This window comes from Psychrobacillus sp. FJAT-21963 (genome assembly GCF_001420585.1).
Lineage (GTDB): Bacteria > Bacillota > Bacilli > Bacillales_A > Planococcaceae > Psychrobacillus.
Window position 1 is genome coordinate 84,966 of sequence record NZ_LJIY01000002.1, and the last position, 57,671, is coordinate 142,636.

Here is a 57,671-nt window from a genome sequence, read left to right on the forward strand (position 1 = left end):
ACGTCATGTTAATGATGGACTCTGTCACACGTGTTGCTATGGCACAGCGTGAGATAGGTTTAGCAGTTGGTGAACCACCTGCTACAAGGGGTTATACCCCATCTGTATTTTCCATCTTACCAAAACTTCTTGAGCGTACAGGTACAAATGAGAATGGGACGATTACAGCCTTTTATACAGTTTTAGTTGATGGTGATGATATGAATGAACCAATTGCTGATACAGTACGAGGGATTCTCGATGGACATATAGTACTCGATCGTTCTCTCGCAAATAAAGGTCAATACCCTGCAATTAACGTTTTAAAAAGCATTAGTCGATTAATGAATCATATATCCGATGAAGAACACAAAAAAGCAGCTGAACGTTTACGTGATTTGTATTTCACCTACAACAAATCAGAAGACCTGATTAATATTGGTGCATATAAACGAGGTACATCCAAAGAAATAGATGAGGCTATACAATATGAACCTTTAATAACTTCTTATTTAAAGCAAGGTTATTTAGACAAAGTGTCGCTAGAGTCTAGTGTGAATGAAATAATTACTTTAGCAAATGGTGGTGTTAAATAATGGTTGCTTATCAGTATAAATTTGCTAAGATATTGACTGTTCGTGAACAAGAAAAATCAGAAACAGAGCTAGCATACAAAGAATCTGTTATCGCTTTTGAAACCGTTGCTACGGAATTATATGATTTGTTGAAAAAGAAAGAAGATACAGTTGATGCTCAAAATAACCAACTTAAGCAAGGATTATCTATTAACCATATTCATCATTTCTCGAACTTTATAGACGGGTTGCAAAAAAGAATAGATAAAGTACAAAAAGAAGTTATGCAAGCACGTTCTAAAATGAACTGGTTTGAAGAGAAACTTTTAGAAAAATCTTTAGAGGTTCGTAAATTTGAAAAGATAAAGGAAAAAGATTACGAACTTTTTCAGCAAGATCAACTTAGACTTGAAACAATCCAATTGGATGAAATTTCATCCTTAAAGTTTCAAAAAAGAGATTAGGTGAGTAGAACATGGCTAATAGAAACAAAAAAACTAAAAACATTGAAAAAGTAGACGATGAAACAAAAGGCATTGGCAAAATAAAAATGTTCTTTTATTGGTTTATCATTCCTTTTCTATTCGCTTTAGCGGTCCTCTTGATAGTTGCTCAAATAGCGAATATAAATGTTTTTGAAAAAGCAAAAGAATTATCAGGTGCTGGTCAACCGGAAACAGTAACAGAGGATGTAAAAACAAACCGTTTAGAGGAAAAAGTCGTTTCTCTACAAGCTGAAATCCAAGAAAAAGAAGTAGAAATAGATAACTTACAATCAGAAATAGATAATTCGGCAAAAAAAAATGAGGATTTATTAGTTGAACAGCAACGTTTGTTGGATGAAATAGAGAATCTACAACGACAACAAACGAGCACTAAACAAGAATACGCTGAAATAGTTTCTACTTTTGAAAAAATGTCTGCGAAATCTGCTGCACCTGTCATTTCTAAAATGAGTGACGCAGAAGCATTAAGAATTTTAAATAGCTTAAAACCAGATACAGTGGCAAAAATTTATGAAAAAATGACACCAGAAGAAGCAGCAAAATATACAGAATTAATGACAAAGCAATAAGAGTGATTTTCAATTGAGAGGAGGTGAAATATTGAATATCGCAGCAGTTGCAAATCTAGGAAATAATATAGTGGTCCAATCAAAAGGTAAAGTACCAGATATGAATACGAATAATCAACTATTTGGTAATGTTTTTGGACAAGTATTATCTAATCAACAAGTTCAGTCACCCCCTATACCTGATGATTCTCAACTAAATCTTGTACAAGAGTTACTTAAAATTTTAGATGTAGATGCATTGGAAGAAGCGGAAAGTCTAATAGGTTCTAAAGACTTGATAGTAAATCCAAAAGAACTGAAAGAATTATTAAGTAAGCTCTTAGGTGAAAATGCGACAACAGATGAAGAGTTATCAGAATCTAACGTATGGGATTTGTTAGCAGGTTTAAATGTACAAGCTAGCCAACTGAAAGATGCAATCGTTCAATCTTTAAATGGACAAGGTCCTGTATCTTCTGTAGAAGCAAGTCAAGCTGTGCAATTGTTGAAGATAATACAACTTATTGGAAAGAAATCTGATTTGACATTAAAACAAGAATCTACTTTATTTGATTTAAATCAATTAGTGAAAGACCTGAAAGATGCTGTATCTAAAGAAGTTAAACTTCCATTGACACTTCCAACTGATATGTCTAACAATAAGGCTGTAAATGCTGCTATGAATAAGCTTTCACTAGATCAAACAATGAAACCAAGTGTTCAACAAGTTGTAATTAAACAAGTAGCAACACCGACCGAAAAAGTAATTGAGACGAGAGAAGTAGTTTCTCCTATACAAGGTCAGTCGTCAATGATAGTACAAACAAAGGTTGAAACTGTTTCAGTAACATTGCCAAATGAAAAACCGGGACAATCAGAGGAATTTCTAAAAGATTTGCAAAAAGTGATGAATCGTGTTCAATTTGGACAAGCAGGTGGAGCAAATAGACTTGTCGTCAAGCTTTATCCTGAACATCTCGGAACAATTCGAATTGAATTAATTCAAAAAGATGGAATGCTTACAGCTAAAATGCTAGCTTCGACTACACTTGGTAAAGATTTGTTAGATTCTCATTCAAATCAGTTAAGGCAAGGGTTAGTTAACCAGAACATTCAAATTGAGAAATTAGAGATAACACAATCTGTACAAGATTCAGCAAGGCAGGAAAGAAATCAATCTTTCCAAGAATCATTTAGACAACAACAAGAACGACAAGAAACTAAAAAGGATGAGAAAGAAGAAATTGCTACTTTCGAAGACTTTTTAAAAGAAGTGGAGGTTTAATATATGGCTGAAATGAATCCGATCACAAGCAGCATGTACTTGCCAAAGGAAAAAGCAACACGTACCACAGGGAATAGTACGCTTGGAAAAGATGAATTTTTGAAAATATTAATGGCCCAATTACAAAACCAGGATCCAACGAATCCAATGAAAGACAACGAATTCATCGCACAAATGGCTCAATTTTCTTCGTTAGAGCAAATGACTAACTTGACGGCAGCATTTGAAAAATATGCATTGGCGCAAGAACAAACCCAAATGATTGAATATACTAATTTCGTTGGGAAGTCTGTGAAATGGCATGAAATAACAGATGAAAAAGGCGAAGATGGTAAACCAATTACAAAAGAAGGTACCGGTACAATTGCTGGAGTTAAGTTTGTTAATGGGGGAGTACAATTCACTCTTGCTGATGGAAAAGTTATTACACCAGGCAATATATCAGAAGTTCTGTCGAATAACTCAAATTCCAATAGTTTAGTAGAAGCAAGTATGTTAATTGGAAAAACAGTAAGCTATATGGACGGGGAAGCAGAAAGCACTGCTCAAGTTGAATCTGTTTCGAAAAAAGATGGAAAGATTGTCTTTAATATCGCTGGAGGTAAATCTATTACCGCAGATCAAATTACAGCAATAAAATAAATTAGAACGGAGATATGCAATGGACAAAATTAATATTAATCGCGTTCCGCTGCAAACTACAATCCGTCAACCACTCACATCTAAACAAGTTACTTCGCCAAAGCAATCGTTTTTGCAACAATTGCACGAGGCTAATGCAAAAATAGAATTGAAAGTAAGTAAACATGCAAATCAACGTTTAGTTGAGAGAAATATTCACATAACAGATGCAGAATGGCAACTGGTGAGTGACAAAGTAACAGAAGCACGCTCAAAAGGTGTGAATGACTCATTAGTATTGATGGACCAAGCAGCATTAATCGTAAGTGCAAAAAATGCAACAGTGATTACTGCCATGAATCGCACGGAAGCGAAAAATCAATTATTCACCAATATCGACGGCACCATTGTGCTGAACTAAATAGATAGCAGGACCTTTAAAAGGATGCTATGTGCAGCTGACTGATAGACGCTAGCACGCAAATCGAAGGGAGAAAAACATACATGATTCGCTCAATGTACTCAGGAATTTCAGGCTTAAAAAACTTTCAAACAAAATTGGATGTTATCGGTAACAACATCTCAAACGTAAACACTTACGGTTTCAAAAAAGGACGCACTGTATTTAAAGATTTGATCTCACAAACAACTTCAGGTGCTTCAGGTGCTTCTGCAAATCGAGGAGGGGTGAATCCGAAACAAGTTGGTTTAGGATCTCAATTAGCATCAATTGATACGATTCATAGTGGTGGATCACTTCAATCAACTGGAAACACGCTTGATTTGGCAATGTCAGGTGATGGATTCTTTATTGTTGCAGATTCTGCTGCAACGCCGACGCCTGGAACAGATGTAGCATTACAAAATTTACAGTACACACGCGCTGGAAATTTTTATATGGATGCAAATGGTTATTTAGTAAATGGTGATGGTAAATATGTCTATGGATTTAGTGAAAATGCAGAAGATATTGATACTACTGGAACAGCAGCTGGTCCTGGAGTAGATCCAGGATACGCTATTAATCCAGATGGAACTATTGGAACTGGTACAATAGGTCCTATTCGTATCCCAACCAATGCAAAGAGTATGTCAATATCTCAAGACGGAACAGTAACATTTGTTGACGCATTTAATGAACTTCAATATGCAGGGAAATTAGTTAATGCAAAATTTCCAAATGCAGGCGGATTAGAGAAATCAGGTAACAACTACTATACACCATCAAGCAACTCTGGAGATCCTTTATTCAGTTTTGCTACACAAAATGGTATTGGGTCAGTCAACTCCGGATTCCTAGAAATGTCTAACGTAGACCTTTCTGAAGAGTTCACAGACATGATCGTAGCGCAACGTGGTTTCCAAGCGAACACTCGTATTATTACAACGTCTGACCAAATTCTAGAAGAACTTGTTAACTTAAAACGATAATTTATTAGAATCTTAGTTGAAAGTAAGGGAGGGTTGGGCCGTTCCTTTAATGGCCCGGCCCTTTATATTGATAAATTTGACTCGTTTAAACGGTAAAGAGTTTTTGTTGAATGCATTATACATAGAGACGGTTGAATCTTTTCCGGATACTACGATAACGCTCACAAATGGTCATAAATATGTTGCGTTAGAATCTAGAGAAGATGTGGCCAAAAAAATCGCTCAATTTTACAAAGAAATACATATTTTATCGAACCCCCATTTAAGAGGTGAAGAACATGAAGAGTAAAAATAAACTTTTAACCATCATGCTAATTATTTTAGTTTGTATTACATTACTTGGTGTTGTAGCATTGCTTTTTATTTCTCAGTTAAACAAACCAGATGAGGAGACAGGGCCAACAATTGATGAAATTGTTGAATCTTCCATAGATATACCAGAAATAACGACAAATTTAGCTGGAAATAAATTTATCCGTATTTCCTTAAAAGTACAAACGGATAGTAAAGAAGCTGCGGAAGAATTAATAAAACGTGATTTTCAAGTAAAAAACATTGTCATTACAGAGCTTTCTGAAATGACACCAGAAGATTTAGAAGGTAAACAAGGTAAAGCAACATTTCAGTCATCATTGAAAACTAAAATAAATGAATTAATGAATGATGGAGAAGTGCAACAAGTTTATATAACTTCTTATATAATTCAGTAATCGTAACTTTTTTGAATGGAGGTGGGCAGATTGGCAGGAGATATATTATCTCAATCCGAAATAGATGCGTTGTTAAGTGCGCTTTCCACAGGAGAAATGACAGCAGATGAAATGAAGAGTGAACAAGAAGCAAGAAAAGTAAGAGTGTATGACTTTAAACGTGCACTTCGATTTTCAAAAGATCAGATTCGTAGCTTAACACGTATCCATGAAAACTTCGCTCGTTTGTTAACAACATTTTTTTCTGCCCAATTAAGAACTTATGTACAAATTTCAGTAGTTTCTGTAGATCAAATTCCGTTTGAAGAATTTATCCGTTCGGTACCTCATATGACATTAATCAATGTTTTTGAAGTGCCTCCTCTTGAAGGAAATATTCTCATGGAGATTAATCCGAATATCGCTTATTCTATGTTAGATTTGTTAATGGGTGGTAAAGGGGAAGCTTATGCAAAAGTAAATAATATGACAGAAATTGAAACGAAAATTATGACAAACTTATTTGAGCGGTCTTTTGATAATCTTCGCGAAGCATGGTCTAATATTGCGGATATTGACCCAATCTTAACAGAGCTCGAAGTAAATCCGCAATTTTTACAAATGATTTCGCCAAACGAAACAGTAGTTGTTATTTCATTCAATACCGAAATTGGAGAAACGAGCGGTATGATTAATATTTGTATACCACATGTGGTTTTAGAACCGATTGTTCCTAACTTATCTGTTCGTTATTGGATGCAAACAAACAAAAAAGAAGTTTCTCCGGAACAATTAAAAGTATTAGAGAAACGAGTAAAATCAGCTGAAATTCCAGTGGTTGCCGAGCTAGGAAGAACAGACATTTCAATTGAAGATTTACTGTTTTTACAACTAGGTGATGTTATTCAGTTGAATTCAAAAATAGAAGATCCACTAATAATTAATGTTGGAGAAATACCGAAATTTACTGCTCAACCTGGTAAACTAAAAAAAAGAATGGCTGTACAAGTCATTGAAACTTTGAAAGGAGGAGAGGATGATGATGAGTGATGATATGCTCTCCCAAGAAGAAATTGAAGCCCTCCTTAGAGGAACGACTTTAGATGAAGGAAAAACTACAAATTCTGAGACTATTAATGTTGAGGATTATTTAGATTCATTTGCTCAAGATACACTTGGTGAAATAGGAAATATTTCTTTTGGTAGCTCAGCAACTGCATTATCTGCACTACTAGGTCAAAAAGTTGATATTACAACACCTAACATTAGTATGATCAATCGTACAAAATTAAAAGAAGAGTTTCCACATCCATATGTTGCAGTCCAAGTTCAGTACACTGCGGGACTTATAGGAATGAACTTACTCGTTATTAAGCAATCCGATGCTGCGATAATTGCAGATTTGATGCTAGGTGGAGATGGTACAAATCCGCAACCGAATATGAGTGAAATTCAATTAAGTGCAGTACAAGAAGCAATGAATCAAATGATGGGTTCAGCGGCAACATCTATGTCTACTGTTTTCAATAAAAAAGTGGATATTTCTCCTCCATCTATAGATTTAATGAACTTAGAAGTAGATGAAGGAACAGAAGCAATTCCTAATGACGATTTACTAATAAAGATTTCCTTCCGTTTAAAAGTAGGAGACTTAATTGATTCAAATATTATGCAATTACTACCTTTAGAATTTGGCTTGAAGTTAGTTAAATCATTGATGGGTGAGGATGAAGAAGACCAGGTTGCTGCTACAATTATGGAAGAAAGAGTAGAAACTACTCCAAGTCCATCAAACCAACAACCATTAAAAGAACAATCTCAGCCGCAAGCGCAAATGCAATTTACGCAACCCCGTCCACAAGCGCCGCAAGTGGAAGTACAACAAGCGCAATTTGCAAGTTTCGATGCACCTAATCTGACTCAAAATGAATCAAGAAATTTAAATTTGCTACTTGATATACCACTTCAAGTAACAGTAGAATTAGGTCGTACAAAAAGAACTGTAAAAGATATTCTGGAACTCACTAGTGGATCTATCATTGAACTAGATAAACTAGCAGGTGAACCTGTTGATATTCTTGTTAATAATAGACATATCGCAAAAGGGGAAGTTGTTGTAATTGATGAGAATTTTGGAGTTCGTATTACAGATATCTTAAGTCAAGCAGAGCGCATTCATAATTTAAGATAACCAATGGAGGAAACAAAATATGTCAAAAAGAATTTTAATAGTCGATGACGCTGCGTTTATGCGTATGATGATCAAAGATATTTTATCAAAAAATGGTTTTGAAGTTGTAGGAGAAGCTGGAGACGGCGTCCAAGCTGTTGAAAAATATGCTGAATTAAAACCAGATTTAGTAACTATGGATATTACAATGCCAGAAATGGACGGAATTGCTGCATTAAAAGAAATAAAAGCGAAAGATCCGAATGCCATTATTATTATGTGCTCAGCAATGGGACAACAAGCGATGGTTATTGATGCAATACAAGCAGGGGCAAAAGATTTTATCGTTAAACCATTCCAAGCGGACCGTGTAATTGAAGCAATTTCAAAAGCAATCGGGTAATAATAGGATGAGGAAATTTACCCTCGTTTTCTGTTTCATTTGTTTACTAGCGTTCTACCCATTAAAAGCAGAAGTTTATGCAGCAACTGATTCTAATGAAAGTATTGAAGAATATTTTAACAAAACTAAAGATGAAAAAGATAAGACACCGGTTGAACAAACCGAAACTCCAGAAGAAATAGAATCCAGTGGTGTTTCCATAACTATTTGGGATTATGTGAAAATGATTTTTGCCTTACTTTTCGTCATTCTTTTGTTATATGGACTATTGCGCTTTGTAAATAGTAGAAATAGAACGTTTCAAACAAACCAACTTGTTCAGAATTTAGGTGGAGTTGGGATTAGTCAAGGTAAGTCAGTACAATTACTTCAAGTAGGTAACTCGTTATTTTTAGTTGGTGTCGGGGAAGATGTTTCATTATTAAAAGAAATAACGGACCCTGAGGAAATAACTAAACTGACGAAAATCTATGAAGAGAAGCAAGAAATCGGAAAGACAGTGCCATTTATAGCAGAGATTTTTAATAACTTAAAAGGCACCATCTCTTCCAAGGCAAATAACAAAGTAAAAAACGATCCTTCATTTAACGAAACGTTCCAAAAAAGATTACAAGAAATCAAAAAAGACCGTAGTGATGTATTAAATGATTGGAAGACAAAGGAGCGAGAAGAAAATGAATGATTTCGTCCAGTTTTTTTCGGACAGTGATCCATCGAATGTCTCCACTTCAATCAAATTAATGCTATTACTAACGGTTTTATCTTTGGCACCAAGTATTTTAATACTCATGACTTCCTTTGCTAGAATCGTTATTATTTTATCATTTGTACGGACGGCGCTTGCTACACAGCAAATGCCTCCCAATCAAGTCATTGTAGGTTTAGCTCTCTTTTTAACTTTTTTCATTATGGCTCCTACATTTCAGGAAGTGAATGAAAAAGCGCTTACTCCTCTTTTTAATGAAGATATTACATTAGAGGAAGCTTACGAGAGTGCTAGTGTTCCATTTAAAGAATTTATGAGTAAACATACGAGACAAAAAGATTTAGAGCTGTTTTTGAGATATACTGAGGCGGAACGACCAGAGTCTATAAATGATATACCTTTAACGATTATGGTTCCTGCTTTTGCATTAAGTGAAATCAAAACGGCATTTCAAATTGGTTTTATGATATTTATACCTTTTCTAGTAATAGATATGATTGTTGCTAGTGTTTTAATGTCAATGGGTATGATGATGCTACCACCAGTAATGATTTCATTACCATTTAAAATATTATTGTTTGTTTTAGTGGATGGTTGGTATTTAGTCATGAAATCCATTTTACAAAGTTTTTAGGAGCTGATCGTAATGAATAATGAAATGGTAATCTCTATTGCAGAACGCGCTATTTGGGTCATTCTTCTTACATCAGGTCCTCTTCTTTTGATTGCTTTAATCACTGGTCTGGCAGTAAGTATTTTTCAAGCAACTACACAAATTCAGGAGCAAACATTAGCTTTTGTTCCTAAAATTATTGCGGTCCTTGTGGGAATCGTTTTTTTTGGACCGTGGATGCTATCACAAGTAACTACATACGCTGCGGATATCTTTGAAAATTTAATAAGATATATAGGTTAGATCAATGGATGAACTTATACCTAAACTAACCGTATTATTACTTATAATAGCTCGTGTATCGGCATTTTTCGTCACTTTACCACTTTTTTCTCATCGGACAATTCCAGCGACACATCGTATTGCTTTTGCAGTGATCCTTTCTTGGATGATGTACTATACGATGGATGTTGCACCATTTGAAATAAACGGGGATTACATAATATTAATAATCAAAGAAGTAATGGTTGGATTATTTATAGGCTTACTAGCTTATATCATCATGTCAGCTATTCAAATTGCCGGAGGGTTCATAGATTTTCAGATGGGATTTGCCATTGCAAATGTTATTGATCCACAAACAGGAGCCCAAAGTCCGTTAATTGGTCAGTTTTTAAATACTTTGGCTCTCTTATTATTACTAGCTTTAAATGGTCATCATTTGTTATTGGATGGTATTTTTTATAGTTATCAATTTATTCCCATGGATATGACATTACTTGCTTTCGGGCAAGAAAACTATGTTGAATTCATTATGAAGACTTTTGCTGGTGTTTTTGCGGTAGCCTTTCAAATGTCAATACCAATCGTTGCAACATTGTTTTTAGTAGATATCGCTTTGGGGATAACGGCCCGAACAGTTCCTCAATTAAATATATTCGTTGTTGGATTTCCAATTAAAATTGGGGTAAGTTTTTTAGTTCTTCTCGTGATGATGGGTGTTCTTATGGCTGTTGTTCAAAAGATGTTTGAAATAATGGTAATTGGTATGCGAGATTTAATGATTATATTAGGTGGTGGCTAAACTTGTTTGAAATGCGATTAGATTTACAGTTTTTCGCTGGAGAAAAGACAGAAAAAGCGACACCTAAGAAGCGTCAAGATTCTCGTAAAAAGGGACAAGTTTTAAAGAGTGCGGATGTAACAAGTGCTATTGTTTTACTTGCAGTTTTTATCTTTTTGTTTTTTAGTGCAGGATTTTTGAGGACAGAAATATTTTCTTTTTTCAATGTAACGTTTACTAAATACATGTTGATTGAAACTTTAACAATTGAAACAGCTGTCGAGATATATAAAGATTTACTTATAGAAATGGCAATAATTTTGCTACCCATTATGGGCGTTGCTGTTGTTGCTGCTATAGCGGCTAACTTTTTTCAATTTGGTTTATTATTTACAACTGAACCATTAAAGTTTGATTTGAAAAAGATTGATCCTATCCAAGGATTAAAAAGAATATTTTCATTAAAAGCAATTATAGAGCTATTAAAATCTTTATTAAAAATTTCTTTCATCGGTTCGGTTACGACTCTCATCATATGGATGAACTTAGAACAAGTGTTATCTTTATCATTTAAAACACCATGGGATACACTTTCCACAATAGGTTGGTTAACTGGGATGATGGGAATTGCTGCTTCGTCTGTCCTATTATTTATTTCTGTTCTAGATTTCTTTTATCAGCGTTATGATTATGAAAAAAATCTAAAAATGTCGAAACAAGACATTAAAGATGAACATAAAAACTCTGACGGAGATCCTATTATTAAATCAAGGATCAGACAGCGCCAAAGGGAGATGGCTATGCGTCGAATGATGCAAGAAGTTCCTTCCGCAGATGTAGTTATTACGAATCCAACCCATTTTGCCATTGCTTTAAAGTACGATGATGATTCAATGGATGCTCCGATCGTTGTAGCAAAGGGTGCTGATTTTGTAGCACAAAAAATAAAGCTTATCGCAAGGGAAAATGATGTAGTAATGGTAGAGAACCGGCCACTTGCTAGAGCTATGTATGATCAAGTGGAAATAGGGCAACGGATTCCAGATGAGTTTTTTAAAGCAGTTGCAGAAGTATTAGCCTATGTATATCGTATTAAACAAAAAATTTAGATGTAAAGATTGAGGTGGAAGTATATGCAAATCCGCGATATATCCGTTTTAGCAGCTGTAATTTCAATTGTGGCTATGCTAGTAATACCTCTTCCTCATTGGTTGATAAGTTTTCTGATAATAATCAATATTACAATAGCGTTATTAATATTAATGACTGCTATGAATATGCAAGAGGCTTTACAGTTTTCAGTTTTCCCTACTGTTTTATTACTTGTAACCTTATTTAGGCTTGCACTGAACGTCTCGACTACGAGAGCAATTTTAGCAGAAGGTGACGCTGGTAAAGTAGTTGAAACTTTCGGTACGTTTGTAACTGGTGGGAATATGTTAGTAGGTTTAGTGGTCTTTGCTATTTTAGTAATTATTAATTTCATTGTCATTACTAAAGGGTCAGAGCGTGTTTCAGAAGTCGCTGCACGTTTTACACTTGATGCAATGCCAGGTAAACAAATGAGCATTGATGCAGATTTAAATGCTGGGATGATTTCTGAAAAAGAAGCAAGAGAAAGACGTGAAAAGGTTAGTGGAGAAGCAGACTTTTACGGAGCGATGGACGGTGCTACGAAATTCGTAAAAGGGGATGCGATAGCAGGAATAATTATTGTTCTGATTAATCTTATATTTGGTATTATCATTGGTGTTGTTCAATTAGGACTACCTTTTGCGGAAGCTGCAGTTCTTTTTTCTACATTAACTGTAGGTGATGGTCTAGTATCTCAAATTCCTGCTCTGCTAATTTCTACAGCAACTGGTATTGTAGTTACAAGAGCGGCATCTAAAGGGAATCTTGGTGGAGACATTACCGAACAATTATTCAATCAGCCTAAACTTCTTTATGTTGCAGCAGCAACTATTGCACTTCTTGGGATAGTAACACCAATTGGAATCATATTAACATTCCCTGTTTCAATCGCACTTGCAATTGGCGCATTTATGATGAGCAAAGCAAGTAAAGAAGATCCAAATGAAATAGAAGAATTTGAAGAAGAAATTACAACGGATAATATGAAAAGTCCTGAAAATGTTATTAATCTCCTAAATGTTGACCCAATCGAGTTTGAATTTGGATATGGTCTAATTCCTTTAGTGGATGCAGCTCAAGGTGGAGATTTATTGGATCGGGTTGTGATGATAAGAAGACAACTTGCTTTAGAGCTTGGTATTGTCATTCCTGTCGTTCGCATTAGAGATAATATCCAGTTACAGCCAAATGAATATCGTATTAAAATTAAAGGAAATGAAATGGCTAGAGGCGAACTATTACTTGATCACTATTTGGCCATGAGTCCTGGAGATGATGATTCAATTGAAGGGATAGATACAATCGAGCCTTCCTTTGGGTTACCAGCTAAATGGATTACGGAATCCGTAAAAGAAGAAGCTGAAATTCTAGGTTACACAGTTGTAGATCCACCTAGTGTTGTTTCTACGCATATGACTGAAATAATTCGTAATAATGCGCATGATTTATTAGGCCGTCAAGAAACGAAACAACTAATAGATCATATTCGTGAAACATATCCAATTCTTGTGGATGAATTAACTCCAACACCTCTTACTGTTGGGGAAATTCAAAAAGTTTTGGGTAATTTACTACGAGAGCATGTCTCTGTTCGAAATTTACCTATTATTTTTGAAACATTGGCGGATTATTCAAAAATGACATCAGATGTCGATATATTAACCGAATATACTAGACAGTCTTTAGCGAAACAAATTACATCTCAGTATGCAGGTAATAGCAATGTATTAAAAGTATTAACTGTTTCAGGTAGAGTAGAAAAAATTGTTGCCGATAGCATTCAACAAACAGAGCATGGAAATTATTTATCAATCGATCCAAATGATTCACAAGCTATTTTAGAATCTATGGCAAGAGAGATAGAACGCGCGTCATTGATGGAGCAATCACCAATTATTTTGTGTTCTCCTGCAGTTCGAATGTATTTACGTCAAATGACGGAACGATATTTCCCTCAAATTCCGATTCTATCTTACAATGAACTAGAATCGTCCATTGAGGTACAAAGTGTTGGGGTGGTGAATGTAGAGTGAAAATGAAAAAATATACGGCTACTACAATGCCTGAAGCAATGAAATTGATCCGAAAAGAACTAGGCGATGATGCTGTCATTTTAAATTCTAAAGTTGTTTATTCTAAAGGGTTTCTAGGGCTCTTTAAAAAGAAATCGATTGAAGTTTTAGCAGGTATGGATTCTTATGATGCGCCTATTGCTCCAAAAGAAAATCAGTCCATGCAATTATTTCAAGCTAGCGATGCTACAGATGAAATTAAAAAAGATTTAGAAGACTTAAAGCATATGGTGAAATCAATTCAACGTTCTCCATTAGATGAAAATTATCCACCTGAGTTTGGGGCTCTTATTCAGCATTTAAAGGATCAAGAGTTAGCAGATGAGCTTATCACAACAGTTAGTGATGAGCTTTTTGTGCATATGAAAAGTAATAATGAAAAACTGGAGCTAGCTGAGCAAATCAAGAAAACGAAGAAAGTTCTTGTTTCTCTTTTAGAACAGCATCCTGTTGGTGGAATATCTTTTCATAAAAAATACATTAATGTTTTAGGCCCAACTGGTGTAGGAAAAACAACAACAATTGCAAAAATGGCTGCTCGTGCAGTATTAGAAAAAAAGAAAAAAGTTGGCTTTATTACAACAGATACATATAGAATAGCTGCAATTGAGCAGCTAAAAACTTATGCAGGACTTTTACAAGCTCCAATTGAAATTGTTTATAGTGAGAAAGACTTACAAGATGCAATGGAAAAGTATGAAGCTTTGGATCTTGTATTTATTGATACTGCAGGTCGCAACTATAAAGAAATAAAGTTTGTGGAAGATTTGCAGAAGTTAATTAATCTAGAAGAAAATACAGAAACCTTCCTAGTGTTGTCTACAACATCTAAACAAAAGGACATGGAAGTCATTATTGAACAATTTATGGATTTTCCAATTGAAAAATTTATTTTTACGAAGCTAGACGAAACAAATTCTATTGGCTCTATCATTAATTTAATGGTTAAATATAAGAAGGGACTTGCTTACTATACGGATGGGCAAGAAGTCCCTGAGGATATTGTTGAGGCTAATCTAAATGAATTACTCAATTTGCTTTTAAAGGGGATTCGTTATGAGAGATCAAGCTGAGGAATTAAGAATTAAAATGCTTCGTACTCAAAATAAATTAGGTCGTTCTATTGCGGTAGTTAGTGGTAAAGGAGGAGTTGGAAAAAGTAATTTTTCTATGAACTTTACTACTATGTTAAGTTCTTTAGGCAAAAAAGTTGTATTAATCGATATGGATATAGGCATGGGTAATATTCATATTTTACTTGGAAAAACCGTGCAAACAAATTTGAAAGATTACTTAGTAGGTGACGCATCAATAGATGAAGTGTTATTCGAAGGACCAAATAATCTTCAATATATTTCCGGTGGCTCTGGTTTATCAGGCGTAATGGAATGGAATGAAGGGATGTTCACACGATTAATTGAGGCATTCGAGTTTTTACAAAAAAACTATGATTATATCGTATTTGATATGGGTGCGGGAGCGACCAATCAGACATTGGATTTGCTCGTATCAGTTGATGATATTATCGTCATTTCAACTGCAGAACCGACATCTATAACTGACGCTTACTCTATGATGAAGTTCATTTATTACAAGGATCCTGATAAGAACTTTTTTCTGCTTTGTAACAGAGCCTTCAGCGAAGAGGAAGGAATTGATACAGTTTCTCGACTGAAATTAGCAATGTCTAAATTCTTATCAAAAGAAGTGTTTCTACTTGGTTCGTTACCGGAAGATCCCGTTGTAAGAAAAGCAGTAAAAGAGCAAGTGCCATTTTCTATACTCTATCCTGAAGCAGAAATTACTAAAAAGTTAAGAATGATTGTCAATCGGTTCTCTGATTTTGAAGAAGAGGAAGAAAATATTCCTAGACAAAGTAAATTCATCTCTCGATTGAAAAATCTCTTTTCGAGGAGGTCTTGAATCAGTGAAGCCCTTACAAAAAAAGAAGCTATTAATTGTGGATGATTCTGCATTTATGCGTAAGCTAATAACCGATTTTTTTAAAGATAATAATGTTATTGAAGTTATAGGGATCGCCCGCAATGGAAAAGATGCCATTCAAAAAATTACGACGCTTCAACCAGACGTAGTAACCATGGATGTTGAAATGCCAGAAATGAATGGGATAGAAGCTTTAAAAGAAATAATGTCGAAAACACCTGTCGCGGTTGTGATGTTATCCAGTACAACTCAAAAAGGTACAGACAGCACACTTCTTGCGATGGAACATGGTGCAGTAGATTTTGTAGCTAAACCAAGTGGTACGATTTCATTAGATTTACATAAAATAAAAGAAGAATTAATTCAAAAAGTTGAAAACGCAGCTAATATTTCACTAGTAAAACTGAACAGGCAAAAGCAAGTGCACACAAAAGTAGAAACTGATTCTGTAATGCACAAGGCAATACATTCGACTACTTCTAGTAAAGTGAACAATTGGAATAAAAACAATAAGAAAATAGTATTGATAGGTACTTCAACGGGAGGGCCGAGAGCACTTCAAGAAGTAATTACTAAGTTCCCAAAAGACTTGAAAGCTCCTGTACTTATTGTGCAGCACATGCCCGCTGGCTTTACAAAGTCATTAGCAGATCGACTCAATCAATTATCTGAAATAGAAGTGAAGGAAGCTGCAAATGGGGACATTTTACGAAATGGACATGCCTATATTGCACCAGGAGGTTATCATTTACGATTAAAAAAAACGGGGAGTGTTTATACGATCGTTTTAGATAACGTCGAGCCTCCAAGAGTAGGGCACAGACCTGCAGTCGATGTTTTATTTGAAGATAATAGTAAGTTTAATGATTTCGATAAAATCGCAGTGATTTTGACGGGAATGGGTTCGGACGGCTCACTTGGACTTCAAAAATTAAAGAAAACGGGAAATGTAGTCGCAATAGCAGAATCTGCTAATACATGCATCGTTTATGGAATGCCTAAAGCAGCTGTTGAAACTAATTTAGTAAATGAAGTAGTAGATTTAGATAATATAGCACAGGCAATAATACAATACTTACCTTAAAGGGGTGTTAATCCATGGATACAAATCAATATTTAGAAATGTTTATAGAAGAAAGTAAAGAACATTTACAGGCTTGCAATGAACATTTATTAGAACTAGAAAAAAATCCATCCAATATTGCGATTGTTAATGAAGTCTTTCGTTCTGCACATACATTAAAAGGTATGTCCGCTACTATGGGCTACGAGGATATTGCAAATTTGACACATAAAATGGAAAACATTTTAGATTTAATCCGAAACAATAAATTAGATGTAACACCTGAATTGTTAGATGTAGTATTTGTTGCGGTAGATCAATTAGAAGGAATGGTCCTAGACATTGCTGCTGGGGGAGATGGAAAGTTAGATGTGACAGATACCGTTCAGAAATTACATAAAATTGAAACCGGCGAAGAAGTACCTGTTGCTGCAACTACAGTTGAAACAAAAGAGGAAGCGGAAGTAAATGATACGAACTGGCTTTCTTACGATGATTATGAGCTTACAGTGATTCAGCAATCGTTTGAACAGGACTATCACACATATGAAATTTCTGTACAGCTTAGAGAAGATTGTCTATTAAAAGCTGCACGAGTATATATGGTGTTTGAATTACTAGAAAAAATGGGAGATGTGATTAAATCTTCTCCATCCGTTGAAAAGCTAGAGGACGAACAATTTGATAACATTTTCTATATTGCATTAGTTACTTCTGAACCGAAAGATGATGTTCAAAAGAAACTAATGAAAGTTTCGGAGGTTACAGAAGTAAAAGTCAATTCTGTGACAATCGAGCAATTAAAAAATCGTCAAAACGTTGAACTTAACCAAGTAGAAGATTCTCAACAAATTGTAGTTGAACAGGAACAAGTTAATAACGCAAATGAAACAAAACCTGCTTCAACAGAAAAATCTCCACCTTCTAAAGCGAATCATTCTACAGGGAATAAAACGATACGTGTAAATATTGAACGATTAGACATCCTCATGAATTTGTTTGAGGAGTTAGTAATCGATCGAGGTCGACTTCAATCGATTTCAGAGGAACTGCATAATGGTGAATTAGATGAAACTGTAGAACGTATGTCTAGAATAACTGGAGATCTTCAAAATATTATTTTAAATATGCGAATGGTACCAGTGGAGACAGTCTTTAATCGTTTCCCACGAATGGTTCGTCAACTCGAAAGAGATTTGAACAAAAAAATTAACCTTGAAGTTATTGGCGCAGAGACAGAATTAGATCGTACTGTCATTGATGAGATTGGAGATCCACTCGTTCACTTAATTCGAAATTCATTAGATCATGGAATTGAAAGCCCAGAAATTCGTATTGCTAATGGCAAGCCGGAAGAGGGTACAGTAGTATTACGTGCATACCATAGTGGAAATCATGTCTTTATAGAAATTGAAGATGATGGTGCTGGTATTAACCGTCAAAAAGTTCTTAAAAAAGCGATCTCTAGAGGGCTTGTATCTGAAGAGACAGCTTCCACTTTAAGTGACAAACAAGTAGCTGAGTTTATACTATCTTCTGGTTTTTCAACAGCAGATAAGATTTCAGATGTATCTGGTCGCGGTGTTGGTCTAGATGTTGTAAAAACAACTATAGAGTCGCTTGGTGGCACAATTGATATTTCTTCCACAGAAGGAAAAGGATCATTGTTTTCTATACAGTTACCATTAACACTTTCCATTATTTCTGTAATGTTAGTAGAGCTTGGAGAAGAAATTTATGCAATTCCTTTATCATCTATTATTGAAACAGCTATTATCCGTTCATCCGATATTCTAAATGCGCATAATCAAAAAGTAATAGATTTCCGTGGCAAAGTTGTCCCATTAGTTTTCCTTGAGGACGTTTTTGATGTCCCTAGAGAAAGTAATGAAGAAGAATTCCACTCAGTAGTTCTTGTACGTAAAGGAGATAAACTAGCTGGATTAGTAGTTGACTCGTTTATTGGCCAACAAGAAGTTGTACTTAAATCTCTTGGAGAATATTTGACTAGTGTATTTGCAATTTCAGGAGCAACAATTTTAGGTAATGGTAAAGTAGCTCTTATTGTTGATTGCAATGCTTTAATAATTTAAGAGCAATTCTCTTAGGAAGGATGCGTAAACTATATGACAGAAGCTTTAGACGTTAAAAGTGTGAAAGTAGTTGTTTTTCAGTTAGCAGGAAAAGAGTATGTAATACCTGTAAGTCATGTACAAGGAATTGAAAAATTAATTCATATTACACGTGTTCCAAAAACACCTTCTTATGTAAAGGGTGTTATTAATTTAAGAGGTGTAGTGACGCCGATTATCGATTTAAAAAATAGATTTGGACTCGGTGAAAGTGAATTAAACGATTCTTGTAGAATCATTATTATCACACTAGAGAATATGAATGTTGGTGTAATTGTTGATTCTGCTAATGATGTATTAGATATTCCAACAGATGCTATCGAGCCTCAACCGGAAGTAGTAGGAGGGTTGGAGCAAGATTTTATAGCAGGTGTAGCAAAACTAGATCGCCGGTTGTTAATCCTTCTACATTTGAATCTAGTATTAAATCCTATTAAGACAGGTGTATAAGGTATGTACGAAAAAAGTATAACGTCGATGCATTTAGATGTATTAAAAGAGATAGGTAATATTGGTGCAGCACATGCAGCTACATCATTATCTACACTATTAAATAAAAAGATTGACATGAAGGTTCCAAAAGTCGAAATGGTTTCTTTTGATGAAATGATGGAACTTGCAGGAGGACCAGATAGTGTAGTAGCCGGAATCTATTTACGAATAGAAGGTGACGTCACTGGCAGTATGTTTTTTGTGTTACCTGTAGAACAAGCAAATCGTTTCATAAGAAGATTGGTCCAGGATGATCAATTTGACTTTCAATCAGGTGCAATATCCGAAATCGGTGCATCTGCTATGCAAGAACTAGGAAACATACTCTCGGGTTCTTATCTATCAGCTCTATCCGATTTCACAGGGTTGAAAATCTACCCTACTGTTCCAGCTTTAAGTATTGATATGGTTGGTGCAATTATAAGTTTTGGACTTGTAGAAGTCTCTCATGTTAGTGACTATGTCATTGTAATTGATACTGCTATAAATGAAGAAGATGTGCCAAATGAAGAAAGTGTAAGAGGACATTTCTTCTTATTACCTGATCCTGAATCATTTGAATCTATTTTTCAAGCATTAGGAGTAAGTTAATATGAGTGAACAAGGTCAAGTAGTTAAAGTGGGTATTGCTGATATGAATATCGCAAAACTACCGAATACAATACGGACTTCCGGACTTGGTTCATGTGTAGGTGTAGTATTATATGACGAAAAATCTAAAATAGCAGGATTAATCCATGTAATGCTTCCTGATTCTAGTTTAGGACGAGGAGAGAACATCAATATTGCAAAATTTGCGGATACTGGAATTCCTGCAATGATTGAGCAGCTTAAATTAGAAGGGGTACAGCCCTTTAAGCTTCGAGCAAAAATTGCTGGAGGTGCACAAATGTTTCAGTTTTCTTCTAGCAGAGATACAATGCGAATTGGCCCTAGAAATGTAGATGCTGTAAAAGAGCAGTTAAAAAAATTCACAATACCGATTGTTTCAGAAGATACAGGAGGTAATAGTGGAAGAACAATTGAGTTCAATCCTTCTACTAGCATGCTAAATATAAGAACCGTTAACCAAGGAGTGAGAGAAATATAATGGTGGGAACAGTTCTATCTAACTTTTGGGCTGCGCTTATTGCTTTTAGTATTTATTTTTTTTCAACTCATCCATTTGTTAATCCAAAGAGTATATTACTCCATGCAAGTATTATTGCAATTATCGTATTTTTTCTGACATTCCTTGTACGTGCAATTATTGCTTTTGTAATGGAAGGTCCAGTTGTAAACGAAGAAGTTCTAGTAACAACATTAAACTCGGAAGAAATGAACGAGTTACCTTCTTCAGAGGATTTAGCAAGAGTAGTGAAATCTATGTTGAATGAGGATGAATAATGTCAGAGAATCGAGGGCACTGAAAAAGTCTATAGAATTTGACTTTACTAAATAATGTCGTCCAATAAATAAGAAAATCGTTGAAACGGCTCCCTTTCCGCGGGCGTTGCCTTAGCCTCCTAGCCCAACACGATGTTGGTCATGCAATCGTTGCCGCAAAAGTTCTTTTGCGACGAGCATTGTGCAGGAGCAGGATGCGGCGAACTTATATTGCCTTCCCCTCAACTGTGGGGTCTTCGGCTAACGCTATTCCCGCAGGAGTGTCGCCTTTTTCAACGATTTTCTATAAATACTAATTTTATGAATTTAATTGATAAAAACTTGCTCTATTGATGGCAATGTTTTTTAAATTGAAAAGCGGTTAATAATTGATTGAAGTGGAAGGCGGCGACTCCAGCCGGAATAGCAATTGTTTTCTGCACCGAAAGCGAAGCGGCAGGTGCATGAGCTGAAGACCCTGGACTGAACGTAGTGAGGGAAGCGGCTGAAGCCATGTCGGCGGAAAGCGTCCGACTGGAACGGAAATTAACAAAATAAAAATCTAGTATGTGAACTACTTGTCGTTTAAATACTGTCATTAAATCTCATTGAGTACTTTTTCAGTGCCCACAGAGAATCTAGGTGGTGTCGAATTTATATTCGACGCCCCTTTTTTAGTTATATTTGCTATAATAAACATATTCAGTAGATATATTAGGAGAGGGGGATAATTGTGGCAAAACATTATTCGACAGAAGAAGACCTTCTTTGGAAAAAATGGATAGAAAACAAAGATCCTCAAGCTGGAGATTTATTAATACGAAAATACACGCCTCTTGTTTCGTATCATGTTCAACGTATTGGTGCAAGCATCCCTAAAAATATATCAAGAGACGAATTGAAAAGCCTTGGGATGATGGGGTTATTTGATGCTCTTAATAAATTTGACTACTCAAGAGACTTGAAATTTGATACGTATGCATCGTTTCGAGTTAGAGGTGCTATCATTGATGGCCTAAGAAAAGAAGATTGGCTTCCTAGATCATCAAGAGAAAAGGCTAAAAAACTTGAAGCCAAAATCGAAGAACTAGAGCAGCGATTAATGAGACATGCATCAGCAGAAGAAATTGCCGATTTTGTTGAAATGTCTGTTGAAGATGTGTATCAAACAGTCCAAGAACATTTTTTTTCAAATGTATTGTCTATAGATGAACAACTTCAAGACAATGAAGAAATGGATAGTAAATCATTTAATATTAGAGATGATTCACAGAAAACACCTGAGCAACACATGGTAAAACATGAACTAATCCAAGATCTAGCCAAACAAATTAATCAATTAAATGAGAATGAACAATTGGTATTAAGTCTTTTTTATACGGAAGAGTTAACATTAACAGTAATTGGAGAAATGCTTGGTTTATCTACATCCAGAATTTCACAGATACATTCTAAGGCATTGTTTAAACTTCGTAAATTGTTAGGGAATGAAATTATGAATGTTTAGATAGAGGGGGCCCTGTCAAATGAGTTTAAAGGGTGTTGAGCTCCAAATTGCAATACCAAAAACATTTGATGCTGGTAAAGTAGCAGAACAGCTACAACAGCAAAGTTCTGTCAATCAAGCGAATGCACAAGCTGCATCCGAAAGACAATTAGAAAAAAATCGAGAAACAGTAACTAAATCGGAAAATACGGCAAAAGCTGAATTAGAGGATTCAAAACAAGAGCGTGAAGAACAAGAAAGAAAAAAACGTGAAAAAAGAGAAAAAGAAATGAAAGAGATAAAGCATCCTTTTAAAGGAAACTTTGTTGATTTTAGTGGGTAGGAGAAATTATGACATCTGTAATATTAGTTATATTAATTTTACTTCAATTATTCAGTTTTTATTTAATTGCGTTGTTGTATGCAAAATTCTCTAGCCTAAAAGATATTGAGAAAAAACATGAACAAGTTTTAGCTGAAATGGATGATTCTTTTGGAGCTTATATCGCGGAAATAATAGATGAAAATAATAGGCTTATACAAGAATTGAATAGTTCAGAAAGAACAATTGCTACTACTTCACATGAATACGCTAAGAATGAAAATAGTAAGAAAGAATTTAGAGTGTCAAATGAAATACCTAAATCGTATATCTCTAAACAACTAGCAGCAAATAGTTATTTAAAAACGGCTGCAACTACTGAGATAAAAGAGCCTGTAACGATAAAGGAAAAAGTTTTGTTTTATGCTGATGAAGGTAAAAGCAAGGATGAAATTGCAAAACTATTGCAAATTGGCAAGACCGAAGTGGAGCTTTTCCTAAAATTTAAAGATAAATAGTTGAAAGTATAAAATATGTATGGTATATTACAATACGGTATGAATACACACGCAGTTCGGATGGATTTAGCAGGTGCTCTATTTATTAGAGTAGCTAAAGAAAAATGATGACTGCGGAAGACTAAACCAAACCAGGAGGAAATAATCATGTCAGTAATCTCTATGAAACAATTACTTGAGGCTGGTGTACACTTCGGTCACCAAACTCGCCGTTGGAATCCAAAAATGAAAAAATACATTTTTGTTGAACGTAACGGAATCTACATCATCGATCTTCAAAAAACGGTGAAAAAATTAGAAGAAGCTTATGATTTCATGCGTCAAGTAGGTCAAGATGGTGGTAAAGTTCTTTTCGTTGGAACTAAAAAACAAGCTCAAGAGGCTATTAAAGAAGAAGCGGAACGTTCAGGTAACTACTACATTAACCAACGTTGGTTAGGTGGTACTTTAACTAACTTCGGTACTATTCAAAAACGTGTAGCTCGTCTAAAAGCGATTGAAAAAATGGAAGAAGACGGTACTTTCTCTGTACTTCCTAAAAAAGAAGTTGTTCAACTTAAAAAAGAACACGAACGTCTAGTAAAATTCTTAGGCGGTATCCGTGATATGAAAGCTATCCCGGATGTTATGTTCGTTGTTGATCCACGTAAAGAGCGCATTGCTGTAGCAGAAGCTCGTAAATTGAACATTCCATTAGTAGGTATCGTTGATACAAACTGTGATCCAGATGAAATCGACTATGTAATTCCTGCAAATGATGATGCAATTCGCGCAGTAAAATTATTAACTGCTAAAATGGCGGATGCATTACTTGAAGCAAGACAAGGTGAAGATGAAGTAGCTCCAGCTGAAGTTGCTGCTGAGTAACACACATGTAAGTAACAGGTGATAAGCGGCCAAACCACTTATCACCTTTTTTTGAGACAATGACATTATTTGTACTAGGAGGAATTTATAATGGCAGTTACAGCACAAATGGTAAAAGAATTGCGTGAAAAAACTGGCGCAGGTATGATGGATTGTAAAAAAGCATTAGTTCAAACAGACGGTGATTTAGAAGCAGCAATTGACTTCTTACGTGAAAAAGGTCTTTCTTCTGCTGCTAAAAAAGCAGATCGTATTGCCGCTGAAGGAACTACTTATATCCAAGTTGAAGGAAATAAAGCTGTATTATTAGAAATGAATGCAGAAACAGACTTTGTTGCTAAAAACGAAGCTTTCCAACAATTAGTACAACAAGTAGCTACTCATCTATTAGCAACTGAGCCTGCTTCAGTAGAAGAAGCATTAGCTTCTACTGTTGAAGAAGGTGTAACAGTTGAAAACTTAATTTCTAACGCTGTTGCAAAAATCGGAGAAAAAATTACTCTTCGTCGTTTTGTAGTTGAAACTAAAACAGATGCTGATGCATTTGGTCCTTACTTACACATGGGTGGACGTATTGGTGTTCTTACAGTTCTGGAAGGTTCTACTGATACACAAGCAGCTAAAGATGTTGCGATGCACGTTGCTGCTTTAAACCCTGCTTATATTTCTCGCGATGAAGTATCTGCTGAAGAAGTAGAACATGAGCGCAAAGTATTAACAGAACAAGCACTAAATGAAGGCAAACCAGAAAATATCGTTGCTAAAATGGTTGAAGGCCGTCTTGGTAAATATTTTGAGGACGTTTGCTTACTTGACCAATCTTTCGTTAAAAATCCAGATCAAAAAGTTCGCGTATTTGTTGAATCTACTGGTGGTAACTTAAAATCATTCACTCGTTACGCTGTAGGTGAAGGTATCGAGAAACGTGAAGACAACTTCGCGGAAGAAGTAATGAACCAAGTTAAAGGAAACTAATTCTTAACAATAGAAGTCAGTGTACAACTATCGACAACTTAATTCTGTGAGGAACAATAAGCAGAAGTGATTGGCGTTTTAGTAGGACAGTTACTTAATAAATAAGAATTTAATTTTTTTATCAGAGTGTAAAATTTTTATAAATAACAAAGAACTACTAGGGAGCACGCAATTTGTGTTCCCTATTTTTCAAGATAAAGAGACGGAGGATACCTATGAGCACACCACAATACAAAAGAATCGTTTTAAAACTAAGTGGCGAGGCGTTAGCTGGAGAACAAGGTTTTGGACTATCACCGGCAATTATTAAATCTGTGGCTGAACAAGTTAAAGAAGTAGTAGAACTTGGCGTTGAAGTTGCAGTAGTAGTAGGTGGGGGTAATATTTGGCGAGGAAAAGTTGGTAGTGAAATGGGAATGGACCGTGCTACAGCTGATTATATGGGAATGCTTGCAACAGTAATGAATTCACTTGCTTTGCAAGATTCTTTAGAAAAAGTAGGAATTGAAACTCGAGTTCAAACTTCTATTGAAATGCGCCAAGTTGCAGAACCATACATACGCAGAAGAGCAATTCGTCATTTAGAAAAGAAGCGAGTAGTTATTTTTGCTGCTGGTACAGGAAATCCATACTTCTCAACAGATACAACAGCAGCTCTAAGAGCGGCTGAAATTGAAGCAGACGTAATTCTTATGGCTAAAAATAATGTAGATGGTGTTTATTCAGCAGATCCAAGAACTGATAAAACAGCATTTAAATACGAAGAGCTTTCTTTCCTAGAAGTAATTCAACAAGGGTTACAAGTGATGGATTCAACAGCATCTACATTGTGTATGGACAATGATATTGCACTTATTGTATTCTCAATAATGGATAATGGAAATATTAAAAAGGCTGTTCTTGGAGAAACTATCGGTACAGTCGTTAGGAGGAATTCATAATGCCGAAACAAGTATTGGAACAAACAAAAGATAAAATGGCTAAAACGATTGCAGTTTTTAGTAGAGAACTATCAACTATTCGTGCTGGTCGCGCTAGCGCATCTTTACTTGACAAAATTACTGTAGATTATTATGGTGCACCTACTCCAATCAATCAAATGGCTGGTATTGCTGTTCCTGAAGCTCGCTTAATTACAATTCAACCTTATGATAAAACAATTTTAGGTGATATTGAAAAAGCAATCATGAAATCTGATTTAGGAATTACTCCTACGAATGATGGAACACTTATTCGCATTGCAATTCCTGCGTTAACAGAAGAGCGCCGTAAAGACTTAGTGAAACAAGTTAAAAAAGAAGCAGAAGAAGCAAAGGTAAATATCCGTAATGTACGCCGTGATGGAAACGATGATTTGAAGAAACTAGAGAAATCTGGAGGAATCACGGAAGACGATTTAAGAAACTATACGGAGCAAATTCAAAAGCTTACAGACTCCAATATTGAAAAAATAGATGCTATTACGAAAGAAAAAGAAAAAGAAATTTTGGAAGTTTAACATCAATCAATCCTTTATATTATTTAATGGATTCTGATTCATTAAGCCATTTTGAACTTTTCATATGGAGAGGCGTCCTTTAAAAGGGACGTCTTTTTATTTAAAATAGAAGATTTTTGCTTGTTACTCCATATGAATTTTCTGTTTCTGAATTCATAGAAGTAAAATTTGGAGAAATTTGATATGATAAGATATATATGTTCCGAGTTGGTGTAAAGTGGAGGCTTGAGTATGCTAAAAAAACTTATTCGTAAAAATGAACAAACGATAAGTATTAACTTAACAGAAAGAATAAAGAGAGCTCAACAAGAACAATTGCCGAGTCATATTGCTATCATTATGGACGGAAATGGTAGATGGGCCAAAAAAAGAACCCTACCACGTGTTGCAGGTCACCACGAAGGCATGAAAATAGTAAAGAGAATAACGCGATTTGCCAATGAAATCGGGATTAAAACTTTAACCCTCTATGCTTTTTCAACGGAAAATTGGAAAAGACCAAAATTAGAGGTGGAGTTTTTAATGCGTTTGCCTGAAGAGTTTCTTGGCACATATTTACCAGAACTAATTGAGCAAAATGTTCAAGTGAAAATGATGGGTAACATTGAATCTTTACCAGAACATACGAAAAGAGCAGTCAAAAAGGCGATGGAACAAACCGCACATAATGATGGTCTAATACTCAACTTTGCTTTAAATTATGGTAGCAGGGATGAGATTGTTCAAGCTGTGCGAAACATCGTAAGTGATGTACAGGATGGGAATATTTCAGCTGAAGTTATTTCTGAAAAATTATTAGACAACTATTTAATGACAAAAGATTTATCGGAGCCTGATTTACTCATTCGTACTAGTGGTGAAGTTCGATTAAGTAACTTCATGCTCTGGCAGCTTGCTTATACAGAATTTTGGTTCACGGATACCTTGTGGCCAGATTTTGACGAGGCATGTTTACTTGATGCTATTGAGAGCTATCAAACAAGAAATAGAAGGTATGGCGGCCTTAAGGGGGAAGAAGTTAATTGAAACAACGTATTATCACAGGTGCAATAGCAATGGTACTTTTTGTTCCCATCGTACTGTTAGGGGGCCCAATTTTTAATATATTGATTTACGTAATGGCAGTTGTTGGCTTATTTGAACTTTTAAGAATGAAAGGAATTAAGTTATTTTCTATTGCTGGACTAATATCAATTCTACTTTTATTCATATTATTAATTCCTTCCTCTATTGCAACAGATGTGTTTCAAGTTACTGGTCATACAAAAATAGAATGGTTATTTGTTGCAGTATTTGTTCTATTAATTTATACAGTACTTGTTAAAAATAATTTTACCTTTGATGATGCAGCCTTTACGATCATGGCTACATTATATGTAGGAATTGGATTTTATTACTTTATTGAAACTCGAGAAGTTGGTTTAACTTATGTAATCTTTGCATTATTAGTAGTATGGACAACTGATTCGGGTGCGTACTTTACTGGTAGAAAGTTAGGGAAACGGAAACTCTGGCCAGAAATTTCGCCTAATAAAACAGTAGAAGGATTTATTGGGGGAATTATTTGGGCTCTTATTGCTGCGTTTATTCTTCATTGGATTACACCATTAAGTTCATCTTATATAATATTAATAGCTATTACGATAGCTGCTTCCATTTTTGGGCAATTAGGAGACTTAGTAGAATCAGCAATTAAAAGACATTATAATGTAAAAGATTCTGGTAAATTATTGCCGGGACATGGTGGAATATTAGATCGTTTTGACAGTTTACTTTTTGTCATTCCGTTATTGCACTTTTTACATTTTCTATAAGGAGAAGACATTAAATCATGGCAAAAAGAATAAGCTTATTAGGAGCAACAGGTTCTATTGGGTTACAAACATTAGATATTATTAGAGAGCATCCAAGCAAATTCCATTTAGTTTCTTTCTCTGCTGGAAAAAATGTGGAGAAGACAAGGGAAATATTGAAGCAGTTTTCAGTTGAAGTAGTTTCGGTATCACAAGAAGAAGATGCTCGTTTGTTACAAACTGAGTTTCCAAAAGTTCATGTTTTTTATGGAGACGAAGGTCTTGTTCAAGTTGCTGCTAATACAAATGCTGATGTATTAGTGAATGCCGTACTTGGTAGTATTGGATTAAAACCAACTTTAGAAGCCATTAAAAAAGGTATTACAATTGCGATAGCAAACAAAGAAACACTTGTCACAGCTGGTCACCTTGTTATGCAAGCTGCAAGAGAAAAAAATGTTCCGATATTGCCGGTGGATAGTGAACATTCAGCTCTTTTTCAAGCGATGAATGGTGAGCAAAAATCAGAAATCTCTAAGTTAGTCATAACTGCTTCGGGAGGTAGCTTTCGAGATCTTACGCGAGATGAGTTAATAAATGTAACTGTAAAAGATGCATTAAATCATCCGAATTGGTCAATGGGAGCAAAAATTACGATTGATAGTGCCACCATGATGAACAAAGGCTTGGAAGTAATTGAAGCTCATGTATTATTTGATACTTCCTATGATGATATTGAGGTTTTATTACATAGAGAGAGTATTATTCATTCTATGGTGGAGTTTAAAGATACAAGCATTATTGCACAGCTAGGGACACCTGATATGAGAGTTCCTATTCAATATGCGTTATCTTATCCAAATCGTTTGGAGCGTGTGAACGCAAAAAGGTTAAATTTAGCTGAAATAGGTAAGTTACATTTTGAAGAGATGAACTATACTAGATATCATGCTTTAAAACTTGCAATTGAAGCAGGTAGAGCTGGTGGTTCTATGACTACAGTTTTAAACGCCGCAAATGAGGCTGCAGTGGCGTTGTTTTTACAAGAAAAAGTTTCTTTTCTAGCGATCGATGAGTTAATTGAAAGAGCAATGAACGAACATGTGAACATATCAAGTCCAGATTTAGAAACAATTTTACAAGTCGATACTAAAACGAGAAAAACCGTTCAAAACATGATAAAATGAGGAAATAATGTAGGACATGCTGTTTTACTATAAAGGTGGGGTATAATGGAAACGGCCATTGCGTTTATTATAATATTTGGTAGTATTGTTTTTTTTCATGAGCTTGGTCATTTTATTTTTGCAAAAAGAGCAGGAATAATGGTGCGAGAGTTTGCGATTGGAATGGGACCTAAAATTTTTGGTATGACAAAAGGAGAAACACTTTATACAATTCGTTTATTGCCTATAGGTGGGTATGTACGTATGGCTGGAGAAGACATGGACAGTGTGGAACTTCAACCTGGTTATCGATTAGGTATACATCTCAATGAAAACAATGAAATAGATCAAATTGTATTAAACCAAAACAAACAATTCCCTGACATGCTTTTCTTAGAAGTTGAGCGATCTGACTTGTCTAAAGAAATGTTTATAGAAGGATACGATGAGGACGAACGATTAGTTCGTTATAAAGTTTCAAGAAATGCAGTTATTAATGAAAATGGAAATGAAACATTTATAGCCCCATACGATCGTCAATTTGGCTCTAAGTCGGTTGGACAAAGATCAATGGCTATTTTTGCAGGTCCACTTTTCAACTTTATACTATCCTTTTTCATCTTTATAATACTAGGTTTACTGCAAGGGGTTCCTACATATGAACCTATCATAACAACTGTTGTTGCTGATAGTCCTGCAGCTCAGGCTGGAATGAAAGACGGTGACTTAGTAACAGAGATTAATGGAAATCCTATTACTAGTTGGGAAGAGTTGTCTGAAGAAGTAAGAGTTAGTCCAAATGAAAAAATGGATTTTTCTGTAGAACGTAATGGTGAAATTTTAGATTTAACGATTACACCAAACGAAGTAACGACTGGAAAAGAGAAAGTTGGACAAATTGGGGTTCAATATACTAGTCCAATGGAAAAAAATCCGGTTAAAGCAATTGCTTATGGAGCAGAGCAAACATATGATACTACGTTATTAATCTTTTCAGCACTTGGAAATCTTATAACTGGTCAATTTTCAATAGATGATTTGTCAGGACCAGTTGGTATTTATAAAGTTACAGAAACGGTTGCACAATCTGGTGTATATAATTTAATGTACTGGGCAGCTCTTTTAAGTATAAATTTAGGTATCATGAATTTATTACCGTTACCTGCGCTAGATGGGGGTCGACTATTATTTTTCTTATTCGAAGCAATTCGAGGCAAACCTGTCGACAAGCAAAAAGAAGGGATGATTCACTTTGTTGGAATCATGCTTTTAATGGTGCTTATGGTAGTTGTAACGTGGAATGATATACAGCGTTTCTTCTTTTAAGCTTTATTATTAGACGGCTTCATATGGGCCAATTGATTTAACATCTTTGAGAAGGGAAAGTTCGATCATTTGAACTTTCCTTTCTTTTTCTGTTAGGCAGATAACTGCTAGATATATTTTAAGCCTCGGGTGGATGTCACACTATTCCAAGGCGATTTATAGGAGGGAGTCAATATGATGCAAGATGGCATAGCAAGAATGCACATATTGTTACAACAGCTTGATTTAACGGAAGATTCTTTCGTTAAACATTTTGAAAATGCATCTATCTCTAGATTTACTGTACATAAAAAAGTAAGACAATGGCATTTTCACATTCATTGTTCTGCTATTCTACCGATAGATATTTTTACTATCTTCAGACAAAGATTAGAAGAGAAATTTACAGGTATTGCAAGTGTTCATTTGACAATTGAAAGTGAAAATTCAATAGTTTCGGATACCCAGATTAAAGATTATTGGATGGTTGTCATGAAAGAATTAAGTGATATGGCACCGCCTCTTAAAGATTGTTTACTTCAGCAACAACCAGAGTGGAACGGACAAATGATCCAACTTACTTGTGGCCAAGAACTTGAACTACGTACATTAAAAAGAAAATATGTAGATCAATTAGCGGAAACATACGTTAACTTTGGATTTCCTAAAATGGCTATAGACTTTAAATTAGTAGAAGATACTCAAGCATTAGCTGAGGCACAGTTAGCATTTTTAGAACAGCGAAAATTAGAAGAAGAAGAACTTGGAAAAAAAGCTCTAGTTGATTTACAGAAAAGAGAGCAGGATCGTCAGGAAAATGGTGCAGATGGAGCGGCAGATGGTCCCTTCCAGCTCGGTATTCCACTTAAAAAGGAAGAACCGATCATGGATATTCGCCAGATTCAAGATGAGGAACGCAGAGTAACGATCGAGGGATTTGTTTTTGATGTAGAAGTAAAAGAGTTACGAAGTGGAAGATCACTGTTGACAGCAAAAGTGACAGATTATACCGATTCCATCCTAGTAAAAATGTTCTCTCGTGACAAAGAGGATGCTCAAATGATGGAACGATTGAAAAAGGGCATGTGGATTAAAGTTCGAGGATCAGTTCAGAACGATACCTTCGTAAGAGATTTAATCATTATGGCACAAGATATGTCTGAAATTAATCCTGTTGTGCGATTGGATACGGCACAAGAAAAAAGAGTCGAATTGCACTTACATACCCCTATGAGCCAAATGGATGCTGTTTCATCCGTTTCTGCGTTAGTATCTCAAGCCGCCAAATGGGGGCATAAAGCTATTGCAATTACAGATCATGCGAATGTTCAGTCCTTTCCGGAAGCGTATGCTGCGGGAAAAAAGAATGGGATTAAAATTTTATATGGTTTAGAAGCTAATTTAGTTCATGATGGCGTTCCGATTGCTTATGACGAACAACATATAGCGCTAGAAGATGCAACTTATATTGTATTTGATGTGGAGACTACGGGTTTGTCAGCTAATTATGATAAAATCATCGAATTAGCTGCGGTTAAAATGAAAAACGGTGAGATAATTGATAAGTTTGAGCGATTTGTTAATCCACATCACCCTTTATCTGCTACTACAATCGAACTTACTGGAATTACGGATGATATGGTTAGGAATGCTCCGGAAATCGAAGATGTTATTAGAGATTTTTATGAATTTATAGGGAATGGAATAATAGTAGCGCATAATGCCTCATTTGATATGGGCTTCTTATATGAAGGGTATCGTAAATGTGGCATTGATCACTTTACTCATCCTGTAATCGATACATTAGAACTAGCAAGATTCTTACATCCAGAGTTAAAAACACATAGACTAGGATCCTTGGCTAAAAAATTTAATATAGAGTTAACTCAGGCGCATAGAGCTATATTTGACTGTGAAGCTACTGGATATTTACTTATGCATCTATTGAAGGAATCGGAAGAAAAAAAGATTCAGTATCATGATGATTTCAACAAACACATCGGTCAAGGGGATTCCTACAAAAGAGCGAGACCATCGCATTGTACAATTCTAGCGGTGAATGATGAAGGTTTGAAAAACTTATTTAAATTAGTCTCTCTTTCTCACATCTCTACTTTTTACAGAGTTCCTCGGATTACTCGTTCTACTCTTCAAAAACACCGTGCTGGACTTATCATCGGTTCCGGTTGTGATAGAGGAGAAGTATTTGAGGGCCTAATGCAAAAACCTTTAGAGCAAGTAGAAGACATTGCAAAATTCTATGATTATTTAGAAATTCATCCGAAAGAAGTTTATTCTCATTTACTAGAATTAGAATTAGTAAGAGATGAGTGGAATTTAGAAGATATTATTCGAAAGATGATAAAGCTAGGGAAAAAACTTAATTTACCGGTTGTTGCTACAGGTAATGTCCATTATTTAAATGAAAATGATGCTATTTTTAGAAAAATACTTGTAAACTCACAAGGTGGAGCAAATCCGCTAAACCGTCATGAGCTACCTAAAGTCCATTTTCGTACTACAAATGAAATGCTAGATGCATTTTCATTTTTAGGTGAAGAGCTAGCGAAAGAAATCGTTGTAACCAATCCACAAAAAATTGCCGATTCTATTGAAGATATAAAACCTATTAAGGATGACTTATATACACCTAAAATAGAAGGAGCAGATGAAGAAGTTAGATCACTTACGTATGCTAAAGGTAGAGAAATCTATGGGGAAGACCTACCTGAAATTGTGGAAGCAAGAATTGAAAAAGAATTAACTTCTATTATTGGGCACGGATTTGCGGTTATTTATTTAATTTCACATAAACTAGTTAAAAAATCGCTGGATGATGGTTATTTAGTTGGTTCCCGAGGATCGGTTGGTTCCTCATTAGTAGCAACGCTTACAGAGATAACGGAAGTGAACCCATTACCACCACACTATGTGTGTCCTAACTGTAAGCATTCTGAGTTTTTCCAAGATGGTTCAGTAGGGTCAGGATTTGACTTGCCAAACAAAAACTGTGAAAAATGTGATACTCCGTATGTAAAGGATGGACAAGACATTCCTTTCGAAACTTTTCTTGGCTTTAAAGGAGACAAAGTTCCTGATATCGATTTAAATTTTAGTGGAGAATATCAACCACAGGCACATAATTATACGAAAGTATTATTTGGAGAAGATAATGTTTTTAGAGCAGGTACTATTGGTACTGTTGCTGAAAAAACGGCGTATGGATATGTCCGTGGGTATACAAATGATAATAATATGACTTTACGCGGAGCAGAAGTGGATCGATTAGTACAAGGATGTACGGGAGTTAAACGTACAACAGGGCAACATCCTGGGGGAATAATTGTAGTACCTGATTATATGGATATTTTTGATTTTTCTCCTATACAGTTCCCAGCAGATGCACAGGATTCTGAATGGAAAACAACACATTTTGACTTTCACTCCATTCATGATAACTTATTAAAACTTGATATTCTTGGACATGACGATCCTACTGTTATTCGTATGCTACAAGATTTATCTGGAATTGATCCTAAAACAATTCCTACAGATGATCCTGAAGTGATGAAAATCTTTAGCGGAACTGAAACTCTCGGAGTTACGCAAGAACAAATAGATTGTAAAACTGGTACACTCGGGATTCCCGAATTTGGTACTCGATTTGTTCGACAAATGTTAGAAGAAACGAAGCCGTCTACTTTCTCAGAGCTTGTTCAAATTTCAGGTCTCTCACATGGTACAGATGTATGGCTAGGAAATGCACAGGAACTGATTCAAGATGGAACTTGTCAGCTTTCGGACGTTATAGGTTGTCGTGATGATATTATGGTTTATTTAATTTACCAAGGTCTAGAACCTTCGTTAGCATTTAAAATAATGGAATCGGTTCGTAAAGGGAAAGGCTTAACTCCAGAGTTTGAATCAGAGATGAAAAAAGAGGGAGTTCCTAATTGGTATATTGAATCTTGTAAAAAGATAAAATACATGTTCCCAAAAGCCCATGCGGCTGCATATGTATTAATGGCTGTGCGTATTGCATATTTCAAAGTGCATTTTCCCATACTATATTACGCGGCGTATTTAACTGTTCGTGCTTCTGATTTTGATTTGATATCCATGATTAATGGTTCCCAAACAATCCGAGCAAAATTAGAAGAAATAAATGGAAAAGGCTTGGATGCATCTCCTAAAGAAAAGAGTTTAGCAACCGTACTTGAAATCGGACTTGAAATGTCAGAACGTGGTATTCGTTTGCAAAAAGTGGACTTATATAAATCAAAAGCAAGTGAATTTACAATTGAAGGAAATACGCTTATACCACCATTTAATGCTATTCCAGGATTAGGAACCAATGTTGCATTCCAAATTGTTAAAGCTAGACAAGATGGAGAGTTTTTGTCTAAAGAGGATCTACAACAAAGAGGTAAAGTTTCCAAAACAATTATTGAATACATGGATGCAATGGGTTGTTTAGATGGTCTTCCAGATGCAAACCAGCTTTCTTTGTTTTAAAATGAATCGGGTTAATTTTCCTTTGAAAGTCACCGCTTCAATGCTTCCACTTTTGTTCTCAATTTGCATGAATTTGAGTAGTATGGTAATATAAAACTACCAATGTTTCATAGTTCTGTGACGAAAGAGTGGGATTTCCCGCTCTTTTCTGTTGTTATATAGAAAATATTGTTATATAGGAGGTATGTATGAGTAATATAACAAGTAAAATTGAAGAGCTTGTAACCCCGATTTTACAGGAGTTGAACTTAGAGCTTGTAGATATTGAATATGTCAAAGAAGGTCGCGATTGGTTTTTACGAGTATATATTGATACACCAGCTGGTGGAATTGATATCGAGCAATGTGCTCAAGTTAGTGAAAAGCTTAGTGAAAAATTAGATGTCGTGGATCCAATTAAAGAAAACTACTTTTTAGAAGTCTCATCACCAGGTGCAGAACGTCCATTGAAAAAAGATGCAGATTTTCTAAAAGCTGTCGGAAAATATGTTTATATTAAAACGTATGAGCCTGTAAATGGTGCAAAAGAATTTGAAGGGACATTACTTTCTTATTCAGATGATGAAGGTGCTTTAATTGAAGTGCGTGTGAAAACTAGAAGAGTTAAAATTCAAATTGATAAAGAGAAAATTGCGCTTGCTCGTTTAGCAATCGATTTCTCTGCATAATGTATATTGAGGAGTGATAGCTATGAGTAGTGATTTATTAGATGCGCTAACTGCGCTCGAACAACAAAAAGGAATTTCCAGAGATGTATTAATAGAAGCAATTGAAGCTGCATTAGTGACAGCTTATAAAAGAAATTTCAATCAAGCGCAAAATGTTCGTGTAGACATAAATTTAGCAACAGGTACTATGCTTGTGTATTCAAGAAAAGATGTAGTAGAAGAAGTAGAAGATGATCGTTTACAAATTTCTCTAGATGATGCAAGAGCTATTAACCCACACTATATAGTGGGGGATGTAGTAGAGGAAGAAGTAACACCTCGTAATTTTGGACGTATCGCAGCACAAACAGCTAAACAAGTTGTAACACAAAGAGTTCGTGAAGCGGAACGTGGTCTCATCTATGAAGAATATGTGGATCGTGAAGATGATATTGTCAATGGTATCGTTGAACGCTTAGATGCACGCAATATCTATGTTGGCTTGGGTAAAGTGGAAGCTGTATTACCAGTGAATGAACAAATTCAAACTGAAACGTATCGTCCACATGATCGTATTAAAGTTTATATTACAAAAGTAGAGCGCACAACTCGCGGTCCACAAGTATTTGTATCTAGAACGCATCCAGGTTTACTTCGTCGTTTATTTGAAATGGAAGTACCTGAGATATTTGAAGGAATTGTAGAAATTAAATCGATTGCTCGTGAAGCAGGAGATCGTTCAAAAATTTCTGTATTTGCTCACAATGATGAAATTGATCCAGTTGGTTCTTGTGTTGGAGCAAAGGGTGCACGTGTACAAACAATAGTGAACGAGTTAAGCGGAGAAAAGATTGATATCGTAGAATGGTCAGAAGATCCAGTTGTCTTTGTTGCAAATGCACTTAGTCCATCCAAAGTGTTAGATGTACAAGTAAATGAGGAAGAAAAATCTACAACTGTTGTTGTACCTGATTATCAACTTTCTCTTGCAATTGGTAAAAGAGGGCAAAATGCACGTCTAGCTGCAAAACTAACTGGTTGGAAAATTGATATTAAAAGTGAAACGGACGCAAGAGAATTAGGTATTTATCCGAATGAGAATTCTCCTGAAGTTATTTTAGAAACTCTAGACGATGAAATGGATGACTTTGACTTCTATAAAGACGAAGAGTAAGCAAGGATGGTGAGTTTGGATGGCAGTTCAAAAGAAAATTCCATTGCGCAAATGTGTTGCTACAGGCGAAATGTATCCTAAAAAAGAGATGATTCGCATCGTCCGATCAAAAGAAGGAGAAGTTTCTGTCGATCTGACTGGTAAAAAGTCAGGAAGAGGCGCATACGTTTCAAAAACGATTGAAGCGGTAAATCAAGCTAAAAAGAAAAACTCCTTAGGTAATCATTTAGAAGCACCTATACCAAATGAAATTTATGATGAGTTAATCGTCATAATTGAAAGAGAAAAATTAAAATGACAGTAGAGCAACAAATAACACAATTATTAGGACTTGCAACAAGAGCGAGAAAAACTATTTCTGGTGAAGAATTAGTAGTTAAAGAAATAAGAAGCAAAAAAGCGAAGCTAGTCTTACTGGCTTCAGATGCTTCTCAAAATACTGCAAAAAAAATTAATGATAAATGTGCATCTTTTAACGTTGAGCTGCATGTCTTTGGAGACCGGCACGATCTCGGACATGCGACGGGAAAAGAGGCCAGAGTGGCAATAGCCATTATGGATGACGGTTTCGCCAAAAAACTGTCCGGCCTTCTCAACGAATATAACCGGGGGTGAGCTAATGACTAAAATCAGAGTTCATGAGTACGCGAAACAAATAGAAAAATCTAGTAAAGAAGTTATCGAGCAATTAGGAAAGCTTAATATACAAGTAGCTAACCATATGTCAATGCTTGAAGGAGACGCTGTAAAAAAATTAGATAGTGTTTACAAAAAATCAACAGAAACTACTAAAAACACTGCTCAATCAACACCACAGACTTCTACAAAATCACAACAAGTAGGACAAAGCAATCGTCCATCAAATCAAGGACAATCAAGACCATCAAATCAAGGACAATCAAAACCAACAGGGCAAGGTCAATCAAAGCCTTCAAACCAAGGTTCTAGACCTTCGAATCAAGGTCAATCAAGACCATCAAATCAAGGGCAATCAAGACCATCAAATCAAGGGCAAGCTAGACCTTCTAACCAAGGACAATCTTCCCAAGGAAATACTTCCCAAGGAAATACTTCCCAAGGATCAAACAATTATTCGAAAGATAAAAAACCTTTCAATAATAATCGTCCAGGAGGGCAAAACAGACCAGGTGGACAAAATCGACCAGGTCAAAAATTTCAAAAGAGAAGAAAAGGACCTACTACTCCTGTTCAACCACCAGTACCAAGAAAAGAAAGAGAACTCCCTGAAAAAATTACATTCACTGAGTCATTAACAGTAACAGAGCTAGCGAAAAAATTAGGTCGTGAACCATCTGAAATTATTAAAAAACTGTTTTTACTTGGAGTAATGGCAACAATTAACCAGGAACTTGACAAGGATGCAATTGAATTAATATGTGCAGACTATGGTGTAGAAGTGGAAGAAGAAATCAAAATCGATATCACTGATTTAGAAGTGCATTTCGAATCGACAGAAGATGATGAAGCTAACCTGAAGGAACGTCCTCCAGTAGTTACAATCATGGGACACGTTGACCACGGTAAAACAACTTTACTTGATTCCATTCGTCATACAAAGGTTACTGCTGGTGAAGCAGGTGGAATTACTCAACATATTGGAGCATATCAAATCGTTGATAATGGTAAAAAGATCACGTTCCTTGATACTCCTGGACATGCAGCCTTTACAACAATGCGTGCTCGTGGTGCTAAAGTGACTGATATTACCATTCTTGTAGTTGCTGCTGATGATGGTGTAATGCCTCAAACAGTCGAAGCGATTAATCATGCAAAAGCAGCCGAAGTACCAATTATTGTTGCTGTAAACAAAATGGATAAACCATCAGCTAATCCTGACCGTGTAATGCAAGAGTTAACTGAGCATGGATTAGTACCAGAAGCATGGGGTGGAGAAACAATTTTCGTACCAATTTCTGCTTTAAAAGGGGAAGGTATCGACAACCTTCTTGAAATGGTATTACTTGTTTCAGAAGTAGCAGAATTAAAAGCAAATCCAAAACGCCTAGCACTTGGTACAGTTATCGAAGCACAGCTAGATAAAGGTAGAGGTTCAGTTGCAACATTATTAGTTCAAGATGGAACTTTACGAATAGGTGACCCAATTGTAGTAGGTCATGCATATGGGCGTGTTCGTGCTATGGTTAATGATTTAGGACGTCGTGTAAAAGAAGCTGGCCCATCAACGCCAGTGGAAATCACTGGATTAAATGAAGTGCCACAAGCAGGGGATAGATTCGTCGTATTTGAAGATGAAAAAACTGCTCGTCAAGTAGGGGAAACTCGTGCATCACAAGCTCAAGTTAACCAACGTTCTGAAAAAACCCGTGTAACATTAGATAATTTGTTTGATCAAATGAAACAAGGGGAAATGAAAGAATTAAACATTATTGTTAAAGCAGACGTTCAAGGTACTGTAGAGGCAATGGCTGCTTCCTTGATGAAAATTGAAGTAGCAGGTGTAAATGTTCGAATCATTCACACTGGGGCAGGAGCGATTACTGAGTCGGATGTAACATTAGCAGCTGCTTCTAATGCTATCGTTATTGGGTTTAATGTTCGTCCTGATGTGAATGCAAAACGAGCAGCAGACCAAGAAGGCGTAGATATTCGTTTACACCGAGTTATTTATAAAGTAATTGAAGAGATTGAGTCTGCTATGAAAGGACTTTTAGATCCTGAATTCCAAGAAAAAATTATTGGTCAAGCAGAAGTACGTGAAACGTTCAAGGTTTCTAAAGTAGGAACAATTGCAGGGTCTTACGTAACGGAAGGTAAAATTTCAAGAGACAGCGGTGTTCGTATTATCCGTGATTCTATCGTTATCTTTGAGGGTGAATTAGATACGTTAAAACGTTTCAAAGACGATGCAAAAGAAGTTGCAAAAGGCTATGAATGTGGTATAACGATTAAAAACTTTAATGATATTAAAGAAAACGACATTATTGAAGCATTTATCATGGAAGAGATTAAACGATAATGATTGTATATGCAGAGTGTGAATACATCATTTCTACTGCACATTCCTTAAAAGAAAAAAGAGCCGTTCTTCAACGAATGCTCACAAGAACAAAACAAAAATTTAATGTTTCTATTGGAGAGTTGGATCATCAGGATGTATGGCAGAGAACATGTATTGGTATAGTGACTGTTGCCTCAGATAAAGTAGCAGCAGAGCGTGAACTAATGCATGCCATCCGCTATCTTGATTCTAACCCTGAGTGGGAACGTATTGAATTAAGAAAAGAATATTTATAATCAGAATATGAGGTGTAGCGATCATGTCTATGCGCGCAAACCGAGTTGCTGAACAAATGAAAAAAGAGTTAGGCGAAATTATTGTCCGAAAACTTAAAGATCCTCGTATCGGTTTTGTTACTGTAACGGATGTAGAAGTTACGGGAGATCTTCAACAAGCGACAATTTATTTAACTGTTCTTGGCGGAGAAACAAAACGTGATGATACTTTAAAAGCTTTAGAAAAAGCAAAAGGATTTATTCGCTCCGAAATTGGACATAGAATAAGACTTCGAATTACGCCAGAGCTACTATTTAAATTTGATGAATCTGCAGCTTATGGAAATCGTATTGATGATTTATTACGAGAAATTAACAAATCATCAGAAGAATAAAAAAACAAGAGAAGTCTGCTTACTATAACAAGCAGACTTTTTTGTTGTAAATTATTGTTATAAGAGGTGAAAAGATGTATGAAGGTATACTTCCGTTATGGAAGGAAAAGGGGATGACTTCCCATGATTGTGTATTTAAACTGCGAAAAATATTAAAAATGAAAAGAATTGGACACACAGGTACGCTTGATCCAAGTGTCGAAGGTGTATTACCAATTTGTCTAGGTCAGGCTACTAAAGTTTCTGAATATATTATGGAGCAAGGAAAAACTTATATTGCCACAGTCAGTATTGGAGCTTCTACTACAACTGAGGATGCCGATGGTGAAATTGTTCACCACGATCAAACCGATAAACATTTTACTCGTGAACAAATTTTACACGTTCTGGATCAATTGACAGGTGAAATTGTTCAAACCCCACCCATGTATTCAGCAGTAAAAGTAAATGGGAAAAAGTTATATGAGTATGCAAGAGAAGGAAAAGAAGTCGAACGTCCAAGTAGAAAAGTTTCCATTTACCAATTAAATCTATTAGATGAAACAAAGGATTTCATCGGTGAAAATGTTTCCTTTTCAATTGAAATAAGTTGCAGTAAAGGTACGTATATTCGGACGCTTGCGGTGCAAATTGGTGAGCTATTAGGGTACCCTGCACATATGTCTTCTTTAGTTCGGACTGCTTCAGGGAGCTTTACAAAAGAGCAATGTCTAACATTATCAGAGGTAGAAATTGCTAAGGATGACGAGCGGTTAAATGATTTTATGTTTCCGATAAAATATGCTTTGCAAAGTTGGCCAAGTATTGAGATTACAGCAGAAGTAGAAAAAAGTATAGAAAATGGACAGGTGATTAAAGCACATTCACTCCTTGAAAAAGATGAAAAAATTGTATATACGCAAAATTCGGTACCTAGAGCAGTTTATGTAAAGCATCCAACAAAAAATGGTATGATGAAACCGGAGAAAATGTTTTCAACGGAAAAAGGAGATTAATATGGAAGTACATCACTTATCTTACCCAAATCATTTATTTGAGAATTTAAACAAGGATAGCTTCTCTTTAGCTATAGGTTTTTTTGATGGAGTACATAGAGGGCATCAAGCAGTTATTCAAGAAGCATACAAAAAGGCTAAAGAGCTTCATATCAAAACTGCTGTGATGACCTTCGATCCTCATCCATCTTTAGTGCTTGGTAAAAGTAAAGAACAAGTATTTTATATTACTCCATTGGAGCAGAAAATAGAAATTCTAAAAAAACTAGACGTAGATACTTTATTTGTAGTTCGTTTTACTTCCGATTTTGCTAAGTTAACCCCAGCTGAATTTATTGAAGCTTTTATCAAAAAAGCAAATGTAAAGCATGTGACAGCTGGTTTTGATTTTACATTTGGAGCTTATGGTAAAGGGACTATGAAAGAAATGGATTTACTTGCTGAAGGAAAGTATTCTGTCTCAGTTGTCGATAAACAAGAAATGAATGAAGAGAAAATCAGTTCTACTCGAATTAGAGCTAATCTTAAAGCGGGTAACGTAGGAGAAGTTAAAGAACTTTTAGGTCGTCCTTTTACACTTTCGGGGGTAGTTATTCACGGAGATAAAAGAGGAAGAACGATTAATTTTCCAACTGCAAATGTACAACCAATAGAAGGCCAATATACGCCTGCAACGGGTGTCTACGCTGTGAAAATTAGAGTACAGGAAAATTGGTTTGAAGGTGTATGCAATGTTGGATATAAACCAACTTTTAACAATCCAGATGATAAAAAACTTTCGATTGAAGTACATATTATAGATTTCGATAAGTCTATTTATGGAGAAGAAGTCGATGTACATTGGTACAAGAGAATACGTTCAGAAAAGAAATTTAATGGCATAGAGGAATTAAAAGAACAGATTGCCAAAGATAAATTAGTTGCTATAAATTTTTTTAAAGAAAACGTATAAGTTGATTCTCATTCATTCCTATGGTATATTTTAAAAGTACAAAACTGTACTTAACCATTCCTTGGCTTTTTCGATTCTCCAACGATTGCTCAGGAACTGGGGATACTATGAAATTTTAGGAGGAAAATAACATGGCAATTACACAAGAACGCAAAAATGAACTTATCGCTGAGTTCAGAACTCACGAAAGTGACACTGGATCTGCTGATATTCAAATCGCAATTCTTACAGAAGAAATTAATTCTTTAAACGAACATTTGCGTACACATAAGAAAGATCATCATTCACGTCGTGGTCTTTTCAAAATGGTTGGACGTCGCCGTAACTTGTTAAAATACTTACGTGAAAACGAAGTACAACGTTACCGCGAGTTAATCGCTAAACTTGGTTTACGTCGATAATTATAACATGGAAGAAAGCGGGATTATTTTCCCCTTTTAGATTGTGACAAAAGTTTGTTGAAGTTTTTACTTCAGACTGGCTTGAAAACGCTTGTCAGTCTAGGCGCGCCAGCATGAGGCGGAAGTGAATTGAACTAATGGTTCATGAGCTTACAACGATATGCAAGGAACGAAGAATGAAAGCGTTTGTCATCAGTCTGAAAGCGGGATTCGTCCCGCTTTTTCTTTTGCATAAAATACTTCGCATAGTTTCGATATTTTTGATACACTACTTATGATACATATACTTTTATATGCCCTGTATAAGGAGTTTTTTTTAAGTTGAGAGGAGTTCTGATTAAATGAGTGAAAAGAAAGTGTTTACGTACGAATGGGCTGGCCGTACATTGCAAGTGGAAATAGGACAACTTGCAAAACAAGCAAACGGTGCAGTTTTAGTAAGATATGGTGATACAAGCGTATTATCAGTAGCAACTGCTTCAAAGAATCCTAAGAATCTGGATTTCTTCCCATTGACAGTTAATTATGAAGAAAAATTATATGCTGTTGGTAAGATTCCTGGTGGATTTATTAAACGTGAAGGACGCCCTTCTGAAAGAGCAATTTTAACTAGTCGTTTAATTGACCGTCCAATTCGTCCTTTATTCCCAGATGGATTTCGTAATGAAGTTCAAGTAATTTCAATGGTTATGTCTGTCGATCAAAACTGCTCATCAGAGATGGCGGCAATGCTCGGTTCCTCTTTAGCACTTAGCGTATCGGATATTCCATTCGATGGACCAATAGCTGGAGTTCAAGTAGGTTTAATTGGTGATGAATTTTTCATTAATCCAACTGTTGAACAAATGGAAAAAAGTATATTAGATTTAACTGTCGCAGGTACAAAAGATGCGATAAACATGGTAGAAGCAGGAGCGAAAGAAGTTTCTGAAGAAGTTGTGTTAGAAGCAATTATGTTTGGTCACAGTGAAATTATAAAACTAATCGAATTCCAAGAAAAAGTTGTTGCAGAGATAGGTAAAGAGAAAAAAGAAATTCCTCTTTTTGAATTGGATAAAGAACTTTTTGTAGAAGTAAAAGAAATTTGTGAAGCAAAACTTGTACAAGCAATACAAGTGCAAGAAAAACACGCTCGTGAAGATGCTATTACAGAAGTAAAAAATGAAGTATTAGATCAATATACAGAAAAAGAAGCATCGGAAGAAACTTTAAAACAAGTTCGCGAAATTTTAGATGCGATGGTTAAAGAAGAAGTTCGTCGCTTAATAACAGAAGATAAAATTCGTCCAGATGGTCGTGGAGTAGCTGAAATTCGTCCTCTATCTTCTGAAGTAGGAATTTTACCTAGAACACATGGTTCAGGATTGTTCACTCGTGGACAAACACAAGCTTTGAGTATTTGTACTTTAGGACCGCTTGGCGATGTACAAATTATCGATGGACTTGGTTTAGAGGAATCAAAACGTTTCATGCATCATTATAATTTCCCGCAATTTAGTGTTGGTGAAACTGGACCGATTCGTGCTCCAGGTCGTCGTGAAATTGGACATGGCGCTTTAGGCGAACGAGCTTTAGAAGCAGTGATTCCAGATGAAAATGATTTCCCATATACACTTCGATTAGTGGCAGAAGTATTAGAATCAAATGGTTCTACATCACAAGCAAGTATTTGTGCTTCTACACTTGCAATGATGGATGCTGGGGTACCTCTTAAAGCACCAGTTGCAGGTATTGCGATGGGTCTTGTCAAAAAAGGCGAGAACTATACAATTTTAACGGATATTCAAGGTATGGAAGATCATCTTGGAGATATGGACTTTAAAGTAGCAGGAACATCTAAAGGTATTACTGCGCTTCAAATGGATATCAAAATTGAGGGTCTATCTAGAACCATTTTAGAAGAAGCTCTTGAACAAGCTAAAATTGGACGTATGCAGATTTTAGAAAGCATGCTTTCTACTATTAGTGAACCTCGTGAAAAGCTTTCTAAATATGCACCTAAAATTTCTGTTATTAAAATTAACCCTGATAAAATCCGTGATGTAATTGGACCAGGTGGTAAACAAATTAATAAAATCATTGATGAAACTGGGGTAAAAATTGATACAGAGCAAGATGGTACAATTTATATTGCTTCAGCAGACGAAGATATGATTGCTCGTGCAAGAGAAATTATAGAGAATATTGTTCGAGTTGCACAAGTTGGTGAATACTATTTAGGTAAAGTGAAACGTATTGAAAAATTCGGTGCTTTCCTAGAAATATTCAGCGGAAAAGATGGATTACTTCATATTTCGGAAATTCAAGAAGAACGTACGAAGAATGTGGAAGATGTCTTAAAAATTGGCGATGAGCTTTTAGTAAAAGTTATAGAAATCGACAACCAAGGCCGTGTAAATCTCTCTAGAAAAGTAGTAATAAAAGAAGAAAAAGAACGTGCAGAACAAAAAGAACAGTAATGAAGTAAGAAAGGTTTCCAATATCAGCAGTAAGTAAATGGATATCCACAGGAGGCAGTTCTTTAGTCACTGTGGGAATTCCGTTAGATCTCGAGCAGACTTGGAGGCTTGACAGATAATAAGTAGAAGAGTATAAAACGTTCCAACACAAAAGGTTGACCGTAGTTAAGTTTCTACGGCAACCTTTTTGAATGTTTGAATAATATAAATAGGGGTGTTGTTAATTTGATTAATAAAATTACTTGTGAAAATGGACTTCGTATTGTTTCTGAACATATTCCACATGTACGCTCTGTTGCTGTTGGGATATGGGTACAGGCAGGTTCGAGAAATGAACTGCCAGAAGAAAACGGGCTAACTCACTTTATTGAACATATGCTATTTAAAGGTACATCTTCAAGATCTGCAAAACAAATTGCAGAAGAATTTGATCGAATCGGCGGTAACATAAATGCATTTACATCTAAAGAAAATACTTGCTACTATGCAAAGGTATTGAATCACCATGCGACGCATGCAGTAGAAATACTTGCCGATATGTTTTTTAATTCTACTTTTGACTCAAATGAAATCGATAAAGAAAGACAGGTAGTTCTTGAAGAAATAAATATGGTGGAAGATACACCTGATGATATTGTTCATGAATATTTATGGAGAGCTATGTACGAAGACAATCCTTTAGGTTCACCAATATTAGGGACAGAAGAGACTTTAAACAGCTTTACAAAAGAATCTATTTTATCCTATATGAAAAAACATTATATACCTGAAAATATTGTCGTTTCCGTAGCAGGTGACATACAAGAGGGATTATTAGAATATATTGAATCGCTATTTGGACATTTTAAGGGTGTAAACTCACAAGTTGCAACGCTAGAAATACCAAAGCTCAAAGCTACTTATACAGAAAATTCCAAAGAAACGGAGCAAGCACATATTTGTTTAGCTTATCCTGCTTTAAGTGTAAAAGCGGACAATATTTATAGTCTCGTTGTATTGAATAATATTTTGGGAGGCAGTATGTCCTCTAGACTTTTCCAGGATATCCGTGAGGATAAAGGGCTTGCTTATTCAATCTACTCTTACCATTCTGCATACGAAGATACTGGAGTACTTGCAATATATGGTGGAACTTCTAGTAATCAATTAACGGAATTAAAGAATTGCATTTTCGATACAATTCAAACAATTGTAAAGAATGGAATGACGGAGACTGAGGTTACAAATTCAAAAGAGCAATTAAAAGGAAACTTACTACTTGGTTTAGAAAGTACAAATTCACGAATGAGTAGGAATGGAAAAAATGAGCTCCTTTTTGGAAAACATCGTTCCTTAGATGAAGTGAGTGAAACAATTGATGAAGTAACACTGGATTCGGTCCAAGAGCTTGCAAAAGAAATATTTGCCCATGAGCCGGCTATTTCTATAATAATGCCTAAAAAAGTCGATTAGATATCGACTTTTTTTCTTGCTTTATTTCATCCAATCAGGTCCTTTTTTCTATTCACTTTGTTTAAGGAAAAGGCATATACATAAGTAGAAGTATAAGGGGGAGGGAAAAGGTTGTTACTTTCGGAACTTGCTGAAAAAGAGCTTATCCAAGTAAAAGACGGTGCAAGATATGGAAGACTTGCTAACACCGAGTTACTTTTTGATCCAACTACGGGGAAGATTCAAGGATTTGAGGTATATCAAAAGTCAGCTTCTTTTTTTCAAGGAAATAAAGCAAATAAGAAAAAAGAATTTATTTCGTGGGAAGAAATTATTCTAATAGGGAAAGACCGTATTTTGTTTAATGAAGCAGATTCTTTAAATGATTCAAGTGGTTATTATGAACAATAAGTTAGCAATCATAGGTACCGATGATCGGTTACAGTACCTCAAAGATGAATTATCCGAGAATTTAGAAGTTAAATTATTTTCAACGATGGTTTGGAATGATGAGGTTGAGAACGCAATACACGATTTCCAACCGAATATTGTATTCATGCCCATCCAAGCTATGAAGATGGAGCGTCCTTTCGCTTTACCAAGTACATGCGAATTACTTTTTGTTGGTAAGAAATACGAAGAAATAGAGGATGCATGTAACGAGAATAATAGAAAAGTATTTTACTATTTAGAAGACGAACCGTGGATTTGGGATAATGCAAATCTTACCGCTGAAGGGTTTATTAATTATTTTTATTTAAATGAAAAGCAGTCTGTGTACAACAAAAGGTTTATCATAACTGGTTATGGAAGGGTCGGAAAAAGGCTAGCATATGCACTACATCATTTAGGAGCAAAAGTAATCATATCTGTACGCTCCGAGAATCAATTGTTTGAAGCAAAAAGTTATGGATATGAAATTGAAGCATTAGATTATGTAATTGAAAAATTAAAAGATCCAACAGTTTATTTAGTTAATACAATACCTTCCAAATGGTTAAGTAATGAAGATACAATATTTTTTAATAAAATTATTGATCTTGCATCAAAGCCAGGATGCTTATTAGATTCAAGTGAAAATATTCCAGAAAATTATGCAAACCCAACAAGTCTGCCAGGGATGTATTTTCCTCAAGATGCAGGAAATTTATTAGCTAGGTCTGTTCGAACTCAATTGGCTTTACTAGAGGGGGATAATTTGTGTTAAATGGTCTTAGAATAGGTCTTGGAATAACCGCTTCTCATTGTACTTATGAGGAAGTCATTCCAATGATTAATCAATTTACAGAAAAAGGTGCAACTGTTGTTCCTATTATTACGTATTCTGTTTTAACAGCAGCTACTCGTTTTGGAACAGGTGAAGAATGGATTGAAAAAATAGAAAAAGCAAGTGGAAGTAAAGTAGTTTCTAAAATTGTGGAAGCAGAGCCTTTTGGACCGACAAATCCATTAGACTGCATGGTTATTGCACCGATGACTGGTAATTCAATTAGTAAGCTTGCCAATGCACAAACTGATTCACCTGTTTTGATGGCTGCTAAAGCTACTTTACGAAACGGTAAGCCAGTTGTATTAGGTATTTCAACGAATGATGCACTTGGATTAAATGGTATGAATATAATGAAACTGCTTTCTACCAAAAATATTTACTTTATCCCCTTTGGTCAAGACAATCCTCATAAAAAACCAAACTCATTAATTGCCGACTTTACTCAAATCATACCAACCGTTGAACATGCTATTCAATCAAAGCAATTACAGCCTTTACTTATAACTCATTCATTATAAATATAATAGATAGTGTATTTTCATGTATTTTCATGTATAATATGAAACAATATCGCAAAAATGTTTTGATTTTAGGAGGAGAGCTTTTATGTCACAAGGTTATACAGTAGCAGTAGTCGGAGCGACTGGTGCAGTTGGTCAAAAAATTATTGAAAAATTAGTAGAGAGAAGCTTTCCCTATTCGACTTTAAAGCTATTAGCTTCTAAAAAATCAGCAGGTAAACAAGTAGAAGTAAATGGTTCATCCTATACAATTGAAGAAGCAACACCTGATTCTTTTGAAGGAGTAGACGTTGCTTTTTTCTCTGCAGGTGGCGCTATATCGAAAGCATTGGCAAAAGAAGCAAGCAATAGAGGTGCTATTGTTATTGATAACACAAGTGCATTCCGTATGGATAAGGATACTCCTCTTGTTGTTCCTGAAGTAAATAAACAAGCATTACATGAGCAAACAGGGATTATTGCTAATCCGAATTGTTCTACTATTCAGATGGTTTGTGCTTTAGAACCTATCCGTCAACAATTTGGTTTAAATAAAGTAATCGTTTCTACTTATCAAGCTGTTTCAGGAGCAGGGGCTGCAGCAATTGAAGAGCTAACTGTTCAAAGTGAAGCAATTCAAGTGAAAAATCCACAACCACAAATCTTGCCAGTGAAAAGTGCCGAAAAGCATTATCCGATTGCAGGAAACGTTATTCCTCAAATTGATGTGTTCGAAACAGATGGTTTTACATTTGAAGAACATAAAATGATGAACGAGACAAAAAAGATCATGTCTATGCCTGAACTCTCTATAGCTGCAACTTGTGTACGTGTTCCAGTAGTTACAGGACATTCGGAATCTGTCTATATCGAAGTAGATAATGAAAATGTAACAGTAAATGATATCAGAGAAGTGCTTTCAACTGCGAAAGGTATCACTGTACAAGATAAACCGGAGCAACAACATTATCCAATGCCATATTTTGCAGAAAATGAAGACGATGTTTTTGTCGGCCGTATTAGAAAAGATCCTTCAAGCAAGAAAGGCTTCCATATGTGGATCGTTTCAGACAATTTGTTAAAAGGGGCAGCACTTAACTCCATACAAATTGCTGAAGCTTTAATTGAAGAGGGCATACTAAAAGAGGTGTAAGAAAAATGAATATAGGTCAAGTTTCTACAGCAATGGTTACTCCATTTCAAAAAGATGGATCAATCGATTATATAGCAACAGAGAAACTAATTGAACACTTACTTACTAATGGAACTGACTCTCTAGTTGTATGCGGAACAACTGGAGAATCTCCAACATTATCAACAGATGAAAAATTATCATTAATACAATTTGTTGTAGAAAAAGTGAACAAAAGAGTTCCCGTGATAGCAGGAACAGGAAGCAATAATACAGCTGCTTCCATTGATTTATCTTTAAAAGCAGAGGCACTTGGAGTAGACGCTCTTATGATAGTGACTCCTTACTATAATAAACCAAATCAAAGAGGTATGATTGCACACTTCAAAGCAATTGCCAATGCGACTACATTACCAATAGTTGTATATAATATCCCCGGTCGTTCGGTTGTTAATTTGGAACCGGAATCGATTGTCGAATTAAGTGAAATTCCGTCGATTCAAATTGTAAAAGAAGCAAGTGGAAGTTTGGATCAAATGACAAAAATATTAGCAAACACGGAAGAGGATTTTCTAGTTTATAGTGGAGATGACTCTTTAACGTTACCACTGATTGCAATTGGTGGATCAGGAATAATCTCGGTTGCTTCTCATGTTATCGGAACCGAAATGCAAGTGATGATTCAATTATTTCATGCAGGTGAGCATAAAAAAGCATCAAGTATCCATCAACGAATTTTACCAGTGATGAAAGCTTTATTTGAACATCCAAATCCAGTTGTTGTTAAATACGCCCTTTCAAAAATAGGGTTAGAAGTAGGTTCCTTACGTTTACCTTTAGTGGAAATGACTTCAGAAGAAAAAACAGCATTCGATCGAATTTGGGAAAGTTATTTAGAGAGTAAATAATAATAAGAGGCTGTCCTGAAAGTCATAAAAAATGACTTTTTGGGGCAGCCTCTTTCTTCATAGCATCTATTTTAAAAAGTGCGATATTTTCCGTTCCAGGCGGACGCTTTCCGCGGGCGAGCGCCGAGCCTCCTCCTTCGCTACGATCGAGTGCACTGAAAAAGTCTTCAATGAGATTTCATAACAGTATGTGGACGACAAGTTGTTCACATACTCGATTATTATTTGGATCCGTTAATTTCCGTTCCAGGCGGACGCGTTCCGCCGGCATGACTTCAGCCGCTTCCCTCGCTACGCTCAGTCCAGGGTCTTCAGTTCATGCTATTCCGGCAGGAGTCGCCGCCTTCTACTCCATTCAACTATTATCCGCTTTTCAAATAGATAACCATCTTGCCATTAATAGAGCAAGTTTTTATCACTAACATTTTTTCAATTAGTATTAATAGAAAATCGTTGAAAAAGGCGACACTCCTGCGGGAATAGCGTTAGCCGAAGACCCCACAGCGTAGCGAGGAGGCTAAGGCAACGCCAGCGGAAAGGGAGCCGTTTCAACGATATTTTCTTATTTATTGGACGAAATTATTTAGTAATGCAAATTCTATAGACTTTCAGTGCCCTCAACTTAGGAGAGGAAGGTAGGCTAAGTACGCTCCGTCAAATGGAAGGCAATCTAAGTTCGCCGCGTCCTGCGGCAATTATTGCATGACCCAACATCGTGTTGGACCAAGCGGCTCGGAACTCGCCCGCGGAAAGCGAGCGGTAAGTTTCGGAAAACATGGTTTGTCAACAGATCGCACTTCGATAACGACTGGAACCAGGTTTTCAACTTATAGAGACAATAAGCACTTTTCATAGTATCAATTAGTTTCTACCAGATGCGTTATGCTTTTATTATTGTGCGAATCGTTGACGTTCGATATAATGAAAACTAGTGGATGTTGGTCGGGTTAATTTTAGGAGGAAAACAATTGGTTAAAGTAAAAAATGAACTTATTCGAATTATACCGCTTGGTGGAGTGGGAGAAATCGGAAAAGCAATGTATGTGGTAGAAATTGACGAAGAAATATTCGTAGTAGACAGTGGACTTATGTTCCCAGAAAATGAAATGCTAGGTATTGATATTGTAATACCAGATATCACGTATTTAGAAGAAAATAAGAGTCGTGTAAAAGGTATATTTTTAACTCATGGACACGAGGATGCTATTGGTTCAATTGCGTATTTATTGCAAAAAGTACAAGCACCAGTGTATGGATCTAAGTTAACAATTGCTTTAGCTAAAACTCATATGAAAGCTTTGCCTACAAAGCAACAGGTTAAATACTTTGAAGTAACGAATAAGAGCCGTATGAATTTCCAAAATACGTATGTGACTTTTTTCCATACGACACATAGTATACCAGATTCACTCGGTATTGTTTTTCATACTTCAGAGGGCGCAATTGTGCATACAGGAGAATTTAAATTCGACCAATCAGCTAAAGGAAAATATCGCCCTGATATCGCAAAAATTGCCGGATTAGGTGAAGAAGGCGTATTTATTTTATTATCTGATTCAACGGAAGCAGAAAGACCAGGATATACAACTTCAGAAGCAGTTATAGAAAACCAATTATCAGAAACATTCCACGCTTCTCAAGGACGTATCCTTGTATCTTTATATGCTTCAAATTTTATACGTATTCAACAAGTATTAGATAAAGCTGCAGAAACTCATAAAAAAGTTGCGATAGCAGGAAAAAGCCTAGAAAATATATTTGAAATTGGGTTAGATTTAGGCTATTTTACAGTGGAAGAAGACACCATTATTCCAATAAAAGAGATATCGAAGTATAACGATAATGATATAGTTGTAATTGTATCAGGCAATCAAGGGGAACCCCTAGAAGCATTAGAAAAAATGGTTCGTAAACATCACAAAGATATAAAAATTAAAGACACAGATACAGTATTAATCACGTTTACCCCTTCTCCTGGTATGGAGGTTGGGATGTATTCAACGATGAACCAAATTGCTAAAGCGGGTGCAAAAGTATTGACTTCAGAAAAAAATGTCCATGTTTCTGGACACGGAAGTCAAGAAGATTTAAAAATGATGCTTAACTTAACAAAGCCGACTTATTTTATTCCAATTCAAGGGGAATATCGTATGTTAATGGCTCACTCTAAATTAGCTCAAGATATCGGTATGTCTAAATCAGAAATTTTTATTGCAGATAAGGGAGATATTGTCGAATATAAAAATGGAAAAATGAGAATGAGCGGAAGAGTTCAAGCTGGTAACGTATTAATTGATGGTATTGGTGTAGGGGATGTAGGTAATATTGTTCTACGTGATCGTAAGCTTTTATCGCAGGACGGTATATTTATAGTTGTTGTAACATTAAACCGTGCTCAAAAGAAAATTGCTTCTGGACCAGAAATACTTTCAAGAGGATTCGTATATGTAAGAGAGTCCGAAGAGTTAATGGATGAGTCTGCTAAACTAGTAAAAGCAGTTGTTGAAAAATATGTGAATAAAGAAACGTTTGAATGGACAAACATAAAACAAGAAATCCGCGATACGCTAAATTCATATTTATTCCAACAAACAAAACGACGTCCAATGATCATCCCGATTATTATGGAATATTAATGTGAGTATATAAGGATTTCCTTTCCGATTATTGCGGAAGGAAATCCTTTTTATCATTTTGAGGAAAGCAGGTGACTTAGATGGCACAAAAAAGGAAAAAACCAGTCAAAAAAGCAGCAGCCAAAAAAACGTTACATCCATTAATGTATGAAATTATTGGATTAATCGTTATTGGAATTGCAATTATCTCGTTTTATGAATACGGCCTTGTCGGAAAAAGTTTAGCGTATGTAGGTTATTTTCTATTCGGTAATTGGCATATTGCTGTACCGTTTCTATTAATTGTTTTTGCACTAATTATTATGATTAAACAAACATTTCCTTCTTGGAATCATCGACTTTTATTAGGTTTTGCCTTTGTATTAAGTAGTCTTTTGTTATTTAGTCATTTATCTCTCTTTGAACAGCTCTTTAGTGGAAATGCATTAGTAACAAATTCTGTACTAAGAGAAAGTTATAGAGTATTAGTAGAAAGTGGAGGAATTACAGATAGAAGCAGTTCACTTGGTGGTGGAATGATTGGTGCTATCCTGTTTGCCTCTTTTCATGTGTTGTTTGATGCTGCTGGAGCAAAAGTAGCTGGATGGCTATTGCTATTTATAGGCATAGTATTAATAACAGGTAAAGCACTAGTTCCTTATTTAGTTGAGGTATCTCCTAAATTTAAAGAGTTGTTTAAAAGACGTAAGAAAAAATCAAAACCAGTAGTATCGGAGAGAAAAGCAAGAAGAACAAAAAAAGAAATGGTCCAAGAAGAAGCAGTTACTATCCACGAGGAAAAAACTCTTCCATTAGAAGAAGAAATAATTCAAGATTCGGCTCCTATCATTTCTGCATTTACGGAACGAATTTCTAAAAGAGAAGAGTCAACAGAAGCTCCCGAACCATTAGAAATTAATATGGAATCAGAAGTTATTGAAAATGAAGATTATCAACTCCCATCGATGTCACTTTTAGATTCACCTACTCACAGTGATCAAAGTGGAGAATTAAATGCAATTCAGGCGAATGCAAAAAAGCTAGAACAAACTTTTTTAAGTTTTGGAGTAAAAGCAAAAGTTACTCAGGTTCATTTAGGGCCAGCAGTTACAAAATATGAAGTGCTTCCTGATGTAGGAGTAAAAGTAAGCCGTATTGTAAGCCTACATGACGATTTAGCTTTAGCACTTGCAGCGAGAGATATTCGAATTGAAGCTCCAATTCCAGGGAAATCTGCAGTCGGTATAGAGGTTCCGAATAAGGAAGTTGCAATTGTTAGCCTGAGTGAAGTGCTAGAATCCAAAGAAAATAACAAGCCTAATCTAAAGCTTCTAATTGGTTTTGGTAGAGATGTGACGGGACAAGCTGTATTAGCGGAACTAAACAAGATGCCTCATTTACTCGTTGCAGGTTCTACCGGTAGTGGGAAGAGTGTTTGCATTAATGGAATAATAATCAGTATTATGATGCGAGCTAAACCTCATGAAGTGAAAATGATGATGATTGACCCTAAGATGGTAGAGTTGAATGTGTATAATGGCATTCCCCATCTTTTAGCTCCAGTTGTGACAGATCCAAGAAAAGCTTCACAAGCCTTGAAAAAAATTGTATCGGAAATGGAAAGAAGATATGATTTATTTTCTCACACAGGAACACGAAATATAGGTGGATATAACGAACACATTGATAAATGGAATGAAGAAAATGAAGAGAAACATCCAAAACTTCCATATATAGTTGTAATAGTTGATGAGTTAGCAGATTTAATGATGGTAGCTTCAAGTGATGTGGAGGATTCTATTACGAGACTTGCACAAATGGCACGGGCAGCTGGTATTCATTTAATAATTGCTACACAACGACCAAGTGTGGATGTTATTACGGGTATTATTAAAGCAAATATTCCTTCGAGAATAGCATTTGCAGTATCTTCTGCTATTGATTCACGAACTATATTAGATATGGGAGGAGCAGAAAAACTTTTAGGGCGTGGAGATATGCTTTTCCTACCTGCTGGAAGTTCGAAGCCTGTCCGTGTTCAAGGTGCATATTTATCAGATGCTGAGGTAGAACGAGTAGTAGATTTTGTCATTGAACAACAAAAAGCAAATTATCAGGAAGAAATGATTCCAGATGAAGTGGAAGAATCTTCAGAACAACTAGACCGAGATGAGTTATATGAGGATGCTTTGCAATTAGTAACAGACATGCAGACTGCATCTGTCTCCCTTTTACAACGTCGTTTTAGAATCGGATACTCTCGTGCTGCTCGAATTATTGATCAGCTCGAAATGGGTGGAGTTGTTGGTCCATATGAAGGAAGTAAGCCACGGCAAGTGCTTATATCTAAACAAGCGTTAGATGAAGAAATATGAGGACATATATAATTATTTTTTTGCAATTAGTATCACACTTTGAAGATATAATATGACAAAAACATTACATTTAGTTAAATTTTACGTTAAATCTTTTATTCTAATATTAATAAAAGTATTTATTTCAATCATTAAAAATGTTATAGTATGACTGATTAGTAGGAATCTTTTACATCGGAGGTCTGATCTCTTCAAAATGGTGGTGTTTTCGTTGACAATCAAAATAGACCATCGTCATCTGTATCTTCAAGTAATTGATCGTCTTAAACAAGACATTGACAATGGCATATTCAAAGAAAAGGAAAAGCTTCCGTCAGAATTTGAATTAGCTAAAACGCTTGGAGTAAGTCGTGCAACTTTAAGAGAAGCACTTCGCTTATTGGAAGAAGAAAATGTCATTATTAGAAGACATGGTGTCGGCACATTTGTTAATTCAAAGCCTGTTTTTACTTCAGGAATTGAACAATTATCTAGTGTTTCATCCATGATTCGAAGTGCAGGAATGGAACCGGGAACAATTTATCTTAGTTCTATGCAATCACTTGCTTCTGAAGATGATATAAAACGCTTTCAGTGTAGTGAAGAACAATCAATAATATCGATGGAACGAGTCCGTACTGCAAATGGTGAGCCAGTTGTATATTGTATAGATAAAGTTCCAGAAAATTACTTGCCAAATGATTTTCTTGTTAGAGAAGAAGGTTCTATATTTAATGCATTAGAGGAATCGGGAGAAATTAGAGTTTCGCATGCGGTAACATTTATTGATCCAGTGGGATATCATGAAATTGCTTCACCGACGTTAAACTGTGAACCAGAAACTTCATTGCTTGTATTAAAACAACTTCACTACGATGAAAATGATCGTGTAGTTTTGTACTCGAAAAACTATTTTCGAGCTGATAAATTTAGCTTTCATGTTGTTCGGAAAAGGGTGTAAAAAGATTTAAATTCCTGCTAATAAGAAAAAAAATGGGGGTTTTCAATTTGACAAAACGTAAATTTGGATTAGGACTGTCACTTGTACTTGCTGCTGGAACAATTCTTGGAGCATGTGGTGCAAAAGAAGATGAGGCTACTCCTTCAAAAGGTAATGAAGGTTCAGGTTCAACTGCAAGTGAAGCAAAAGACTTTTCTTTAGCAATGGTAACTGACGTTGGTGGAGTAGATGACAAATCATTTAACCAATTAGCTTGGGAAGGTATTGAAGCATTTGGGAAAGAAAACGGTCTTGAAAAAGGTGACGGTGGATATGATTACCTTCAATCTGCATCAGACGCTGATTACAATACAAACTTAAATAACTTAGTTCGTCGTGACTTTGACGTAGTTTATGGTATTGGTTTCCTAATGGAAAAACCAATTGCAACTATTGCTGAGCAACAAAAAGATGCTCAACTTGCTATCATTGATGCTATTGTTGATGCACCAAACGTTGCTTCTGTAATGTTTAAAGAGCAAGAAGGTTCATTCTTAGCAGGTGTAGCTGCTGCTCTAATGTCAGAATCTAAACAAATCGGATTCGTTGGTGGAATGGAAATTCCAGTTATCGAACGTTTTGAAGCTGGTTTCTTAGAAGGTGTTAAAGCTGTAGATCCAAGCATTAAAGTAGATGTTCAATATACAGGGAAATTTGATGATGCAGCACTTGGTAAAACTACTGCAAACCGTATGTACTCTTCAGGAGTAGATATTATTTTCCACGCAGCTGGTGGTACTGGTAATGGTGTATTCGCTGAAGCAAAAGAACGTAAAACAAAAGATGCAAATGCTAACGTATGGGTAATCGGAGTTGACTCTGACCAATACGAAGAGGGTGCAGTTGGTGATACTAACGTAACTCTTACATCTATGCAAAAACGTGTTGACGTAGCAGTTCAAAACATTGCAAAAGAAACAATGGCTGGAAACTTCCCAGGTGGAAAA

At 35.6% G+C, this 57,671-nt stretch carries 60 protein-coding genes (2 of these 60 cut by a window edge); 59 read left to right on the forward strand and 1 reads right to left on the reverse strand.

Translation table 11 applies throughout. The annotated features are described in order from the left end of the window. From fliI to AN959_RS06425, 26 genes are all read left to right on the forward strand, one after another. Nucleotides 1–575, forward strand: partial view of a flagellar protein export ATPase FliI gene (gene fliI, locus AN959_RS06300; RefSeq protein WP_056829274.1) — the 3' portion only. Its footprint begins 751 nt before the window's first position; 575 of the gene's 1,326 nt are visible here — the last part of the coding sequence; the start codon falls outside the window, past its left edge; the stop codon is at nt 573–575. Beyond that, entirely contained in the window at nt 575–1,018 is a 444-nt protein-coding gene (gene fliJ, locus AN959_RS06305) for a flagellar export protein FliJ (RefSeq protein WP_053589977.1), read from the forward strand. Before fliI ends, fliJ begins: the two co-directional genes overlap by 1 nt. Before the next feature lie 11 nt (nt 1,019–1,029). Further along, entirely contained in the window at nt 1,030–1,629 is a 600-nt protein-coding gene (locus AN959_RS06310; protein ID WP_082355221.1) for a MotE family protein, read from the forward strand. A gap of 31 nt (nt 1,630–1,660) precedes the next feature. Further along, the gene (locus AN959_RS06315) at nt 1,661–2,893 is read left to right on the forward strand and encodes a flagellar hook-length control protein FliK (protein WP_056829275.1); all 1,233 of its coding nucleotides are present in this window, start codon (nt 1,661–1,663) and stop codon (nt 2,891–2,893) included. A 3-nt stretch (nt 2,894–2,896) separates the two neighbouring features. Then, nucleotides 2,897–3,535 (forward strand): flagellar hook assembly protein FlgD, encoded by a 639-nt coding sequence (gene flgD, locus AN959_RS06320; protein ID WP_053589975.1) that lies wholly within the window; start codon nt 2,897–2,899, stop codon nt 3,533–3,535. Nucleotides 3,536–3,554: 19 nt separating this feature from the next. Beyond that, on the forward strand, nt 3,555–3,935 hold the full coding sequence (locus tag AN959_RS06325; RefSeq protein WP_053589974.1) for a TIGR02530 family flagellar biosynthesis protein: 381 nt from the start codon (nt 3,555–3,557) through the stop codon (nt 3,933–3,935). Nucleotides 3,936–4,018: 83 nt separating this feature from the next. After that, nucleotides 4,019–4,945: a flagellar basal body rod protein FlgG gene (flgG, locus tag AN959_RS06330; RefSeq protein ID WP_056829277.1), complete on the forward strand. Its 927-nt coding sequence runs from the start codon at nt 4,019–4,021 to the stop codon at nt 4,943–4,945. 67 nt (nt 4,946–5,012) lie between these two features. Then, nucleotides 5,013–5,234 (forward strand): flagellar FlbD family protein, encoded by a 222-nt coding sequence (locus AN959_RS06335; protein WP_053592151.1) that lies wholly within the window; start codon nt 5,013–5,015, stop codon nt 5,232–5,234. Beyond that, nucleotides 5,224–5,655, forward strand: a complete 432-nt coding sequence (gene fliL / locus AN959_RS06340) for a flagellar basal body-associated protein FliL (RefSeq protein ID WP_053589972.1) — start codon at nt 5,224–5,226, stop codon at nt 5,653–5,655. The genes AN959_RS06335 and fliL overlap by 11 nt, the downstream gene beginning before the upstream one ends. 30 nt (nt 5,656–5,685) lie before the next feature. Next, nucleotides 5,686–6,684, forward strand: a complete 999-nt coding sequence (gene fliM, locus AN959_RS06345; protein WP_056829279.1) for a flagellar motor switch protein FliM — start codon at nt 5,686–5,688, stop codon at nt 6,682–6,684. Continuing rightward, complete coding sequence (gene fliY, locus AN959_RS06350; protein ID WP_082460907.1) at nt 6,677–7,825, forward strand: flagellar motor switch phosphatase FliY; 1,149 nt, start codon at nt 6,677–6,679, stop codon at nt 7,823–7,825. Before fliM ends, fliY begins: the two co-directional genes overlap by 8 nt. 19 nt (nt 7,826–7,844) lie before the next feature. Then, nucleotides 7,845–8,207, forward strand: a complete 363-nt coding sequence (locus AN959_RS06355; protein WP_053589969.1) for a response regulator — start codon at nt 7,845–7,847, stop codon at nt 8,205–8,207. Between the two features lie 7 nt (nt 8,208–8,214). Next, nucleotides 8,215–8,889, forward strand: coding sequence for a flagellar biosynthetic protein FliO (locus AN959_RS06360; RefSeq protein WP_156350738.1), 675 nt, complete (start codon nt 8,215–8,217; stop codon nt 8,887–8,889). Beyond that, entirely contained in the window at nt 8,882–9,547 is a 666-nt protein-coding gene (gene fliP, locus AN959_RS06365) for a flagellar type III secretion system pore protein FliP (RefSeq protein ID WP_053589967.1), read from the forward strand. Before AN959_RS06360 ends, fliP begins: the two co-directional genes overlap by 8 nt. Before the next feature lie 12 nt (nt 9,548–9,559). Further along, on the forward strand, nt 9,560–9,829 hold the full coding sequence (fliQ, locus tag AN959_RS06370) for a flagellar biosynthesis protein FliQ (protein WP_053589966.1): 270 nt from the start codon (nt 9,560–9,562) through the stop codon (nt 9,827–9,829). 4 nt (nt 9,830–9,833) lie between these two features. Further along, the gene (gene fliR, locus AN959_RS06375) at nt 9,834–10,610 is read left to right on the forward strand and encodes a flagellar biosynthetic protein FliR (RefSeq protein WP_056829285.1); all 777 of its coding nucleotides are present in this window, start codon (nt 9,834–9,836) and stop codon (nt 10,608–10,610) included. Nucleotides 10,611–10,621: 11 nt separating this feature from the next. Continuing rightward, a complete protein-coding gene (gene flhB / locus AN959_RS06380; RefSeq protein WP_053592150.1) occupies nt 10,622–11,698 on the forward strand; it encodes a flagellar biosynthesis protein FlhB in 1,077 nt (358 codons plus the stop codon). 24 nt (nt 11,699–11,722) lie between these two features. After that, a complete protein-coding gene (flhA, locus tag AN959_RS06385; RefSeq protein WP_056829287.1) occupies nt 11,723–13,756 on the forward strand; it encodes a flagellar biosynthesis protein FlhA in 2,034 nt (677 codons plus the stop codon). Further along, on the forward strand, nt 13,753–14,868 hold the full coding sequence (gene flhF / locus AN959_RS06390) for a flagellar biosynthesis protein FlhF (protein ID WP_056829289.1): 1,116 nt from the start codon (nt 13,753–13,755) through the stop codon (nt 14,866–14,868). Before flhA ends, flhF begins: the two co-directional genes overlap by 4 nt. Next, a complete protein-coding gene (locus AN959_RS06395) occupies nt 14,852–15,718 on the forward strand; it encodes a MinD/ParA family protein (protein ID WP_056829291.1) in 867 nt (288 codons plus the stop codon). Before flhF ends, AN959_RS06395 begins: the two co-directional genes overlap by 17 nt. 4 nt (nt 15,719–15,722) lie before the next feature. Next, nucleotides 15,723–16,823 carry a chemotaxis response regulator protein-glutamate methylesterase gene (locus AN959_RS06400; RefSeq protein WP_082460834.1) on the forward strand — a complete coding sequence of 367 codons (1,101 nt, stop codon included), beginning with the start codon at nt 15,723–15,725 and terminating at the stop codon, nt 16,821–16,823. Between the two features lie 14 nt (nt 16,824–16,837). Then, nucleotides 16,838–18,895: a chemotaxis protein CheA gene (locus tag AN959_RS06405; protein ID WP_056829293.1), complete on the forward strand. Its 2,058-nt coding sequence runs from the start codon at nt 16,838–16,840 to the stop codon at nt 18,893–18,895. 33 nt (nt 18,896–18,928) lie between these two features. After that, nucleotides 18,929–19,384 carry a chemotaxis protein CheW gene (locus AN959_RS06410; RefSeq protein WP_053589960.1) on the forward strand — a complete coding sequence of 152 codons (456 nt, stop codon included), beginning with the start codon at nt 18,929–18,931 and terminating at the stop codon, nt 19,382–19,384. 3 nt (nt 19,385–19,387) lie between these two features. Then, nucleotides 19,388–20,017: a chemotaxis protein CheC gene (locus AN959_RS06415; protein ID WP_056829294.1), complete on the forward strand. Its 630-nt coding sequence runs from the start codon at nt 19,388–19,390 to the stop codon at nt 20,015–20,017. Between the two features lies 1 nt (nt 20,018). Beyond that, the gene (locus tag AN959_RS06420) at nt 20,019–20,516 is read left to right on the forward strand and encodes a chemotaxis protein CheD (RefSeq protein WP_053589958.1); all 498 of its coding nucleotides are present in this window, start codon (nt 20,019–20,021) and stop codon (nt 20,514–20,516) included. After that, the gene (locus tag AN959_RS06425; RefSeq protein ID WP_056829296.1) at nt 20,516–20,812 is read left to right on the forward strand and encodes a hypothetical protein; all 297 of its coding nucleotides are present in this window, start codon (nt 20,516–20,518) and stop codon (nt 20,810–20,812) included. Before AN959_RS06420 ends, AN959_RS06425 begins: the two co-directional genes overlap by 1 nt. A 326-nt stretch (nt 20,813–21,138) precedes the next feature. Here AN959_RS06425 and AN959_RS20975 read toward each other — a convergent pair whose 3' ends face one another. Beyond that, nucleotides 21,139–21,390, reverse strand: a complete 252-nt coding sequence (locus AN959_RS20975) for a hypothetical protein (RefSeq protein WP_156350739.1) — start codon at nt 21,388–21,390, stop codon at nt 21,139–21,141. Nucleotides 21,391–21,524: 134 nt separating this feature from the next. On the opposite strand from AN959_RS20975, the gene AN959_RS06430 reads away from it, so the two are divergent. The 33 genes from AN959_RS06430 to AN959_RS06590 form a co-directional block, all read left to right on the forward strand. Beyond that, nucleotides 21,525–22,298, forward strand: coding sequence for a FliA/WhiG family RNA polymerase sigma factor (locus AN959_RS06430; protein WP_056829298.1), 774 nt, complete (start codon nt 21,525–21,527; stop codon nt 22,296–22,298). Nucleotides 22,299–22,317: 19 nt separating this feature from the next. Next, on the forward strand, nt 22,318–22,620 hold the full coding sequence (locus AN959_RS06435) for a hypothetical protein (protein WP_056829300.1): 303 nt from the start codon (nt 22,318–22,320) through the stop codon (nt 22,618–22,620). An 8-nt stretch (nt 22,621–22,628) separates the two neighbouring features. Further along, nucleotides 22,629–23,117 (forward strand): DUF6115 domain-containing protein, encoded by a 489-nt coding sequence (locus AN959_RS06440; protein WP_056829301.1) that lies wholly within the window; start codon nt 22,629–22,631, stop codon nt 23,115–23,117. 147 nt (nt 23,118–23,264) lie between these two features. Further along, the gene (gene rpsB / locus AN959_RS06445) at nt 23,265–23,984 is read left to right on the forward strand and encodes a 30S ribosomal protein S2 (RefSeq protein ID WP_053589953.1); all 720 of its coding nucleotides are present in this window, start codon (nt 23,265–23,267) and stop codon (nt 23,982–23,984) included. A gap of 90 nt (nt 23,985–24,074) precedes the next feature. Next, a complete protein-coding gene (tsf, locus tag AN959_RS06450) occupies nt 24,075–24,959 on the forward strand; it encodes a translation elongation factor Ts (protein WP_053589952.1) in 885 nt (294 codons plus the stop codon). 215 nt (nt 24,960–25,174) lie between these two features. Continuing rightward, complete coding sequence (gene pyrH, locus AN959_RS06455) at nt 25,175–25,900, forward strand: UMP kinase (protein ID WP_053589951.1); 726 nt, start codon at nt 25,175–25,177, stop codon at nt 25,898–25,900. Further along, entirely contained in the window at nt 25,900–26,457 is a 558-nt protein-coding gene (gene frr, locus AN959_RS06460; protein ID WP_053589950.1) for a ribosome recycling factor, read from the forward strand. Before pyrH ends, frr begins: the two co-directional genes overlap by 1 nt. A gap of 231 nt (nt 26,458–26,688) precedes the next feature. Next, on the forward strand, nt 26,689–27,483 hold the full coding sequence (locus AN959_RS06465) for an isoprenyl transferase (RefSeq protein ID WP_056829303.1): 795 nt from the start codon (nt 26,689–26,691) through the stop codon (nt 27,481–27,483). Then, nucleotides 27,480–28,271 (forward strand): phosphatidate cytidylyltransferase, encoded by a 792-nt coding sequence (locus tag AN959_RS06470; RefSeq protein ID WP_056829305.1) that lies wholly within the window; start codon nt 27,480–27,482, stop codon nt 28,269–28,271. The genes AN959_RS06465 and AN959_RS06470 overlap by 4 nt, the downstream gene beginning before the upstream one ends. Nucleotides 28,272–28,288: 17 nt before the next feature. Next, complete coding sequence (gene dxr, locus AN959_RS06475) at nt 28,289–29,437, forward strand: 1-deoxy-D-xylulose-5-phosphate reductoisomerase (protein ID WP_056829307.1); 1,149 nt, start codon at nt 28,289–28,291, stop codon at nt 29,435–29,437. A 45-nt stretch (nt 29,438–29,482) separates the two neighbouring features. Then, nucleotides 29,483–30,742, forward strand: coding sequence for an RIP metalloprotease RseP (gene rseP / locus AN959_RS06480; protein WP_053589946.1), 1,260 nt, complete (start codon nt 29,483–29,485; stop codon nt 30,740–30,742). Nucleotides 30,743–30,916: 174 nt separating this feature from the next. Then, nucleotides 30,917–35,236: a PolC-type DNA polymerase III gene (locus AN959_RS06485; RefSeq protein WP_056829309.1), complete on the forward strand. Its 4,320-nt coding sequence runs from the start codon at nt 30,917–30,919 to the stop codon at nt 35,234–35,236. 188 nt (nt 35,237–35,424) lie between these two features. Further along, a complete protein-coding gene (gene rimP, locus AN959_RS06490) occupies nt 35,425–35,904 on the forward strand; it encodes a ribosome maturation factor RimP (RefSeq protein WP_056829311.1) in 480 nt (159 codons plus the stop codon). Between the two features lie 22 nt (nt 35,905–35,926). Continuing rightward, nucleotides 35,927–37,057 carry a transcription termination factor NusA gene (gene nusA / locus AN959_RS06495; RefSeq protein ID WP_053589943.1) on the forward strand — a complete coding sequence of 377 codons (1,131 nt, stop codon included), beginning with the start codon at nt 35,927–35,929 and terminating at the stop codon, nt 37,055–37,057. 19 nt (nt 37,058–37,076) lie between these two features. Then, the gene (rnpM, locus tag AN959_RS06500) at nt 37,077–37,355 is read left to right on the forward strand and encodes an RNase P modulator RnpM (protein WP_056829313.1); all 279 of its coding nucleotides are present in this window, start codon (nt 37,077–37,079) and stop codon (nt 37,353–37,355) included. Further along, nucleotides 37,352–37,672: a YlxQ family RNA-binding protein gene (locus tag AN959_RS06505; protein ID WP_053589941.1), complete on the forward strand. Its 321-nt coding sequence runs from the start codon at nt 37,352–37,354 to the stop codon at nt 37,670–37,672. Before rnpM ends, AN959_RS06505 begins: the two co-directional genes overlap by 4 nt. Before the next feature lie 4 nt (nt 37,673–37,676). Continuing rightward, on the forward strand, nt 37,677–40,055 hold the full coding sequence (gene infB / locus AN959_RS06510; protein WP_056829315.1) for a translation initiation factor IF-2: 2,379 nt from the start codon (nt 37,677–37,679) through the stop codon (nt 40,053–40,055). Next, nucleotides 40,055–40,333 (forward strand): DUF503 domain-containing protein, encoded by a 279-nt coding sequence (locus AN959_RS06515; protein ID WP_053589939.1) that lies wholly within the window; start codon nt 40,055–40,057, stop codon nt 40,331–40,333. Before infB ends, AN959_RS06515 begins: the two co-directional genes overlap by 1 nt. Before the next feature lie 23 nt (nt 40,334–40,356). Then, nucleotides 40,357–40,707: a 30S ribosome-binding factor RbfA gene (gene rbfA, locus AN959_RS06520; RefSeq protein WP_053589938.1), complete on the forward strand. Its 351-nt coding sequence runs from the start codon at nt 40,357–40,359 to the stop codon at nt 40,705–40,707. 74 nt (nt 40,708–40,781) lie between these two features. Beyond that, complete coding sequence (truB, locus tag AN959_RS06525; RefSeq protein WP_056829316.1) at nt 40,782–41,702, forward strand: tRNA pseudouridine(55) synthase TruB; 921 nt, start codon at nt 40,782–40,784, stop codon at nt 41,700–41,702. A gap of 1 nt (nt 41,703) precedes the next feature. Further along, entirely contained in the window at nt 41,704–42,654 is a 951-nt protein-coding gene (gene ribF / locus AN959_RS06530) for a riboflavin biosynthesis protein RibF (protein WP_053589936.1), read from the forward strand. A gap of 131 nt (nt 42,655–42,785) precedes the next feature. Continuing rightward, the gene (gene rpsO / locus AN959_RS06535) at nt 42,786–43,055 is read left to right on the forward strand and encodes a 30S ribosomal protein S15 (RefSeq protein ID WP_053589935.1); all 270 of its coding nucleotides are present in this window, start codon (nt 42,786–42,788) and stop codon (nt 43,053–43,055) included. Nucleotides 43,056–43,396: 341 nt separating this feature from the next. Beyond that, a complete protein-coding gene (gene pnp, locus AN959_RS06540; RefSeq protein WP_053589934.1) occupies nt 43,397–45,514 on the forward strand; it encodes a polyribonucleotide nucleotidyltransferase in 2,118 nt (705 codons plus the stop codon). 225 nt (nt 45,515–45,739) lie between these two features. Beyond that, the gene (locus AN959_RS06545; protein WP_056829318.1) at nt 45,740–46,966 is read left to right on the forward strand and encodes a pitrilysin family protein; all 1,227 of its coding nucleotides are present in this window, start codon (nt 45,740–45,742) and stop codon (nt 46,964–46,966) included. Between the two features lie 111 nt (nt 46,967–47,077). Further along, nucleotides 47,078–47,356, forward strand: a complete 279-nt coding sequence (locus AN959_RS06550) for a YlmC/YmxH family sporulation protein (protein ID WP_053589932.1) — start codon at nt 47,078–47,080, stop codon at nt 47,354–47,356. Then, nucleotides 47,328–48,152, forward strand: a complete 825-nt coding sequence (locus AN959_RS06555) for an NAD(P)-dependent oxidoreductase (protein ID WP_156350740.1) — start codon at nt 47,328–47,330, stop codon at nt 48,150–48,152. The genes AN959_RS06550 and AN959_RS06555 overlap by 29 nt, the downstream gene beginning before the upstream one ends. Further along, nucleotides 48,146–48,733 carry a dipicolinate synthase subunit B gene (locus AN959_RS06560; protein ID WP_056829321.1) on the forward strand — a complete coding sequence of 196 codons (588 nt, stop codon included), beginning with the start codon at nt 48,146–48,148 and terminating at the stop codon, nt 48,731–48,733. The genes AN959_RS06555 and AN959_RS06560 overlap by 7 nt, the downstream gene beginning before the upstream one ends. Nucleotides 48,734–48,821: 88 nt before the next feature. Further along, nucleotides 48,822–49,868, forward strand: coding sequence for an aspartate-semialdehyde dehydrogenase (locus AN959_RS06565; RefSeq protein WP_056829323.1), 1,047 nt, complete (start codon nt 48,822–48,824; stop codon nt 49,866–49,868). A 5-nt stretch (nt 49,869–49,873) separates the two neighbouring features. Further along, nucleotides 49,874–50,755: a 4-hydroxy-tetrahydrodipicolinate synthase gene (dapA, locus tag AN959_RS06570; protein ID WP_056829325.1), complete on the forward strand. Its 882-nt coding sequence runs from the start codon at nt 49,874–49,876 to the stop codon at nt 50,753–50,755. 968 nt (nt 50,756–51,723) lie between these two features. Next, entirely contained in the window at nt 51,724–53,391 is a 1,668-nt protein-coding gene (locus tag AN959_RS06575) for a ribonuclease J (RefSeq protein WP_056829327.1), read from the forward strand. 80 nt (nt 53,392–53,471) lie between these two features. Beyond that, nucleotides 53,472–55,745 carry a DNA translocase FtsK gene (locus AN959_RS06580; RefSeq protein WP_056829329.1) on the forward strand — a complete coding sequence of 758 codons (2,274 nt, stop codon included), beginning with the start codon at nt 53,472–53,474 and terminating at the stop codon, nt 55,743–55,745. A gap of 211 nt (nt 55,746–55,956) precedes the next feature. After that, the gene (locus tag AN959_RS06585; RefSeq protein ID WP_053589925.1) at nt 55,957–56,685 is read left to right on the forward strand and encodes a GntR family transcriptional regulator; all 729 of its coding nucleotides are present in this window, start codon (nt 55,957–55,959) and stop codon (nt 56,683–56,685) included. Nucleotides 56,686–56,732: 47 nt separating this feature from the next. Next, nucleotides 56,733–57,671, forward strand: partial view of a BMP family protein gene (locus AN959_RS06590; RefSeq protein ID WP_056829330.1) — the 5' portion only. 144 nt of this gene lie beyond the right edge of the window; the window shows 939 of its 1,083 coding nt (coding positions 1–939); its start codon is at nt 56,733–56,735; its stop codon lies beyond the right edge, outside the window.

Excerpts from the sequence above, each read along its gene's own strand:
- ribF (WP_053589936.1), top strand. The coding sequence starts at position 41,704 with ATGGAAGTACATCACTTATCTTACCCAAATCATTTATTTGAGAATTTA.
- fliL (WP_053589972.1), top strand. The coding sequence starts at position 5,224 with ATGAAGAGTAAAAATAAACTTTTAACCATCATGCTAATTATTTTAGTT.
- AN959_RS06515 (WP_053589939.1), top strand. The coding sequence starts at position 40,055 with ATGATTGTATATGCAGAGTGTGAATACATCATTTCTACTGCACATTCC.
- flgG (WP_056829277.1), top strand. The coding sequence starts at position 4,019 with ATGATTCGCTCAATGTACTCAGGAATTTCAGGCTTAAAAAACTTTCAA.
- fliR (WP_056829285.1), top strand. The coding sequence starts at position 9,834 with ATGGATGAACTTATACCTAAACTAACCGTATTATTACTTATAATAGCT.
- AN959_RS06395 (WP_056829291.1), top strand. The coding sequence starts at position 14,852 with ATGAGAGATCAAGCTGAGGAATTAAGAATTAAAATGCTTCGTACTCAA.
- AN959_RS06505 (WP_053589941.1), top strand. The coding sequence starts at position 37,352 with ATGACAGTAGAGCAACAAATAACACAATTATTAGGACTTGCAACAAGA.
- rpsO (WP_053589935.1), top strand. The coding sequence starts at position 42,786 with ATGGCAATTACACAAGAACGCAAAAATGAACTTATCGCTGAGTTCAGA.
- rimP (WP_056829311.1), top strand. The coding sequence starts at position 35,425 with ATGAGTAATATAACAAGTAAAATTGAAGAGCTTGTAACCCCGATTTTA.
- truB (WP_056829316.1), top strand. The coding sequence starts at position 40,782 with ATGTATGAAGGTATACTTCCGTTATGGAAGGAAAAGGGGATGACTTCC.
- frr (WP_053589950.1), top strand. The coding sequence starts at position 25,900 with ATGCCGAAACAAGTATTGGAACAAACAAAAGATAAAATGGCTAAAACG.
- AN959_RS06485 (WP_056829309.1), top strand. The coding sequence starts at position 30,917 with ATGATGCAAGATGGCATAGCAAGAATGCACATATTGTTACAACAGCTT.
- infB (WP_056829315.1), top strand. The coding sequence starts at position 37,677 with ATGACTAAAATCAGAGTTCATGAGTACGCGAAACAAATAGAAAAATCT.
- rpsB (WP_053589953.1), top strand. The coding sequence starts at position 23,265 with ATGTCAGTAATCTCTATGAAACAATTACTTGAGGCTGGTGTACACTTC.
- flhA (WP_056829287.1), top strand. The coding sequence starts at position 11,723 with ATGCAAATCCGCGATATATCCGTTTTAGCAGCTGTAATTTCAATTGTG.
- AN959_RS06580 (WP_056829329.1), top strand. The coding sequence starts at position 53,472 with ATGGCACAAAAAAGGAAAAAACCAGTCAAAAAAGCAGCAGCCAAAAAA.
- rbfA (WP_053589938.1), top strand. The coding sequence starts at position 40,357 with ATGTCTATGCGCGCAAACCGAGTTGCTGAACAAATGAAAAAAGAGTTA.
- fliQ (WP_053589966.1), top strand. The coding sequence starts at position 9,560 with ATGAATAATGAAATGGTAATCTCTATTGCAGAACGCGCTATTTGGGTC.
- flhB (WP_053592150.1), top strand. The coding sequence starts at position 10,622 with ATGCGATTAGATTTACAGTTTTTCGCTGGAGAAAAGACAGAAAAAGCG.
- fliY (WP_082460907.1), top strand. The coding sequence starts at position 6,677 with ATGAGTGATGATATGCTCTCCCAAGAAGAAATTGAAGCCCTCCTTAGA.
- AN959_RS06325 (WP_053589974.1), top strand. The coding sequence starts at position 3,555 with ATGGACAAAATTAATATTAATCGCGTTCCGCTGCAAACTACAATCCGT.
- nusA (WP_053589943.1), top strand. The coding sequence starts at position 35,927 with ATGAGTAGTGATTTATTAGATGCGCTAACTGCGCTCGAACAACAAAAA.
- pyrH (WP_053589951.1), top strand. The coding sequence starts at position 25,175 with ATGAGCACACCACAATACAAAAGAATCGTTTTAAAACTAAGTGGCGAG.
- AN959_RS06565 (WP_056829323.1), top strand. The coding sequence starts at position 48,822 with ATGTCACAAGGTTATACAGTAGCAGTAGTCGGAGCGACTGGTGCAGTT.
- AN959_RS06410 (WP_053589960.1), top strand. The coding sequence starts at position 18,929 with ATGACAGAAGCTTTAGACGTTAAAAGTGTGAAAGTAGTTGTTTTTCAG.
- AN959_RS06440 (WP_056829301.1), top strand. The coding sequence starts at position 22,629 with ATGACATCTGTAATATTAGTTATATTAATTTTACTTCAATTATTCAGT.
- fliP (WP_053589967.1), top strand. The coding sequence starts at position 8,882 with ATGAATGATTTCGTCCAGTTTTTTTCGGACAGTGATCCATCGAATGTC.
- AN959_RS06405 (WP_056829293.1), top strand. The coding sequence starts at position 16,838 with ATGGATACAAATCAATATTTAGAAATGTTTATAGAAGAAAGTAAAGAA.
- AN959_RS06555 (WP_156350740.1), top strand. The coding sequence starts at position 47,328 with ATGATTCAAGTGGTTATTATGAACAATAAGTTAGCAATCATAGGTACC.
- rnpM (WP_056829313.1), top strand. The coding sequence starts at position 37,077 with ATGGCAGTTCAAAAGAAAATTCCATTGCGCAAATGTGTTGCTACAGGC.
- AN959_RS06360 (WP_156350738.1), top strand. The coding sequence starts at position 8,215 with ATGAGGAAATTTACCCTCGTTTTCTGTTTCATTTGTTTACTAGCGTTC.
- AN959_RS06465 (WP_056829303.1), top strand. The coding sequence starts at position 26,689 with ATGCTAAAAAAACTTATTCGTAAAAATGAACAAACGATAAGTATTAAC.
- fliJ (WP_053589977.1), top strand. The coding sequence starts at position 575 with ATGGTTGCTTATCAGTATAAATTTGCTAAGATATTGACTGTTCGTGAA.
- pnp (WP_053589934.1), top strand. The coding sequence starts at position 43,397 with ATGAGTGAAAAGAAAGTGTTTACGTACGAATGGGCTGGCCGTACATTG.
- dxr (WP_056829307.1), top strand. The coding sequence starts at position 28,289 with ATGGCAAAAAGAATAAGCTTATTAGGAGCAACAGGTTCTATTGGGTTA.
- AN959_RS06425 (WP_056829296.1), top strand. The coding sequence starts at position 20,516 with ATGGTGGGAACAGTTCTATCTAACTTTTGGGCTGCGCTTATTGCTTTT.
- AN959_RS06435 (WP_056829300.1), top strand. The coding sequence starts at position 22,318 with ATGAGTTTAAAGGGTGTTGAGCTCCAAATTGCAATACCAAAAACATTT.
- flgD (WP_053589975.1), top strand. The coding sequence starts at position 2,897 with ATGGCTGAAATGAATCCGATCACAAGCAGCATGTACTTGCCAAAGGAA.
- tsf (WP_053589952.1), top strand. The coding sequence starts at position 24,075 with ATGGCAGTTACAGCACAAATGGTAAAAGAATTGCGTGAAAAAACTGGC.
- dapA (WP_056829325.1), top strand. The coding sequence starts at position 49,874 with ATGAATATAGGTCAAGTTTCTACAGCAATGGTTACTCCATTTCAAAAA.
- AN959_RS06355 (WP_053589969.1), top strand. The coding sequence starts at position 7,845 with ATGTCAAAAAGAATTTTAATAGTCGATGACGCTGCGTTTATGCGTATG.
- AN959_RS06420 (WP_053589958.1), top strand. The coding sequence starts at position 20,019 with ATGAGTGAACAAGGTCAAGTAGTTAAAGTGGGTATTGCTGATATGAAT.
- AN959_RS20975 (WP_156350739.1), bottom strand. The coding sequence starts at position 21,390 with ATGACAGTATTTAAACGACAAGTAGTTCACATACTAGATTTTTATTTT.
- AN959_RS06415 (WP_056829294.1), top strand. The coding sequence starts at position 19,388 with ATGTACGAAAAAAGTATAACGTCGATGCATTTAGATGTATTAAAAGAG.
- rseP (WP_053589946.1), top strand. The coding sequence starts at position 29,483 with ATGGAAACGGCCATTGCGTTTATTATAATATTTGGTAGTATTGTTTTT.
- AN959_RS06310 (WP_082355221.1), top strand. The coding sequence starts at position 1,030 with ATGGCTAATAGAAACAAAAAAACTAAAAACATTGAAAAAGTAGACGAT.